Here is a 57,404-nt window from a genome sequence, read left to right on the forward strand (position 1 = left end):
CTTGTTCCTGGGGCGGTTGACGACTGAGAAGGGATTGCCACTTCTGCTTGATGCGTGGGGGGATGGCGTCGACGGCGCTCGGCTGGTGATCGGGGGAACAGGAGCCGGCGAGCATCGATGCCAGGAGCTGCATCGGCGAGGGATCGTTGACTTCCGCGGATGGCTGGCGGGCGCCGCCAAAGCCGACGTGTTCGCCGAGGCAGACGTCCTCGTAATGCCGTCGACCCTGGCCGAAAATTTCCCGCTCGTGGACGCCGAGGCGCTGCTGGCGGGAATCCCTGTGCTTTCGTCCGAGATCTCCGCGCCTGAATTCCTTCAGGACGGTGTCAACTCGGTGATCGTGCCCGCCGAAGTAGGTGCATTGCGTGGCGCGATGGTGAAACTGGCGAGGGACAAGGGTTTTCGCGTGCAACTGATGAAAGGTGCAACCAGTTCGGCCGGCGATCTGGACTTCGACCGGCACGTGGAGCGGCTACTGACGCTCTACACCGCGGTTCGCGACGGAGTTCGAGAAGCCCTCTGATTTGGCCATGGGTTCAGGTCGCCGCCAGCTCGGCGTGCAACCGAACGAGTAGGGCAGTCGTCGTGTCGAACCAGCGGCCGTGGCGCACGGCGACAGCTGCTTGCGAGCGCTGACACGCGTCCGCAAAGTCTTTTTCGGGCAGCCGCGCGACCTCGGTCAGCGTGGCGACCGCACCGGCGACATCGCCGATCGCGAAGGTGGACACCGCTTCGCCCTGCGGCGCCAGATAGGGCATCAGGCCAATGCGCGAGGCCACCACCCAGGCGCCCGCGGCCATTGCCTCCTGAGCGGTGAGGCAGGCGGCTTCGCCGGAGAGCGATGGGATTAGGAACACGTCACCAGAGTTGATCCAGCTGCGTGACCGCGGCCCTTCTTCCAGCCATGGGGCCAACGAGCGACGAAGCTTCGCCGCGTAGCGATCCTGACGATCCAGCCCCGCGCCCAATGCAACTGAGCATTCGAGGCCCGCGCGCTCCATCTCGCGGAAGATCTCCGGGACGAGGTGTAGCCCCTTGGTTCTGTCGGGCCGCGCATAGCATTTGATCCGGCCCGTACGCCGGATGCTGCGACCGGCGTCTGGCAGAGGGCCGGTCGGGGCGAGCCAGCTTGGGACGATCGCGTCACGACGGAGGCTGGTCAATCCGGGCTCGACGGCCACCGCCATGTCGAGCCGCTTGAGAGACTGGACCGTCGCAATGCCCTTGAACTTCGACGAAGGATAGTTGTGGACGATGCCGACCGTGCCGATCGAGTGTGCCGGTCGAAATCGTCTAGCAGCCGCCATGACCGTCGGGAAGCTTGCGTTGGCGTTGGCTACGAGCAGAAGTGACATGTTTGGCTCGACTTCGTGCCCCAGACGGGCGACGGAATCGAACGTTCGGACATGTTCTGGAATGTTGATGGCCCGCTGACCCCGAGGGGGCATGACCAGACCTACGTCCTCTGTGGCTGCCAGCTGCGCGAGCAGCTGCTCGAGCACCACCTGCCCACCGCCGCGAGCAAGTTTAGGGTCGAATAAGACGATCATGCTGCGTTCGCCGACCGTGAGTTCAGGTTCTTCCAGCGGAATGCACTCATTCCACGGTCCGCCCAGCCATTGCGCGCAATCTCCGCTGCTGCGCCTCGGGCAGGCGGTCGAGCACTTCCAACGCCGGTGACATCAACCGCCTGTACGTCACCGCGCGCCGTGCGCGCCGAACAGCTGCGACAACACGAGCGTCCCCGTTCGGCCCAACCATCCGTTCCAACCACGCTAGGTAAGTGCCTCGCAGGCGCACGCTCTCCGCGCGGCTCGTTCGACCAACGCAGGACGCATCGTGCTGTCGGTACCAGTACCAGGCCTGCGACGAGATGTAGATCGGATAGCGCATGTAAATCTTCGAGAGGAATGCCTGGTCTTCGAAGAGTCCCCGAAAACGCTCTTCGAATCCGCCTACCGCGTCGAAGACTCTGCGCCGGATAAGCCCTGTCACTCCGGCGGGTGACCCTGGGCCCAGCGGATACAGGGCCAACGCCGCATCTGGCGGGTCGAGACGACGGTCTGCTATCTCGCCCGTCAGCACGACGTCGTCCACTTTCGTTGCCGCGGGATCCCAGCTGTACCAGTACCGTATCGCGCCGACAATCATTGCCACGTCCGGCATTTTTTCCAGCAGGTCGACTTGCTCCATCAGCCGGTTTGTCGGTGATATGTCGTCGGCGTCGAGAAAGGCAATGTAGGGCGCGGTGGTCTCCGACGCGCCAAGGTTGCGAGAAGCGCTCATTCCCCGGTTCTCGTGTCCAGGATGGTCGATGTAACGAATCCGGGTGTCCGTTGCTGCCAGATCTCGGGCAATCTGGGCGCTGCGGTCGGTAGACCCGTCGTCAACAAGGATCAGCTCCCAGTCGTCAAGTTGCTGCGCACGAATGCTTTGCACCGCTTCTTCGAGATAGCGCTCCTCGTTGAGGAAGATCACCACGACTGACACTAGCGGCATTGCACCAGTATGCGGAGGCGGCATCGCCAAGAACAAGTATGGTTTCGCATCCGGGCATAGGATACGGCTGTGTCTTTGAATCAGCCCGTTGAATTTGCTGCGAGCTTAGCTGCGCCGAAGCTCATCTCCGGCGGTTCGAGGCCGCGGCCGACACGAGTGCCTGAACGCTGATGCCACCGGCATTCGCCCGCAACACGTTTCTCGGGTTCGTCTCTGGCGCCGCAACCTCACTAGCCGCCTTCATCGGGAACGCCATCGCGGCCCGCCTGCTCGGGTCCGACGGTATGGGCGTCATCGCCTACGCCGTCTGGTGCATCAACGTCGCGGCGACGATCGCCGGTTTGGGCATTGGCCTGGTGCTGCAGCGGTTCATCCCCAATCTGCGCGCCGAGGACAAAAATGACGCGGCCGACGGCCTGATCGGTGCCACGGCACGATTGTCGATAGTGGCCACGCTCGTTGGGGGCTTGCTGCTGTTCGGCTGGCTGTACTGGCCCGGCAGCACGGCCATGGCCGCACCTTCGCAGACATCGCGCACAGTACTGGTCGCCCTCGTCCTGGCGTCATTCATCTGCAAGCAGATGGCCGACGTCTACCTGGCCTACCTTAGGGGGGAACAGAGGTTCGGCGATTTCGCCAGGCTGTCCTCGCTGTCGGCATTGCTCAAGTTGTCAGTAACCGTGTTGGGCGCCTGGCTGTTTGGAGTCGCGGGGGTGCTCGCGGCGTTTATTGCGGCGTCGCTTATCCCGGCGTCGGGTATCTGGCAGATGCTTCGTGAAAAGGCAAGAGTCGGAACAGAACTCAGGCGCCATGTCATGCGCTTTGCTCTGACAGGCTGGTTGGCGGCCGTGATCAGCGGCCTCGTGTGGGGCCGAACGGAGATCGTGTTCCTTGAGCACTATGCCGGCATCAGCGCTGTCGGCATATTCGCGGCGGCGGCAATGCTGACCGACATGGCTATGCAGCTACCCCCGCTTTTCCTTGCAGCCTTGCTGCCCTATTTTAGTGAGCAGCACGGCCTTGGTGCGCACGACCAGATACGTCGCATGTACCGGACGATGACGGGCATTCTTGGACTGTTGGTGGTGCCGTCCTGTGTGGGAATCGCTGCGATCGCACCTGTGCTGGTGCCGCTCCTGTTCGGTACCGATTTTGCGGATGCGGTGCCCGTTGCGACGGTGCTGCTGGTCGCGGCGGCGGTCACCGCTGTTAGCACCACAACGGCCAACCTCATTTACAGCACTGGCAAGATCGGGTTCCTGTTGATCTCCAACGCTTTTGGTTTGGTTGGCACGATTGTTCTCGGATTCCTGGTCATACCGCGCTTCGGCCTCATGGGAGCTGCGTGGTCGCGCGCCATCGTCCAAGTATTCGTTGTCGTGATCGAAACCTGGTATATCACAAGGAAACTCGGCGTCGCACCGCCGTACAGGGCGTTGGTGGCAATCACCCTGGCGGCCGCCGTCCAGGGTGCCGTTGCGTACTCGGTCTGCGCATGGATCGGCGGCGTCGCTTCGTTGATGCTGGCAGTTCCGGCAGCGATCGCCGTGTTTCTGGTTGCCCTGCGCGTCCTCAGGGCGCTTCCGATGGTGGACCCAGCGCTCATCGATACGGCCATCGCGCACGCGCCCCGCCAGGTGAGAAACGTCCTGTCCTGCGTTCTGAAGCTCGTGTCACCGGTTTCGGAACGCCGCCACGCGCCAGACTGAACCGCGTCCGTACTTTCTGGGCCGGTACCTGACCACTACGAGTTACCGCGCTCTTCCGCGAAACTCACGTCGACGAAATGTGCCAGTCGTTGATCTGGCGGCGTCGGCGTCATGTAGTCCGGGCCATAGGCAGCACAGAGGTATGCGTGACAGTCAGCCGGAACCGGGAAGTCTCGACCGCAAAAGCTCCGGTATGTGAGCGGGAAAACAGCTTCTCGCGGGATCGGGTGCAGGCTGTACATGCCGCCACGTCCATTGCCGAGATAGTCGCAGGTCCGCCGATCCGCCCGTCGATCCAGGGCGCGCTCGAGTCGAGCGAGCGCGCGTTTCGGAATCAGGACTACACCCAGTCTCGCCAGACGTTTGAACGGCGACTGCTGGGGCGCCACCAACATCTGCCGGGCATACGGATGCATCCATCCGACCCGGCGTACCAATCGTTCAAGCTTGCGTGCCAAGAGGTTTTGCGATACCGAATCCTCGATCGTCACATCCAGGAACAGCCCAGGATGTTTGGTGTGGTCCGTTCCGTAAAGCTGAGACACGCGGGACCGCACATGGGTTCCGTTCAGGTAGACCTTCAGGTCGACTTGAATCAGCGGGTCATCGGCGCGGGATTGCACGGAGTACTTCTGAGCGAATTCGGTATCGACTACCGCCTCGCGGAAGCGGATGAGATCGGTGCGCAGCATGGCCACATCGAGATCGTCGTCCCAGGGGATGAAGCCCCCGTTGCGCACTGCACCCAGTAGGTTGCCGCCGTCCAGCCAATAGGGAATGTCCAGCTCGCGGCATACCGCATCGAAGTCAACCAAGATGCCGAAAAGCGCTTCCTGCACCTTCACAAGACTGGTATCGGACAAGCGATCGCTAGGCACTGTTTACCGCCACCTTGGAAGGATGAGACACAGCCGGCGTTGATCTGAGCAAGCGAATTTAGGGTGCCCGATCGATGAGCGGTGGCAGACTGAATTCGACCGTGGCCTCGACTCGGTCTACGGTGAATAGGCCCAGTCGGCGACCCATTTCTGCTGCGATAATAAATACCGTGTACCCCCTGCGACGGCCCGCGTCGGCTCGTCGTCGGGGCTAGTCTAGCAAACAACGTGAAGCTATCCTGCCTTTCGCAACGTGGATCTCAGACGCATCGCGATGCGGACATCAGGCCGAGTCTCGACAGGATCATCCCGTAATGCGGCGGATCAGGAACTCATTGATCGCCAGTATTTGCCGCGCCGTTGAACGGAATATGTCCAGCTCACGGCCGAGGGGGTCTTCGATGTCTTCGTTGTCTCCGGGCGTCGAGTGCGGACGTGAGGCGTCGAGACCAGCCACTGTGGTGACACCGTCCATATGGGCGAGGCGATCTGCTTCTGTCAGCGTGAACGTCTTATGCAGCGCGCGAGGGTTGAGCTGCAGTACCTCGTCTCGATGAAGCTGGGTCATCGTGAGGATTAAGTCGGCGTCGTTGACCATCGCGTTGGTGAGTCGGTGTGAGCGGAAGTTCGATGGGTCCCCCCCCAGTTCCGCCAGTACGGCTTCTGCGTTGGAAACCATGGGGCGCTTATTGACTGCGCGAGTTCCGGCGCTGGTCGCGTTAGCACCGAGCGCGCGCGCAAGGCGCTCAGCGATCGGTGACCGGCACTGATTCGCTGTACATACGTACAGGATCCGCATTGTTCTAATCCTTACGGGAAATCCAAGCCCGCCGACGTTTTAGAATCTCACACTGTTCGCGGACGCTTGTGGTGGCGCGATCGGCTCTCCTCGGCATCGGCGTAATAGCCGTAATCGTAGGACGCATTTCCCCGGGTGGGAGTCATCGTCAATATCGCGCCGAGTATTCGGGCTTCGACATTTCTGAGATTCTTGACCGCGTGCGCGAGCTGCTCGCGCTTGGTCTTTCCAAAGCGTGCAATTACCAGCGCGCCATCGGTAGCGGCAGCGAGAACCGCGGCATCCGTCACCGGCAGAAGCGGGGACGAGTCCACGATGACATAGTCGAAATTCGAACGCAGTTCGCCAAGGATTTTCTGGGCAGCCAGGGAGCCGAGCAGCTCACTCGGGTTTGGAGGAAGGGCTCCCGCTGCGAGGACTGTCAATCCTGGGAACCGTGACTCTTGCAGTACCTCATGAAGGGATGCCCGACCCGACAATACTGTGCTGAATCCGACCGAGCCGATCAAGTCGAGGTGCTTGTCCAATTTTGGCCGCCGAAGATCGCCATCGACCAGTACCACATTGTTTTCGGCTTCGGCCAATGCGAGCGCGATGTTTAGGGCTGTGGTTGTTTTGCCCTCGGATGGCAGCGAACCGGCGACCACGAGAACCCGCGGTGGATCGTCCACCTCGAGGAACTGCAAGTTAGTCCGCAACTCGCGGAACGCTTCCGCTGTTGGCGACCGATCGTCGGCGAAAGATATCGCCGGGCTCTTACGTCGGTTCTTGTCCAGCGGAATGCTAGCGACAACGCCGGCCCCTGTCGTTTCTTCAAGAATGTTGGGTTTCTTGACCGTGTTGTCGAGGCGATCGCGAACAACTGCTAGCCCGATTCCCAGCAGCAGTCCCAATAACGCAGCGATCGTGAGGTTGCGAGTTGTCTTCGGTATTACCGGCGCGTCGGGAAGCGACGCATGTTGCTCGACGACCACACGAGCATTTGGCCTCTCACCTTCTCCGGGAGTCTCCAGTTCGCTGACTAGAACAACGAATTCGTCCGACAATGTGTTGGCGATTTCGCGTGCTTGCTCTGGGGACGGATCGAGCACCGACACGTCTATCAGGACCGTGTCGGGCGCCGAAGTGGCTTTAACCTTTTCGCGAAGTGCGTCTGCGGTCATATTCAGATTAAGTTTGTCGATGGTGCGCTGAGCCAAGGACTGGCCCGTAACCAGCTTGGTGTAAGAAATCACGCGCTGTTGGGACGAGAGAGTGCCTTGATATATCTCGCCCGCGTCCCCGCTCGAGTTGGTCGATACGTAGAGCCTCGTGGACGCCTGATAAAGCGGTGTCGTAAGCAAGGTGTACGCGACGATTCCGCCGAATACGACGGCGATGGTGATGCCGACAGTGAGCCATCGAGAACGCAGTACGTGCACGAAGTCCTGAATGTTCAATCCGCCCCCTCAGCGATGATTGCCCCGCCACCGCGTTCGCTTAGCTATGCCGCGGTTTGCTGGAGTATACAGTCGTTGATTTCGCTACCGCCTCGAAACGGTTATAGCGCGGCGTGTACAACGAGGACTGTCAGCAAGCACCAGCTAATCGCGAGCGGAGCCGCATGGACCCGTTTGACCACTGAGTTCGCAGGCGCAGTGAGGATCATTTGCGGAGGCTCGACCCCGCCCGGCGCCATCGGGGAGAGCCGTCTGACGATGGTTTGGCGACCAGGTGCTGGATTCGCTGCGACTCGCCTCGGTTGGTTCGCGAACTGGAACGACGAGCGCCGCCGCAAAGCCCTATGCAACCTGGGCATACACACTGAAGCGCGACGGTGCGTTCGCATAGCCCTGGATATCCAGATCGCGGACATCGACTGACGACAGCCCGGCATTGTGAATTGCCTGCACTACCCATTCTCGCTCGTAGTGAAGATGATCGAGCCCTGAGTAGCGCTTTTCGTGGGCCTCCTTGCTGCCCGCCAGCTGGTATCGAAGCTGCAGGTTTGCTTCCCTGTGCGCGATATCAGGGACATCGAGGACAGCGACGCCGTGGCGTGCTTTTTTGGCCATCGCGTTGATGACCGCTTGGGCGTATTCCAGATCTGAGAAGTAGTGAAATACACCCGCTGAGATGACGAAGTCGTATTGCGGTGAGGTCGGGATCTCGCTTGCTTGCCGGCACTCTATATCGCTGTCGGGGAGGGCTTTTGCGGCCAGCGCGACGAGCGTCGACGAATAATCGCATCCGGCGACGGTCAGACCACGCTCATGGCTGGAGAACAGGAAAGCTCCGGCGCCGCACCCCACCTCGAACAGCGTCTGCCCGGCACTCGCCCCGAGGCGGCCGAGCACGCGATCGACATAGGAATTCCACGCCGCGGGCGTGACATCTGAGCAACCGGTGTCGTAACCGTTAGCCTGTAACAACGCCTCGAGGTCCGGCGTCGCGTCCCCCGCCTCAGCGCCCTTGCGTTCCCACACGCTTCGCCAGTTGTCGGAGATACTCATGTCCTCACATCCAGCCTTGTCTTCACTCCGGTGCTTCTGCCTGCCGCGCTGCTCTTTTCGGAGTAAAGCGGCTCGAGGCCCATCTCGTTGATTGTTTCCGCCATTGCGGCCAGGAAGGCCCGCATGTCATCGGCGTCGACGGCGCCCATGTTCGCGAGCCGGAACGTCGCTCGGGCAGCCCCCTTGCCGGGATAGATCGTGAACCCCTTCGCGTAGAGGCGATCGTGCATCTCATCGAAGCTGTAATTCGGATGGTCGGGCTCGATGTACGACGTAAGGATCTTCGACAGCATTGCCTCGGGCAACAATCCGCGAAATCCCAACCTCTGCATGCCCGAGTCGAGGGTCTCCCAACTTGCGAAGTAGCGCTTCTGCCGATTGGGGCCGCCCTCGTCGAGGTATTCCCGCAGTGCCTGCTCCAGCGCATATATGACTTGAACCGGCGGGGTGAACTGCATCTGTTGGTGCTGCTCGAAAAATTGGTGATTACCGGCAAGATTCAAGTAGAAGGAGCGACCGGGAACCGGTTGCATCGCCGCCAGTCGCTCGCGCCGGCAGATCACGAAGCACACCCCGGCCATGCCTTGGATGCACTTGTTGGAGCTGGCGATCAGAAAATCGGCCTGCATCCGCTCGATGTCGATCATGAGGCCGGCGTAGCTCGACATAGCGTCAACAATCATCTCCACGCCGTGCTCCCGGCAGAGTGCGCCGATCTCTTCGACCGGGTTGAGCAACCCTGTCGACGTCTCGTGGTGGACAACGGCAAGTTGGGTGTAGGTCTGCTGCTCCAGCTGCGCCCGAATCTCCTGGAGATCCGGAAAGCCGCCGACGCTAAAGGATTTCACGTCGTACGCGATACCGTAGGCGCGTGCGATCTGCGACATCCGGTGTCCGTACGCACCATTGTCGATGACGAGCAGTCGACCGTCTGCGGGCACTGCAGAACTGATCGCGGCCTCGACGCCTGCTGTCCCCGAGCCGCCAAGCATCACGGTCGTATAGGGCTCGCCATCATGGACCACTCGCGTCAGGCCGTCCCGAACCCGCCGCAGCACCTCCCCGAACTCGCGTTCGCGCGGGCAGATATCGGGGCGAGTCATCGCGCGTTTGACGGTCTCGGTCGTGTTCGCCGGACCGGGGTTGAGAAGGATCATCGACACGACGATGCACGCTCCTCTTCCGCTTCGAGGTCGAGCAGGCACGGGTAGAACGCCTCGCGGACCTTCTTGTAGTCGAGGGCGTTGTCGCACTCCATGAACGGGATGTCCGGCCCGAACCGGACGCTCGTCATTCGGCCGTAGGCCATCATTCGTCCGGCCAATTCCTCGTGCTCGGTGGCGCGTCGGGCGGGCCCGAAACCCTTGTGCGCAGCGCTGCCTTCAGGGGCATCCGGATCTCCGAGCATCCAATCCATGGTCTCGCGGCACAGGGCGTGGTCGGCCGGTGCGAACTTCATGATGCCGGTGGCTTCACCGAGGCACGGTTCGCCGGCCACGAGATTGGATGTCAGAGACTTGCCGATGAAGCGCGGGTGCGCCACCGAGCCGTACACGAGCACTTCTTCCCCGTCGCCGGTGAAGCGCTCACAGATCAGCAACGAACTCTGCTGTGGCGCCTCGATGAGCGTCGCGACTGCGCGAGGGTGGTAGACGATGTCGGCATCCATCACGATTGTCTGCATTCTTCCGTCCAGTACGCCGTGTCCCGAACGCGCGGCGAACTGGAGGCTGTGCAAGCTGCCGCTCTGTCCGATATCGGGAGTCGTGTTGACAACCAGTGTGACTGGCAAGCCCCACTCTTCGACCGCTGCGATGATCAGGTCGCGTTGCCAGCCGACCACCACCACGATTTCTGCCACGCCGGCGTCAAGTAGCAGTTCGATATTGCGGCGGAGGAAGCAAGTCTCAGTGCGGTCGATTCGTGATCGGGGTCCGAGCGGCAGGAGGGCTTTGGGCATCGCCTTTGTCTGCGTGTGAAGGCGCGAACCAAGTCCGGCCGCGAGAATCACTGCCTGATAAGGCGTTCCCATCACGCCTCGACCTTCTCGGTGGGGCCTGACCATTGCCCGTCCGTGAGGAAGGCGGAGAAACGGAGGTATCCATCGCGCGGGCTGAGGTCAGGCCGCCCGAGGTTTTTCCGCGAGCCTGTCTTGATGACCACCCGCAGCAACGTGGGTCCGTCGGTCTGGACATGACGGTCCAGAGTCGCCTCCAGTTTGTCGATATTTGAGATCGTCTCTGCGTAGCGATATCCGCAGGCGAGCGCCATCGATGCGAAATCGACGCTGGGCGACGGTGTCGGCTGGCCACCGGTCGAATCATGCGCGCCGTTGTCGAACACGACGTGGTGGTAGTTGCTCGCACCAAGTGAGCCGACGGTTGCGAGCGAGCCCATCTTCATCATGAGGGCGCCGTCGCCGTCCAGCACAACGACTGGCCGCTCCGGAAGCGCCCGTGCGACACCCAGACCGAAGCCCGTAGCGCAGCCCATCGAGCCGACCATGTAAAACCGATTTCGCTTAGTGAAGTCGCGGTCATCAAGCTCGAAAAGCTCGCGGGAGAGCTTTCCGGTAGTAGCGATCACGGCTGGACTCGAATCGCCGCTGCCGTCGAGACCGCGGTTGATGACAGGCAGGATCGCCGTCAGTGCTTGCTCGCGGGTGCCTGCCGGGACGAAGCTTCCGGTGTTCTGCGGCGTCGGAGTTCCGCTGCGCACCTCGATCTCCAGCGGCGGCGCCTTCGGGCCACCCCGAAGTGTGTCCTTCTTGCAAATCCAGGCGGCGGGGACGGCATCGTGGAGGGCGCTGTCAAGCGATTGTTCGAAGCTGGCGGGCTCGAGCACATACGTGCGCAAGCCGCAGAGTTGCGCGAGTTCGAATGTGATCTGACCCATGAGCGCGTGCTGCGGCTCGTCCGGGATGCCCGGCTCGCCGCGGTGAGATACCAAGAGCACCACCGGCATTCGGTAGATATAGAGCATCGACGTGATCGGGTTGACAGCGTTGCCGAACCCCGAGTTCTGCATCAGCGCAAAGGCCGGTTGACCGGCTGTCGTCAGTCCGGCAGCGATCGCAACCGCCTCGCCCTCACTGGTGGCCGAGACATAGTCGAGCCCAACGTCGACCGTCATGTAGTTGACCAGTGGGGTGAAGAAGGAGCACGGGACACCTGCTCCATGGCGTATTCCTGCGCGCTTCAGAATCTCTCCGAAAGCTTCGATCTGCATATGCTCAGTCCTGCACCAGATCTGAGGCGCGAACGAGGTCTCTTACAAGATCTTTGCGGTCGTCGAGGTCCCACCAGTGACCAAACGTGTGAACGACGTTCACCATCTCGCCGGCCGCCACCATGATGTTGAGTAGATCCGGCAACTTCATTTGCAGGAGATTTGCGCCTGATTCTGTGGCGAGACCGTCGAGTAGCTTGACAAGGCGTTCGGTGCCCGCGGCGCGCATATAAAGCAGCCCTATCCATTCGCCAGTCGCGCCGTCAACCGGAGCGTCAACGCCAATCTGGAGAAGCTTGCACGCGCCAATCTGGAGGGGATCGTGTTCTCCTTCAGTCACGACTAGATCGCACCTGGCATCTGTGTGCTTGCGCAATTTCCAGCCACCGTCGACCGCGATGTTGATATCGGCGGATTGTGAGAGCAGGTTTTTCAAGATGAAATCGTCGAACACGATGTCGCCGTAGGTGATCACGATATCGCCCTCGAGGCAGTCCCGTGCCGCGACCAGTGACGCAACCTCGTCCGTGGTGGCCCAGGCATCGTTGTCGAAGTAGCGGATATCGGGAAGGTCGATTGCTTCCTTGCAGTAGCCACGGACTGCCGCGATACGGCGAATACCCTCGCGGCGGAACGCCTCGGCGTGCCAGCTCAGGATCGGCTTGCCGCGCAGGGGAAGCATCGCCTTCGGGCGGTCCTTAACGAGGTCGCCGAAGTCGCCCTTCGATGCGGCGAGTACAAGGGCACCGACCTCCTTGGTGGCACCGCCAGCGGGTAAGTAGCGGGCTTCAGAACTCTTGAGTTCCTGGACATCCTGCAGCCGGAATACCTCACTGACCGGGACGATGTCGTCCTCGATCGACATGAGGTCCAGCGTGTCGCGCAGCAGGCGAAGGTTCCGCTGCAGCGCCGTTACTACGGTTCGCACACCGTGATTGGCGAAGATGAAGTTCGACACTCCGGCTCGCGCGAATTTCTCGATGGGTTCGCTCGGATACATGGTGGGCACGATGACGATCGGGACGCGATTGTCCCAGTGCTTCATGAAGCCCATGATGTCGTCGCTGTCCTTGCGCTTGCTGTGTACCAAAATCGCGTCGGCACCGGCGTCGGCATATGCCGTCGCACGTGCGAGCGCTTCATCCAGTCCCCAGCCCGCAATGAACGCCTCCGTGCGCGCCACCACCACGAAATCCGGATCGAGTTGCGTGTCCTTGGCAGCATGCAGCTTGCCGCAGAACTCGTCTGTGTCAGCGAGAGCTTGGCGGTGACCGTCGATAAAGCTGTTGGTTTTCGGAAAGAGCTTGTCTTCCAGACATACACCGGCGATGTTGCGCTGTTCGAGCTTCTTGACGAGCCGACGGACGTTGTTGAAGTTGCCGTAACCAGTATCGCCGTCCAGCAACAGCGGCAAGCCCGACGCATCCGCCATGAACTCGAGAACCTCGAGCACCTGAGTCCAACTGGCCTCGTTATTGTCGCGGACGCCGAGCGCAGCCGAAATCGACAATCCGCTACCCCAAAGCGCCTCGAAGCCTGCCTCCTGTGCAAGCTTCGCTGATAGGCCGTTGTGCGCCTCCATCAACACGACGGCGTTGCGAGACAGCAGCAAGTCGCGAAGTCGTTTGCTTCTACTTGGCGCAGTCAACGTTTGCGTCATACAAGCTCCCCCATAAACACGGCGCAAACTGCGGTACATGAACACTCCAACTACATCGAAGTCTACCGTCACGCCCCTACCGTTAGATTGCTTATGGCAAACTTGGCTGGGCAGGTTAGATGTGACTCTAGGCGGTCGTCAAGGGAAAGGGCTCCTAGCCCTGTCCGATTCGTGCACGTCAATGGCGTCGGTACAACTCTGAATGTCACGAGCTGGCAATTGTAAGGAATCCCGGCCCGGCTTTAGTGGTAGTCGAGGACCTGTCGGACGAAGCTGTCGCTCGGCGAGTGTGTGCAGCGATTTGGCGTCCGGACCGCCCTGTATGTTCGAATGCGCGGACGATGGCAAACTTCGACGTGAACACTAGAGCAGAGGGCGAAGCGTAGTCGGCCGTTCGATTTACAAGGACTCAATGCCCCTGAGGGACGGAGTGTCGTTACCCTCGTCGTATTTGCTGTCGACGGAAATCCTCGACTCTGCTCCCCAGTTCCGCCCGCGGCCTGATCCCCAGCTTCCGGTAAATCCGACCGAGGTTTGCCTCGAAGGTCTTCGGGCTGACGAACAACGCGGCCGCGACGTCCTTATTCGTCATGCCCGACGCCGCCAACTCGGCGACGCGTTGCTCGGACGGCGTGAGCGCAGGTCCCGACTCGGCGCCACCTCGGCCCGAGCCAACTCGGCCTCCACCCGCGCCGCCCACAGCGGTGTTCCCAACTTCTCGAACGTCTGCAGCGCCTCACGCAGCGTCGCGCGCGAGCCCTCCTTCTGCCGCTGCCGCCGCTGCAACTGCCCGAACAACAGCTGTGTGCGGGCCCGCTCGAACGGCATCGGCAGCCGCTCGTGCTGGGCCATCGCCTCTTTCGCCGCTTGCGCCGCGGCCTCGACATCGCCCTTGGCCGCCAGCCACATGCTGCGGCACCGCCGACGGCCAGCATCCACGCCCGGTTGAACCGGCGGCCGTTGCGTTCCATCCGCCGGATCAACTGCTCCGCGTCGTCGCTGCGGCCAAGCGAGATCATCGCCTCGACCGAATCGGGGATGAACGACGCCGCCATGATCTCCGTGCCAGGGATCGCCTTGAGCATGCGACGCATCGGCGCCAGGACGGCCAGCGCCTCGGCGTAGTTGCCGACCGAAACCTCCAAAAATCCCATCGTCATGACCGGCCACTGCGCCAGCCGCGGCGCGGCCCCACGATTCGCGATGTCGATGGCTGACGTGGCCGCGACCCGCGAATCCGCCTCGCGCCCAAGGTAAGCCGTCGCCAACGCCCGCATGGACAGCGCGATCGCCAACGAACCGCTGCCTTGTTCGGCCCGCTTCTCGGCCGCGACGAAATCACCCCGCCAAAGTTTGGGCCATGTGTTCACAATGGCACCGCGGAGGTCGACACCGGCTTTTGCAACGCGCCCACATATAGCTAACCAGTGGTACGACGAGACACCTGTGGGCGGGGACGTCTTAAGAAGTTTGCCAGTACGGCACATGTCGGCGGAGGTGTGTCGGTCGATTGAACGACAGTGCCAATCCAGCAAAGTTGAGGTCATTGGCTCAAATGTCAAGATCGAGCGCCGGGCCGGGTGAAGGCACAGCTGAGTAGGGTAGAGGCCGCGCCAAGATGAGGAGTCATCATTTCCTAGCGTCTCCGTGGTTAATACGCTATGTTTTGTAAGCGAGGTACGGGAGCCGGACGGTTGGATCGTCAGAGTTGATTGCGGAGACCACAGGGGGTAACCGCCATTGCCGGCTCCCGAAGTCTCAGCAGCAAAGTTGCCGTCCACGCGACAACACGGGGGTGAGGATGCTGATGTCGTGCGCTGCGGCTAGGCGAAACGCCGGTGATGTTCGGTTAGCGCGCAGGACCAGGCTTGCGTCAACGCCCGGCGTGCGCGAACTCGCGCACCGGCATGAATCTGTCTCCCACCCTCCGCTCGCCGCTCGACATTCACTCCCCCCCGAAGAATTGACCGGGCGGCGCATTCGTCGCCCGGCCACCACGCCGATCCGCGCCTCGAACGGTCGGCTGCAGGCACGGAACAAGGAGGGGACATGCAGCAACGGGCTGTATTAACGGGTGGCGCGGGGTTCGTTGGTTCACATCTCGCAGAGCGACTGCTCGCACATGACATTGCTGTCATATGCCTCGACAACTTCGTAACTGGCACTCCTGAGAACGTCGCCCATCTCAAAGGACGCGACGGCTTTCAACTGATCAAGCACGATGTCAGCGACTACATCTCCATCCCGGGGTCGGTCGACTACGTCTTGCACTTCGCCTCCCCGGCATCGCCGGTTGACTACGCCGAGCTTCCCATTGAGACGATGAAGGCCGGCTCGCTCGGCACGTTGCACACGCTTGGCCTGGCGCGGGAGAAGGGGGCCCGCTACCTGCTGGCGTCGACGTCGGAGTCATACGGCGATCCCCTGGTTCACCCGCAGCCGGAAACCTATTGGGGGAACGTTAATCCCGTCGGTTCACGCTCGTGCTACGACGAGGCGAAGCGCTTCGCGGAGGCGTTGACGACCTCCTATCGGACGAAGCATGGCGTCAACACCGCGATCATGCGCATCTTCAACACTTACGGTCCGCGCATGCGACCCAACGACGGCCGGGCTATTCCGAATTTCATCAACCAGGCTTTGTCCGGTGCCGCCATGACAGTGCACGGCGACGGGAGCCAAACGCGGTCGTTGTGTTATGTCGATGATCTCGTCGAGGGTGCACTGCGACTGTTGTTCTCTGATCTTGCCGGACCCGTCAACGTCGGCAACCCGCATGAGATGACGATGCTGGAACTGGCGGCCTTCATTCGCGAGTTGACCGGTTCCTCCTCGTCTTTGGAATTCATCGACCGTCCGGCCGACGATCCCGCGCAACGCAGGCCCGACATCACATTGGCGCGCACGAACCTGGATTGGGAACCGACGGTCGGCGTACAAGACGGTCTGATCGAGACCATCGCGTGGTTCCGCGATCGGCGGGAATCCGCGTCAGCGGGCCGCTTCGCGATGCCGCTAGACCCACCCCAACGCAAAGTAGCGGTTATTGGCACTGGTTATGTCGGTGCCGTCACCGCTACCTGCTTGGCATCCCTCGGTCACGATGTCTGCGGGTTCGACAGCGACTCGGTGCGGGCCGGCCAACTCAACAACGGCCAGGCGCCTTTCGTTGAACCTGGGTTGCCGGAGATGCTCAAGACGTCGTTGTCGACCGGCCGGTTGCGGTTCACCGACAACGCTGCCGAGGCGCTGACTGGCGCGGACTTCGTGTTTCTGTGCGTGGGCACGCCGCCGGCACAGGACGGATCACCGGATCTCTCACAGCTCGAAAGCGCGATCCGATCCATGGCGCCACACCTCGAGACGGGTGCGGTGATCGTCAACAAATCGACAGTTCCGGTGGGCTCCGGCCATTGGACCCGCACAGTCTTGGAGGATGCCCTAGAGGGCAACCGAGAGTTGTCTTTCCACGTCGTCTCCAACCCCGAATTCCTTCGGGAGGGATGCGCGATAACCGACTTCCTCCATCCGGACAGAATCGTGCTGGGAGGCGCCACCTCTGACGTCGGCCAGGTCGCCGAGCTTTATCGGCCGGTGCTCGAGCAGTCGTTCGAAGGCGGTCGGCGAAGCGTTCATCCCTCTCTGATCACAACGGACTTGTCCTCTGCCGAGATGGTCAAGTACGCGGCGAACGCGTTCCTGGCCACCAAGATCAGTTTCGCGAACGAGATTGCGCACATGTGCGAGCTTTTCGGCGCCGACGTTCGCCAGGTTCTCCCCGCCATCGGCGCTGACCACCGCGTCGGGAAAGCCTTCCTGAATCCCGGTGTCGGATGGGGTGGTTCGTGCTTCGGAAAAGACGTCGCAGCACTGATCTCGACTGGTCAAGAATATGGCTACACGCCCACGATGCTGCAGGCGACGGTCGAGATCAACAAGGGGCAGCGAGCGAGCGTCATACGCAAGCTCCAGCGAGAACTCCACATCTTGAAGGGGCGCCGGATCGCACTGCTGGGCCTGACGTTCAAGCCCGGGACAGACGATCTGCGCGACGCCCCGGCACTCGATATCGCTCGCCGGCTGTTGGATTGCGGCGCCGTCGTATCGGCGTTCGATCCGGTAGTCAAGGCGCTTCCCCAAGAACTTGCGGCGATCCGGCTGACACGCGATGCCTATGACGCCGCCGACAGGGCAGACGCCGTCGTGGTGCTGACAGAATGGCCCGAGTTCTGCCAAGTCGATCCCGCCGGCTTGCACCGGGTGATGCGGGGCGACCTTGTCCTTGATGGCCGCAACTTCTTGTCGGTGGCCAACTTCGAGGGGTCGGGGCTGCGGCTGATCGGGTTCGGCTGGTAATGCGGTATCTCAGCGGGATCACCGCATTCAACGCGTCGGACCAGGATCCCTCGACGTGACCGCCGTTATCCCGGCCCCGACCCCGGCTCAACGTGTCGGGCTTGCTGATCGCAAGCCCGACACGCACCTGCCGAAGCAAACGAAGCACGTTGAGGCACACGGTTATCGGTGGAAGCGCTCCTATCGTCGTCGGCTGATCGTTGTCGACACGGTCGCGGTCGTCGCCGCGGTCACCTTGGCCTCGATCGGGCGTTTCAGCGTACCCGTAGACGAGGCCGTAGCCGCCAGTAGAAGCTGGGTGTTCGTCGCAACCTATTCGGTAGGACTGGTCGTTGTCTGGCTTGCCGTACTCGGTTTAGCGCAGTCGCGTGACCTTTCGCTTGCAGGCATCGGCGTGGAGGAATATCGGCGGGTGATGTCGGCGACCGCATGGGTGTTCGGAATCATCGCCGCTGGTGGTCTTCTGATGAATGCACAGATCGCCCGCGGCTACTTGTTGATCGCGCTCCCAGTCGGCCTAGCAGGCTTGCTCGCAGGCCGCTACCTGCTCGAGCGGAACTTGGCCAAGAATCGTTCGCGTGGTGAGTTCACGAATCACGTTGTCGTGTTGGGTAGCCCGGATTCGATCGTGTCATTGTGCGGCAAGTTCGACCGCGCGAGGTCCGCCGGATACAAGGTGATCGGTGCGTGCGTTCCCGACTATGACGGCGAGCCGGGCGGCGTGCTGGAGACCCCTGCGGGCAAGGTGCCGGTCCTGGGCGACGCGAGCGCCGTCGAAGAGGCGCTCCGACTGACGGGGGCCGACGCGCTGGCCGTTGCCGCTGTCGAACGACTTGGCCACGAACAGATCAGGCGGCTGGCGTGGCGCCTGGACCTGTTGCGAGTCGATCTGATCGTGGTTCCTGGAATGACGGACATCGCGGGACCCCGGCTGAAAGTGCGACCCATCGACGACGTTCCGCTGTTCCACATCGCCAGGCCCGAACACGACAGCGGACCATCGAGATACGGCAAGCGCGCCTTCGATCTCGCGTTTGCTTCGGTCGCGCTGATCTTGCTGATTCCCGTCTTCGCTGTCGTTTCATGCGCCATCAAGCTCGAAGACAGAGGCCCGGTGTTCTTTCGCCAGCAGCGGCCCGGTCTGCATGGCAAGCCTTTTCGAATCCTCAAGTTCAGGACGATGTCGACGGACGGCGACGCGAGTCAACCCACCGACCCAATCTTGGTCGAGCCTGTCGAGCAGATCTTCTTCGCCAAGTCCGAGTCCGACAATCGGGTAACCCGCGTGGGACGGTACTTGAGGAGGACGAGTCTCGACGAGATCCCCCAACTGGTCAACGTGCTGACCGGCGCCATGAGCATTGTGGGGCCGCGGCCGCTGATCCCCGGAGAAGGGTTGTCGGTCGAGCACTACATCGAGCGGAGGGCTCTGGTGAAGCCGGGAATCACCGGGCTATGGCAGATCTCAGGACGATCATCCGTTTCGGCCGAGGAGCGGGTCCGGCTTGACCATTCCTACATCGACAACTGGTCGTTGTTGCGCGACATGGTGATTGTCTTGCGGACGGTCCGCGCCGTACTCAACGGACGGGGTGCGTACTAGACCGCACGGTTGCGGAGTTTGCTGACTTCGCAGCTCGGGCCTGGTAACCTAGTTTTGGCATGTTGCTATCCAGAAGGCCGATTTCGGTCCGTACAGGTTTGCATGGGGGAGCTGCCGTGGTGACTAAGCTGCTGGCTACGTCATGTGCGGGATAGCCGGAATCCGCCGGTTTGACGGCGAACCGGTGAGCCGCGAACTGTTGGCCCAGATGGCCGAACAACTGGTCCACCGAGGGCCAGACGAGACCGGCATTTGGGCACGAGGTGCGGTCGGCTTCGCCCATACTCGGCTTTCGATCATCGACATTTCGGGGTCGCATCAGCCGATGGAAAGCGTTGGGGGACAGTATCATCTGGTCTTCAATGGCGAGATCCTGAACTATCGCGAGCTGCGGTCTGGACTGTCGTACCCGTTCCGGACGCAAGGCGATACGGAAGTGATACTGGCCCTGTACGAGAAGTACGGATCCGCTGGAGTCGATAAGCTACGCGGGCAATTTGCCTACGCGGTACATGATTCGGTCAGCGGCGACACGCACCTGTACCGTGATCGGCTAGGAATCCTGCCGCTCTACTATTTCATTGATGACAGGGTGTTCGGATTCGCCTCGGAAATCAAAGCGCTACTTCCGCTCATCGGCACGCCGTCTGTTGACGAAGAGAGCCTTCACGACTATCTAGCGCACCGCGCCGTGCCCGCGCCGTACACCTTTATCAAGGGTATTCGTAAGGTCCGGCAAGGACATCACCTGGTAGTCAAGCCCGACGGAAGCGTGCGCTCCACTGCCTATTGGCAACTGCCCGCCCACTCAGACCGACGTAAGGTCACTCCCCGCGAAGCGGTCGGCCTAGTCGAAGAAGCGCTCAACGCGTCTGTGCGAGAAGCGCTTATCGCCGACGTGCCGGTCGGCGCCTATCTTTCCGGCGGCGTCGACAGCAGTTTGGTAACGGCCCTCGTGGCGAAGGAGCGGCACGGTGCGAGTCTCCACACGTTCTCTGCGGGTTTCGGCGACGACCGGCTCGACGAGACCTCGTGGGCACGAACGGTCGCGAATGTTGTAGGCAGTACCCATCACGAGGTGATCGTCACCGCCGACGATTTTCAGCAGAATTGGTCCCGGTTGAGCTGGCACAGAGATGCTCCGTTATCCGAGCCTGCCGATATCGCGGTCTTCCGGCTCGCTGAACGCGCCCGCCAGGAAGTGAAGGTCGTACTCTCCGGCGAGGGCAGTGACGAACTGTTCGGCGGCTACCGGAAATACCTCCTCGCTAACGTTAATCGGTGGGCGGGGCCGATACCCGGGAGCGTCCTGCGGCTGCTGGAAAGGTCGCTGCCGGTGAGTAAGTCGCGTGTCGGCGTCGCCATGCGCGCCATCTCGGAGCCGAGCAGACCTGAGCGGATGCGGGGTTGGTTCGCTCCGTTCACGGCCGAAGAACGGAACTGTCTGATCGGGCACGGAGCCACACGGAGCGTGCTCGACCCGTACATCCGTGGTCGCGGTGACGCCTTACGCCGGATGCTCTACGCCGACGCGCACACATGGCTCGCTGACAACCTGCTCGAACGAGGCGATCGGATGTCGATGGCCGCATCGCTCGAACTTCGCCCACCCTTCCTCGATCACCGCCTGGTGGAACTCGCCTTCCGACTGCCGAGCAACATCAAGGTGCGGCGAGGGACATCCAAATGGGTGATCAAGGAGATTGCCCGTAAACATCTGCCCGGTGCCATAGTCGACCGTCCGAAGGTGGGTTTCAAGGTGCCTTTGGACGAGTGGTTCCGGGGCGGTCTGCGTGACATGGCGTTCGATTTGTTGACTGGCCCCTCTTCGTTCGTGGCCAACACATTCGACGCTCGCGCGGTACGAAGATTGCTCGAGGATCATTTCGCCGCAGACCGCGACGAGCAGACCCGAATCTGGACGTTGTTGTCGCTCGAGGTGTGGCACCGCGAGCTTGTGAACCGGCATGCAGGGCAGGCAGCAGAACCCTCCGCGATCACCAGGCGATGAGTCGGATCACCGGACGCCACCGGTTGCGACGGTAACCCGGTCGATCGTGCGGCGTGGCATCAGACCTGCGATGCCGATGATGAGCGGCCCGATCGAAGGTAGGCGGCCAGCGCTCCGCAAGGCGGCCAGGACTGTTCTGACTCCTGTCCAAGAGCGCGCCGCTAACGCGTATCGCAACGGTTGTCCGGCGACGAAGTCGGCATACACCGCTGGATCGCCGCGAAGTGCCCGATTTGCCCATTCGAGGGAACCTTTCCAGTCGTCGTTCGCGGTGATCGACTGCGCAGAGCCGAGTTGTATCCGAACTACGGGCTCTGGTGCTTGAACGAAGCTGACGCCCGGTGTGCGTCCCAGTCGTACCAACCAATCCCAATCCTGATGTTTGGTAAGCGAGTCATCCCACGGCGTCGCCACCGCGAGTTCATGTGGGCAAAGCAGTAAGGAGCTGAGCACATTTGGGCGTCCGCCATTCGGAGACCGGCGGCGAAACAAGTAGTGCTCTACAGACTCGCCGCTTGCGATCAGCCGACTCGGGCTTGGCCGCGAGACAGCGCCGGTTCGGGAATTCACGTACACAAGTCGGCTTCCGACCACAGTCCGCGCCGGATCGAACGAGTCTCTCACTATCGCCAGCTGCGCTTCCAGCTTGTTGGGCAACCATTCGTCGTCATCGTCGAGCAGTGCCACCAGATCGCCGGTCGCTGCGGCGATCCCCAGATTCCGCGCACGGCAACCGCCGATGCGTCCGCTGGTGCGCAAGACTTGGTCAGCCAAATGGCTTACCTCATCGGGCAATTCGGTACCGGGCTCACCGTCGTGTATCACAATGATTTCGATGCGAGCAGCGGTGCGCTGATCGCGCGCGCTGCGCAAAGCCCGCAGCAGTTCCGGTCGGCCGATGGTCGGCACTATGACGCTGACTGACGTGGCCGGCGCCTGCCTGGCATACGGCTTGGCTACCTCGCTCAAAATTCTCCCCCGACCTGTTGCGCGAACTGGGGCAAACCCTTCCTCCGGCCCGATGATTGCATAAAGTCAGTATCGGCGAAGGCAGTCTGCAGTTTGCGGGAGCGCGGCCCGCCCCGGCTGGCTACGCTTTGGGCGTGTGCTCTCAGCCGACGGTCGCCCACGTCAAGCGCACGTTTCTCACGGCGACCGAGACGTTCATCGGCAACCAGGTCTGCTCGCTCAAGCGCTACCGATCAGTGGTGCTGTGCCACCACCCCATCGCTGAGACTGCGTTTCGGCCGACCGCCCTCCATGCGGCGACCAAGTTGATCGGTCGACCCTCGCTACTCGCCGAACGGGTCGGCTACGGCGCCATGCCCCGGCCTACGCCGGCAGTGATCGCTGCGCTGGCTGACTGCGCGGCCGCCGAGGCGGCCCAATTGCTCCACATGCACTACCTAACCGACGCTCGGTACTTCATCGACCTCAAGCGCCGTCTCAACCTGCCGGCAGTTGTATCGGTCTACGGATACGACGTTTCGCGATTCCCGAAACGGTTGGGCGGTTTCGGCGCTCGATACCTGCGCCCCATTTGGTCCGAGATGGATCTTTTCATCGCGATGTCGGAGGACATGAAGATCGACTTGATGTCGCTCGGTTGTCCAGAAGAGCGGATAGTTGTCCACTTCTACGGCACGCCCACAGCACGTTTCGCTTACCCACAGCGGGATTACTCCCAACCCGAGGTGGTGCAGATCCTCGCGTGCGGGACACTCGAGCGCAAGAAGGCGCAACATCTCGTCCTCGAAGCGCTGCATCTGGCCAACGAAGCCGATCCGGCCCTACCACGATTCCACCTGACGCTGATAGGACAGGGACCGATGCGTGAGGCACTCGCGAGCCAGGTCGCCGGATACGGCTGGCAGGATCGGGTCACCTTCGCCGGACACGTGCCCCACCACGACGCACGTCTGGTCGAGGCTTACAGGCGCGCCGACATCTTTACTCTGCCCAGCCAGACGCTACCCAATGGTGATAAGGAGGGCATTCCGACGGTGCTGGCCGAGGCGATGGCGGCCGGATTGCCTTGCCTGACTACGTATCACGCGGGTATACCCGAGTTAGTGGTCCCTGACCACTGCGGCTTGCTCGTCGAGGAGGGCGACACCGCGGGGCTTGCACAGGCCTTTTCGCGATTGATCTGCGACTCCACTCTGCGAGAGCGGCTGGGCCGCAACGCCGCTGGCTCGGTTCAGCAGAATGCCGAATTGTCGGCCCGCAGCGCCAATCTGGAGCGGATCTACGATCTGGTCCGCGTGGGCTGAAATCTGTTGTTGATAGCGGCTCCGATCAAGCACTGCTGAACGGTGCTTTCACCTGGCGCCATCCGACTCGGACGAGGGCAGCGACCGCGAAGATCCATGCGAACAGCCCTGGCCTACCCGAGCGCACACCTGCAGCGATAGATCTGGTGACACCACGAAACGATCCAACTCTCATCGCCGAGGTGACCGGTTCGGTAAGCATGTAATCACCCATAACCCTCTTCGACTCGTCCGCGAGTTCTCGGATGCCCCAGTCGATGTACTCCCAGCTGCGGTCCACGCCTGGACGAGAGACCGACACAGCGTTCGGCGTCCATATGACATCGACGAGTACGTCCGGGATCTGCACGATTTCGAGTCCCGGCAACGCCCGCTGTACTTCAATCTGCCACTTTGGGTCGTCATGTATTGAACCTGCGGACACGGACCATGGGACCCGCTGCGCGAGCTCGCGCGGAAACACCAGGCTCGGCACCACCAGCCAACGGTGCTCACGTGGCGGCATCGAACGCATCTCGAACAAGTACGGGGCGATGCGTTCTCTTGGATGGATCAGCCTTTGCGGGTAGGTAACCGGCTTGCGTCCGTTTCGGTGTATTGCATAACGACATGACACGATCCAGTCAGACACTGGCGGCACTGCCGCCAGTTGCTTTTCGAGCTTTGTGAGACGCCAGACGTCGTCGTCGTCCAGCAGCGCAATGACATCTCCCTTGGCAGCCGCGACGCCGATGTCTTTCGCGATGCTTGGACCTTCACCTCCTGCGGTCCTCAATACTCGGATGGAACCGAAGTCCGGTAAGTCCGGTTCGCAGTCTCTGTCCACCACGACGATGATTTCGCCTGGAGGCGCGGTTTGGTTCAGCACTGATTCGACAGCCGTGCGCAGGCTTGCTCGGCCGATTGTCGGAATAACAACGCTCACGGCGCAGGCGCTAATCATTGCTCTCTCGGACAGGGCTCTTCGTCCGTCTGCGCGGGTCCAGTTTGCTCAAACTCCGGATATTTCCCCGCCCGGACGTTCCACTTCCGGCGATCAGGACGGCGAAGACCAAGCCGACAACAGGGAACAGCGACATGGAAGGTAGAAGGAACCATGTGGTCTCGGTGCTCGCCTCGATAAGGAACGCAATCAGGTACCCAAAGCAGGCAATTTGCTGGTGCGGAATATCGAGCACACATGCGGCGCACGTTGCGCACAGAAGTACGAGCGCGAGAAGGCAAATGCCAACGAGACCGGATTTCGCGAGTGTGTCGATGACGAGATTGTGGCCCGACCGGAATGCCCAACTGCCTGGGCGTTCCCACGAAGCGGTGGTGGTCGTGAACCAATCGGGGCCTAATCCGACCAGTCGAGATACCTGCCACGCCTGAAGCGTTGCCGTCCAGGCATACCCCCGTCCGCTGAAGGCGGATGGACTCCAGCTCAGAAGGGGCAGTGTCAGCGCGATGGCGGCGCAAACAGCTACCATCGCGCTACCCACCAGACGCAGGGGCAACCTGGAACGGAATCGGCAAAATATCCACCACAGTGCGAGAATCGCAACTGCAAGCAGAGCAGTTCGTGACGCCGACGCGACAATTGCAAGAATCAAGATCAACCCGTTGCAAATTCGCCATCGGATGCTGACTATGAGCGGAACCAGCGCAAGTGCTAAAACGCAATAAAGTGCTAGTGCATTGCTGTGTACAAATGGGCCGGCTAGCTGTAAGTTCCCGATAAATGCCTTTTCCGAATCTGTCCGGTAATTGATGTGCTCGGGTGCCGTCACGGCGCCAATGAGCGAGTAGATCGCGATCAAGGATCCGGAAACAGCCACCCATTTCAGCATTTCGACAGGTGCGCCGACCTTCCAGACAGCGACAATCACTACCACGGCCAAAGCGATCTTGACAACATCCGCCTTATCGGGCGAAGCCGGGTGAATAGCGACCGGAACAAGTAACGCGACGAGAATCGAAATCAAACCGGCCACGTTTCCGCGGGAGCGACCGCGCCAGAAGATGACGGCAAAACACGTCAGAAAAAGTGCGACCGCGGCGACCACACTGATATTTCTCGCGAGCGGATACCGGGCGAAATCGATTACCGTAGGATCCCGCTCGACATTCATGAAATGGACGAGGTCCGGAAGTATCGACATCGCGACGACCGCGCCGACCAAAACCACGAGCGGCCACCCGCGCTTGCTGTCGGCGGCCGGCGGTGCGCCGCCATTTTCAGGGTGGACTCGATGTCTGCCAGGCGCAGTCGGACGATCGGTTGAAGCGGACATTTGCTGTCGATGCTATTCGGTGCCCGCGGAGATTTGGCCGGAACGGCCCCACAAAGATTGCGGTGAAGCAGTTGTGGCATACGCGCGGGGCGTCGAACGATGGCCAAGATCAGGCACGCCCAGCCTCAACAGGTCCCAATGCCAGCCCGATCGTCTCCCCCTGCCGGCCGGTGAGGCCCACTGCCGCGAAACGGACGCCCAGGGGCTCCGCGTATTGACTCGCGCCGCGGAGAGCCACCAGCTGTTTGCGGAGCGATATCCGCGGGAACTGGGGTGCCGCTTCTTGGCGTCGCCCTAAGATAATCCGCATGTCGTCGAGCGGGCCCGCTGAATTTGCTGCTGCAACGCTATCGGTCGTTCACGGTCCGCGTCTGGAGTCGGCGCGAGTGCCCGAGCACTGATGTCGCCGGCGCTCGCCCGGAACACGTTTCTGGGCTTCATCGCTGGTGCCGGCAGCGGACTGGCAGGCTTCATCGGAAGCGCTATCGCCGCCAGGCTCCTAGGACCCAACGGCATGGGAGCGCTTGCCTACACCCTTTGGTGCGTGACCATCGCGTGGACGGTCGCAAGTTTGGGACTGCCGTTGGTCCTGCAGCGATTCATCCCCAACCTTCGCGCCGAGGGTAACGACGTTGAAGCCGATGGGCTGGGCGGAGTCACCGCACGGTTGTCGGTGCTTGCCGCGTTCATCGGAAGCCTGTTGCTGTTCTGCTGGCTGTATTGGCCCGGCAGCACCGCCCTTCAAGCGACTACACGGGGAACCCGCCTCGTGCTGATCGTGCTCATCGTGGCATGGTTCGTTTGCTGGAGACTGTCCGATCTCTACCTGAATTACCTCAGAGGTGAGCAGCGTTTCGACGAGTTCGCCAGGCTGACCCTGATCGCCGCTGTAATCAGGCTGGCGCTCATCGGTGTGGGTGCCTGGTTTTTCGGTGTCGCCGGAGCGGCGGGCGCCTATGTCCTTGGCTATGTCATCCCGGCATCACGTATCCGCCAAATGCTCCGCAAAACGGCCGCGATCGGCAAGGAACTCAAGCGCGAAGTCATCCGCTTCGCCCTGACAAGTTGGATTGCGGGAGTGATCGGAGGCCTTGTCTTCGGCCGCACTGAGGTCGCGTTCCTTGAGCACTATGCCTCTATCGAGGCCGTGGGCATATTCGCGGCTGCAGCCACGCTGACCGAAATGGCGGTGCTGCTGCCCCCCTTTCTGCTTTCTGCGCTGCTTCCCTACTTCAGCGAGCAGCACGGCCTCGGCGCGCACGACGATATGCGCCGCCTGTACCGGACAACGACAGGCCTCATCACCCTCGTGATGGCACCGATCTGTATCGGCATGGCCGCTACCGCGCCGGTGTTGGTGCCACTTCTTTTTGGCGCCGAATACGCCCGTGCGGCACCTGCGGCCTCGGTGCTGCTGCTAGTCACCGCTGTGGTCGGCAGCCTTGGCAACACCACGGTCTATCTCATTTACAGCACCGGCAAGGTCGGACTTCTGCTGATCTCGAATTCGGTAGGTCTGCTCGGGACGGTTGTGCTCGGCTTCCTGCTCATACCGCGCTTCGGGATAATCGGCGCCGCCTGGTCGCGATCGGCCGTGCAAGTGCTGGTCGTCGCGATCGAGATCTGGTACGTCACAAGGAAACTCAAATTCGCACCGCCGTATCGGGCGTTTGGAGCGGTCCTGATCGCCTCCCTCATCCCTGGCGCGATTGCATACGCGCTCAGCACGGAGATGGGCGGCATTCTGGGGTTAGTGGTAGCTGTGCCTGCGGCGGTACTTGTGTTCCTGGTGGCTTTGCGGGTCCTTGCGGTGCTTCCGATGGTGGACCCGTCGCTGATCGGTGCACTAATCGGGCACGCGCCCGCGCGACTGACGCGCCTTCTCTCGTGCCTCGTGAAGCTGGTCGCACCCGCGGCAAGGGATTCCTCTAAGTCCGACTGAGGCGACACGTCACACCTCGCCAATCACCCTGCCCAGCTCCGCGCGCGTCCTGATGCCTAACTTGCGGTAAACCCGGCCCAAGTTTGCTTCGACCGTCTTTGGGCTGATGAACAGCGCAGCCGCGACGTCCTTGTTCGTCATTCCCGACGCCGCCAATTCAGCGACCCGCTGCTCCGACGGCGTCAACGCCAGGTCACGGCTTGGGGCGACCTCAACGCGTTCGAGCTCGACCCGCACTCGGGCCGCCCACAGCGGCGTCCCCAACGTCTCGAACGTCTTCAGCGCCTCACGCAGCGTCGCCCGCGACCCCTCCTTCTGCCGCTGCCGGCGCTGCAACTGCCCCAGCAACAACTGCGTGCGCGCCTGTTCGAACGGCATCGGCAGCTTGTCGTGGCGTGCCATCGCCTCCTGCGCCTTTTGCGCCGCGCTCTCGACATCGCCGGTGGCGGCCAGCCACATGCTGCGACAACGCGCGCCGACGGCCAGCATCCACCTCCGGTTGAACCTGCGGCCGTTGCGTTCCATCGGCTTGATCAGCTTCTCGGCCTCGTCGATCCGGCCAAGCGCGATCATCGCCTCGACAGCGTCGGGGATGAACGACGCGGTCATGATCTCCGTGCCGGGAATCGTCTTGAGGAACCTGCGCATCGGCGCGAGGATCGCCAGGGCCTCCGCATAGTTTCCGGCCGAGACCTCCAGAAATCCCAGTGTGGTGACCGGCCATTGCGCGAGGCGCGGCGCGGCACCGCGCTTCGCGATGTCGATGGCCGCGGTGGCGGCTGCCCGCGAATCCGATTCGCGCCCAAGGTAAGCCGCCGCCATCGCGCGCATGGAATGGGCGATCGCCAACGAACCGCTGCCTTGTTCTGCGCGTTCCATCGCCTCATCGGCGAGCCGTTCGGCCGCGACGAAGTTGCCTCGCCAGATTTCGATCAAGGCGTCACAGCTCGCGACCGCGGTGACATCGTTTTCGGCACCGCGCTCCGCGCAACGCCGTTGCACCGCCTGCATCCTGTCGTGCGCGTCGTCCAACCGTCCGGTCCACGCCCACATCAGGCCCTCGATCATGCTGGCGCTGAACGGTGACAGTGCGTTGGCGTCGAAATCCTCCAGTTCGACGGCCCGACGCAGGCTGTCGTTGTCGACACCGTTGCCGAACATGAAGTTCAACTGGACGGACATTGCGAGCGCCCTGCTGGTCAGCGCCGGGTCACCGAGGTGTTCGGCGTAGGTCACGGCCTTGCGCGCGTAGAACAACGAATCGTCGTACTTCGACATCATCCGTTGGCCGAACGCCAGCAGAATCAGCGTCCGTATCAACAACGGCGGATTGTCCTCTGCGTCATCGAGCGCACGCTGGAGCACAGTGACGACTTCACCCCAGTTGTCGTCGTAGAGATGCAGGGCGGCCAGCAAATTGAGGGCCGCGGCACGCAGTGACCGGGGGGCTGGCGCGTGAAGTGTCGTCTCGACCAACGCGCGGGCCCGGTCCGGATCGCCTGCGTGGAAATGTTGTTCGGCCGCCCGGATCCGGCGTTCGGGTGCATCGCCACCGAGTCCGATCGCCAAATCGATCAACTCGGCCGCCGCGGCAGGCGCGCCCCGCTCGGCCGCTTCATCGGCCGCCGTATCGAGGGCGCGCAGTGTGTTGACGTCCGCGCTGGCGGCAGCCAACGCCATATGCCTGGCCTTCAGCTCAGGCAGCGTCACGGCGGCGGCCAACGCCCGGTGCATCGCGCGACGTTCCGCCGCCGTCGCATCGGTGTAGACGCTGTGCGCCAACAGCGGGTGCGTGAATCGCACCTTGTTGCCGTCGATACTGACAATTCCCTTCGCTTCCGCTTCACTGAGCGACTCGATCGGCGCGCCGGTGACTTTTGCAAGCAGCTCCACGGTCGGGTTCGCCGCGGACGCCGCCGCCAACAGAAGCTTTCGCGCGTCGCGTTCCAGCCGCCCGATCCGCAGCCGCATCAGTTCCGCGAGCGAGCCGGGAAGTCCGGTCAGTGAATTGGTGGGGCTGACGTCGATGGCGCGGGCCAACTCGAGAGCGAAGAACGGGTTGCCGCCCGACCTTTCGGCAATGCGCACCATGGTCGGTCGAGGAAAGGAGCGGCCGAGCCGCTGTGAGATCAACACGTGTAGACCGCCCAGACTCAGCGGCCCGACCCGCAACCGATCGATGCCGTCGGGTCTGGACAGCTGCAGCCATGACACCGTGGTGCCGCCTGCTGCCTCCGACCTCTCGGTGAACAACAAGGCGACAGGTCCCTTGAACCGCCGGGTCCCGTATGCCACCACGTCTTGACTGGACCTGTCGAGCCACTGCACATCGTCGATCGCGATCAGGACGGGGGAGTCGCCGGCCAGGCGGTCGAACACCGACGCGAACGCCGCGGCGACGACCCGTTGATCGGTCGCGTGTTCGTCGCTGCTGGCTCGTAGCAGCACACGGTCGACGGCCAAGCGCTGCACATCGGGCAGTTCGGCGAGGACGTCGGCGTCAACGTCGCGGAGCAGATCTGCCACTGCGGCGTACGCGAGGCCCGACTCGGCCTGCCCGACCCGCGCCGTGTATACCCGGAAGCCGCTTTGCCGTGCCTGCTCGACGGCGGACAGCCACAGCGTGGTCTTGCCGATTCCGGCCTCTCCCTCGATGACGAGAGCGGCGGGTTGCTCCGCCGCCGACCGCAGGAAGTCCGAGACCGCCCGGATTTCCAGAGGCCGGTTGACCATGCCCGGCATTCACGACACCCCCAATCGCATGCAGCAAACTGAGAGTACATCCCCAGTGCAACTGCCGGGCAGCAATGCACAACGTCATTTGCCAGCTGAATCGTCGTACTATTGACGAACCCGCAACTAAACCGGGGCGGTATCGGCAACTTCGGGGAGCGGGTGCGGCTGGAACCGTGCGCTGACGTCACCGGAGATCCGCTGGAAGGGGAAGCCTGCCTGAGCGCAGACCTGGGATACGACGTCGGGTGATGTCGCGCCGAACACGCCGTACAACACCTCGTCGGTCGGCACCGATAACGTGACGACAAGGCGAGCTGACGCGCTGGGGTTGCTGACGGTCGCCGCGGCGGCGTCGAGCTTGGCGACCATCTGGTCGACCGATGTTGTCGTCATCTCAGGGAGATACCACTCGGCGAGGTAGTACGCCAAGTCGTCGGTGGCATCCATGACTCCGGACGGTAATGGCGCAGCGCTGTCCGGGAATCGGGTGTTTCCCTATGGCTTCGTCACGGTTTGATATGCGGCCCACGGGCGGGGCTATCACCGGCAGGTTCGCTGGTCGAGGCTGATAATCGCGAGCAGGGCGCGGTGGTCTGAACCGGAAATGCATGCAGTGTGCACCCCAGTGGCGGTGCCGCCGCGCAGCAAGATGTGGTCGACCGCAAAGACTGGGGGCACCACGATGTCGGCCGGGTGGGTCCTGGTCGAACCGACCCCGGCCTGCTCCGCGGCGTCGCGGTAGCCGGCGCGCAACAGCCGCCGAAACTCGCGCACGTCCGGTGTCGCATTGAGGTCTCCGGCCACGATCACCGGGCCAGGTGCTGACGCACCGATCTGGCCGAGCACCTCCGCGAGTCGCGCCAGGTCGTCGCGCCAGCCCTTCATCGACTCGGGCCATGGCGCCGAAAGGTGCGTGGTCACGACGGTGGCCGCCGCAGTCAGGCCGGGGATGTCGACGTGCGCGGTGATCAGGCCGAGCCAGAACTCGTCGTAGTCGTCTGCCGGTGTCAGTGGATACCGGCTCCAGATGCCCACACCCGCGGGACCCTCACGAGCGCGCAGATGGCGATGCGGCAAGATCGCTTCGATGCCTGCGGCCTCGATCGCCTCCGCTTTCTCGGGCGTGATCTCCTGCACCGCGAGGATATCCGCGTGGTTGGCGGCCAGCGCGACGACCGCTGCGGCATCTGCGCGTCCGTAGCGCAGGTTCGCCGAGACGACCCTAATCCGAACACCGCCATCGCCTCGCGTCGACACATACCAGCGCCACCGCACGACGATGCTCATGACCGTCAAGGCACCGGCAACGGCCACGCCAAGCCACCTGCCGGTGATGGCGAACAGCAGCACGGCGACGGGCGCACCGATGCCAAGGTATGGCGACAACGCCGCCGTCACCAACACCGGGCGGTTCACGCTCGGGAGATATCGGCCGGCCAGCGCGAGCGCGGCCACAGCCAGGGCCGCAGTCGCGATGATGTCGAGTAGGCCCATCAAGCGGAGCCGCCGCACTCGACAAGGCGGCGGCGGAAGAACTGCTGCGCTGCGGGAGAACCGTTGCGCTGCAGTGCAATCCGATAGCAGTTCAGAGCGTCTTCTCGGCGGCCGGCGCGACGCAGCAGGTCCGCGCGGATGGAGATCACCGCAGTGGTGCCCGCCAATCGCGGATCGTCGGCCACCGCGTCGAGTGCCGCCAAACCCGCGGGGTATCCGTCACGAAAGCCGATGGCCATCGCGCGATTGGCGCGGGCGACGGGGGAGTCGGTGATCTCGATCAACCGGTCATAGGCCGCGCAGATCGTGGTCCAGTCGGTGTCATGCCAACTCGGCGCCGTCGCGTGCAACGCGGCGATCACCGCCTGCGGCAGATACGGCCCCGCCGCACCCGCCGCGCGGGTGAGTCGGTCGAGCCCGCGTGCGATTCGGCCGCGGTCCCACCGGGTGCGGTCCTGTTCCTCGAGTGGCACCAGCGCCCCGTCCGCGTCGATGCGGGTTTGCCTGCGCGAATCATGCAGCAGCACAAGGGCCGCCAGCGCCTGCGCGTCGCGCTCGTCGGGCATCAACGCGCACAACTCGCCGGCCAACCGCACCCCCTCGTCACACAGTTCGTCGCGGATGACCGACGGCCCCGCCGTCGACCAGTACCCCTCGGTGAACACCGAATAGATGCACGCCAACACGTGCGGTGTGCGCTCAGGCAGCAGTTCGGCCGGCGGCACCCGCAGCGGGATGTTGGCGTGCCGAATCTTGTTCTTGGCTCTCGTGATTCGTTGACCGACAGCCGCAGGCGTCTGCAGCAGCGCCCGCGCGATCTCGGGGACGGTCAACCCGGAGATCAGCCGCAGCGTCAACGCCAACTGCGAGGCAGGGTCGAGGGCGGGATGCGCGCAGGTGAACATCATCCTCAGTTCGTCGTCGCGGACGGGATGCACCTCGACCCGGTCGGTGCGGGCGCGGATATCGTCCACCACGGCTGCGAGTTCCTTTCCCGGGCGCGCGGATTCGCGTCGCAGTCGATCCAGCGCCCGATTGCGCGCCACCCGCACGAGCCAGCCGCCCGGGTTGTCGGGCACGCCGTCGCGCGGCCACGACCGCAGCGCCTCGGCGAAGGCCTCCTGGACGGCGTCTTCGGCGACGGTGAGGTCTCCCGACCAGCGGGCAAGCGCCGCGACGGCGGGTCCCCATTCGCGTCGAAAGACGCCGTCCAGATTGGTCATTGACGCCGGTTAGAGCCCGGAGACACCCATGAGTTGGCGTAGCTCGATCGTCGACGCCGGAATCATCGACGCCACCTTGATGGCCTCGTCGCGGTCGGCGACGTTGAGGATGTGAAAGCCGTTGGCCACCTCGGCGCCCTCGGCGAACGGGCCGTCGGTCAGCAGCACCTCGCCGTCGCGCACCCGCACCGTGGTCGCTGTCGACGGCGGATGCAGGGGCGCGCCGCCGTTGGCCCGGTCGCCGGCGTCCGCGGCGAACGCCTGATGCTGTGCGGCGAGGTCGTTCCATTCCGGGGTGCCCGGGGTGAGGACGTCGGCGGCCGGCGTGAGCAGCAGCGCGATCCAGCTGTTGTGCAACGGCTTGGTCGGCGGCATGTAGTGCACGATCGGCCACACCTCGACCGCGCCGTGCTGCGCGGCTGGGACATCGCGCGCCAACGCCAACGCTTCGTCCAGGTTCTCCGCCTCGAATACGTAGTAGCCGCAAGCCACCTCGGCGCTCTCGGCGAACGGGCCGTCGGTCACCGTCGGCGCATCGGGACCGCCCGTGATGCGCACACCGGTCGCCGATGGGGTGAGCGCGTCGCCTGCCAGGATGGCCGATCCGGCCTTGGCGTGGAACGCCTGATACGCCTCCAGTCCGGCGGCCTGTTCGTCGGGGGTCAGCGGTGTGGTGGGCTCGCCGAGCAGCAGTGCGAAGTAGTGCATGGGATCACCTTCCGGTCGGGAGCGGAACCTTCTGCTCCACTCTCTACCTGTCCGACGAACGGCGTCACGCCAATCCGACAGCCTCGTCCGAGATTTGCGAAGACAACTTTCTTTGTTCCGCTAACCAAGGCGGCCGCGATATGTGATCGTGCCTTTCATGCGTAAGTCGGTACGTACCTTCGCTATTGCTTGTCTGGCACTGCTGACCTCGGCCGTCCTCGGCGTCGCGTCGGCGTTCATGGCCGCGCTCGCGGTCGGCGCCACCGCGCTGATCGTGCCCGGGACCGGCACACCCAACGCGAACATCGTCGACGACTACATGGCGCACGCCGCCGACCGGTACCTCGCGCCGTTCGTGCGGGACGCGACCGACAAGCCGGTATGCACCTCGACCAACGGGTGCACCCTGAAAGGCGTCGACTACCCGGCATCGTTCTGGCCGCTGGGCTTCATCGGCAACTGGTGCCCCGGCTACAAATGCGACAAGTGGGACGTCTCGGTGGGCACCGGAGTCGACCACCTCAACACCGATCTCCACACCGCGCTCGACACGACGTCGGGTGACATCATCATCTTCGGCTACTCCCAGGGTGGCGCCGTCGTGTCCAACGAGTTGCGCAACATCGGCGACCTGACGCCCGATCAGTTGAGCCGGCTGTCGGTGGTGATGATCGGCAACGCGTACAACCCGGACGGCGGGTTCTTCACCCGGCTGGGCTTCTTGGGCCACATCCCCGGTCTCGACGTCACGTTCGGACAGTCCACGCCGGTCGATACCGGTTTACCCATGACCGGCATCGGGTTTCAGTACGACCCGGTGATGTATGCCCCGCTCTACTGGGGCAATCCGCTGTCAGTTCTGAATGCGGTGGCCGCGCTGGAAACCGTGCACGGGTACTACCTGACCCCGAACGGCAACGGGCCCACCGATCCGATCGCGTACGGCTACACCCCGGACGAACTCGCCGACCAGTTGGACCGCACCAAGCACCCGGAGAACTTCCGCGAGGACTCCGAAGGCAATGTCTACGTGATGATCCCGGCGAAGAGCTTGCCGCTGGTCGACCTCGTGACGTCGGTGGTGCCTGCCCCGCTGCGGCCTGCGGTCAAACCGGTTGCCGACCTGGTTTCGCCGGTGATGAAGGTGCTGATCGACCTCGGCTATGACTGGAGCGGCGATCCGGGCAAGGTGCGGTGGCTTTCGCCGTTGCCGTTCAACCCGATTCAGAACTGGCCCGCGGTGGGCGTGAACCTCGTCGCCGCCACCCTGCAGGGCGTTCAGGCCTTCGTCAAGGATCTCAGCGGGCTGGGGTCGGCGGTCGTCCCTGCGATCAAGGCGCCCGACACGACCACGCCGGTGTCAACACTGGCGGCCGCCGACACGACCGAAACGACGGAGACCACCGAAAAGAAGCAACCGAAGACGACGCTGACGCTGGTGACGGGCAAAGAATCGGACACCACCGCGCCGCAGTCTGCGAACGACGCTGAAACTGGGCAGGCGCCGACAGAAGACACACCGGCGACGAAGCCGGACTCGACGGCGGACGAGAAGGGCTCCGTCGACACGGCCGAGGACAAGAAGCCCGTCGAAAAGAAGGCCGACGTCAAGAAGCCCGACCACAAGAAGGCCGGCACCACGACGAAGCCAAGCCATAAGAAGGCCGCGGCGGAGAAGTCGGAGGCAGGCAAGGACGCCGACTCGGACAAGGCGGCCGCCTGAGCGACTTTTCGGCAAACTTTTTTGAGCCGTTTCGCCCACCTAGCTAATCCCGGCATGTGATTGTTGACACATGCGTAAATCGGTGCGGGCAATCCTCCTCGCGGTGCTGGCGGTGCTCAGCACGATCGTCCTCGGCGTGGCCGGGATGTTCACGTCGGCCTTCTCGCTTGCCGCGTCGACGGCGACGGTGCTGATCATGGGCGGCAGCGGGACTCCCGACCCTGATGCGGAGCCCGGCTACGTGCCCAACGTCATGAGCTACTACATCTTGACGAACACTCCGTGCACGGATCCGACCGTGGACTGCGTGCCCCTTTCGGTGGTCACCCCCGAGGCGGCGTGGCCGGTGTATGGCGGGTTGTCTGCGCCGACCTGGAAGGATTCGGTGAACCAGGGGGTCGCAGACCTCGATGCGGTGGTGCAACCGCGGCTCGCGACATTGAGCGCCGACAACCAGTTGGTGGTCTTCGGTTACTCGCAGAGCGGCGCGATCGTCTCGATCGAGAAGCAACGCCTCGCCGAGCAGCTGACGCCCGAGCAGCAGGCGTTCGTGAAGTGGGACATCATCGGCAATGTGTCGCGGCCCAACGGCGGTCTCAACGGCCGCCTTCCGTTGACGCTGCCCATCGTCGAATTCCCGTACGGCCCAGTCACTCCCACCGACACCGACATGGCCACCGATGACGTCGCGTTGAAGTGGGACATCATTGCCGACGCTCCGCTCGTGGTCACCAACCCGATCGCAATGCTGAACGCCTTGATCGGCGGTCCGGGTTTGGGAATCAACCACGGCACCTATCCGAATCCGGAAGGCAATCCGCCGAGGGGCTTGGTGGGCGGATACACCCAGGAGCAGTGGCAGGCGATCATGGACAACCCTGAGGGTTACGCCGCGACGAACCCCGACATAGTCAACGTCCAGCAGTACGGCGACACGCGATACATCACGGTGGCCCCCCGCGTGCTGCCGCTCTTGGTGCCGCTGCACATGATCGGCCTCGGCTTCGTGTCCGACCTGATCGAACCCGCGCTGCGGGACATCATCGAACAAACCGGCTATGACCGGTCCATTCCATACGGCCAGCCGACCACGTTCCGGCTGATCCCGATCTTCAACCCGGTCAAGCTGGCCTTCGACCTCATCCAAGACATCCCGGAGGGGATCCAGCAGGCCCTCAACGGTGGGCCGCCTCCGCTGAACCCGCCGGAGACGATGACCACGTCGACGCTGGCCGCGGCGAGGACCTCGGAGCCCGAGCCCAAGCCGCCCGCGACGACGGAAACGACCGAACCGGTCGACAACAACCGCGCGATGGTGAAAAAGGCGCCGGTGAAAGACTCGGAGAAGACCGTCGAGCAGACGACAGTCAGCACCGAGACGGAGTCGACCTCGACCGGGCCGGCGCCGGTCGCGAAGCCGGAGTCGACGGACACCAACACTGACGTCAACAACAGCGACGTCAAGACGGCGGACGTCAAGAAGCCGGACCTCAAGAAGCCGGACGTCCACAAGACGGACCACAAGAAGGCCGACCACCAGAAGGTCGACCGCAAGAAGGTCGAGGACTCCAAGGTCGATAACGACAAGAAAGCCGACCCCGATAACAAGGATGCGGACAAGGCCGACAACGCGGCCTGACCAGATGAGCGAATCCCCCGTCACATCAGGCAGTGGCGGGGGATTTCCTTTTGGCGCTCAGGCTGCAGCGCCCGGCTTCAGGTAGGTGACCAGATGCACGTCGATGTACTCGTCGGCGAACTTCTGCGCGCAGCCCCGCAGGTACTTCATGTAGTTCTGATAGACCTCTTCGGACTGAAGTTCGATCGCCCGTTGCTTGTTCGCCTCGAGAGCATCCGCCCACAGCGTCAGCGTCTGCACGTAATGCGAGCGCAGCGACATGACGTCGCGCAGGGCGAAGCCGGCCGCCTCACCGTGCACCCGCATCATCTGGGTCGACGGCAGGCGCGCGCCGGGGAAGATGTCCGTCACCATGAACTTGATGAACTTCAGCACATCGATCGACAGCGGAATGCCGCGCGCGCGGAACTCGTCGGGGTGGTAGCTGATGTTGCTCTGGATGGTCATCCGGCCGTCGTCGGGCAGGACTGAAAAGCACTTCTTGAAGAATTCGTCGTAACGCTCGAATCCGAAATGTTCGAAGGCCTCGATCGACATGATCCGATCGACGGGCTCGTCGAATTCCTCCCAACCGCGCAGCAATATGCGCTTGCTGCGGTCGCTGTCCACCCGATCGAGCAATTTCAGGCTGGCCGCATATTGGTTTCGGCTCAACGTCAGGCCGACGACATTCACGTCGTACCTTTCGATGGCACGTTTCAGCGTTGCGCCCCAACCACATCCGATGTCGAGCACGGTCATGCCGGGTTCCAGCTGCAGCCTGTCCAGGTGCAGGTCGACCTTCGCGTACTGCGCCTCCTCGAGGCTGAGGTCCCCGGATTCGAAATAGGCGCAGGAGTAAATTCGGCTGGGGTCTTGGAACAGGCCGAAGAAGTCGTCGGAGAGGTCATAGTGTGCGCCGATGTTGTCGAAGTTCTTGCGCATCTTCTCCGAGATGACTGCCGATTCCGACACCGCGCGACCTCCCTTGACCTGATTTCCAAGGTATATAACCGCAAATCCCCCGAGCGCGCCACACGCCGGGGGATTTGCTAACGGAGTCGAAACCGCCTAAGCGGCCGCCCCTGGCTTCAGGTACGTCACCAGGCTGACGTCGATGCTGTCATCGATGAAGTAGTACTGGCAGCCCTTCAAGTACCGCATATACCGGTGGAAGTTCTCCTCATCGGTCGCGGCGATGGCCGCGTCCTTATTGCGCTCGAGTCGGTCCGCCCAGATGCCGAGGGTCTTGATGTAGTGATTACGCAGCGAGATCGGCTCGGGCACGATGAAGCCGGCCTTTTCGCCGTGCTCGATCATCATCTGGGTGGTCGGGATCCGGCCGCCCGGGAAGATCTCGGTGATCATGAACTTGATGAACCGGGCCAACTCGAACGTCAGCTTCTTCCCGCGCTCGGCCAGATCGTACGGGTGGTAGCCCACGCTGCTCTGGATCGTCATCCGGCCGTCGTCGGGCAGGATGTCGAAGCACGTCTTGAAGAAGTCGTCGTAGCGTTCGAAGCCGAAGTGCTCGAAGGCCTCGATGGACACGATCCGGTCGACCGGGTTGTGGAACTGCTCCCAGCCCTCCAGTCGCACGTCGAAGGTGCGGTTGGTGTCGATTTTGGACAGTAGCTGGTCGCAGTAGGCCTTCTGGTTCTTGCTCAACGTCAGGCCGATGACATTGACGTCGTACTTCTCCATCGCCCGCTGCAGCGTCAGCCCCCACCCGCAACCGACCTCGAGCAGGGTCATGCCCGGTTTGAGGTCCAGCTTGTCGAGGTGCTGGTCGACGTTGGCGACCTGCGCCTCGGACAGCGTGACATTGGGCCCGGTGAAGAACGCGCAACTGTACTTGCGGGTCGGGTCCTGAAACACCCCGAAGAAGTCGTCAGACAGGTCGTAGTGCGCCTGGATGTCCTCAAAATGCGGCGTCATGTCCTTCGTGCCGGATGAATTGTCAGACATATTTCCCCTGGTTGGCCTTTCGTCGTGACCCGTTGGTGCTGCGACAAGCAGCCGTTCACGTATGAGTAGTGCTGACCGTACCCCCGGTACGGTCCGTCGACGTGCGAACACGCGTCTCAAGCCTGACACCCTAACGTTCAGCGGGGCCAGGACTGAAATCCGGCACTACTTCCGGCAGCGCTATTTGGCCAGCGTGAACTGGTTGACGTCGATGTAGCCGACCCGGAACCCTTTAGCGCAGCCCGTCAGGTAGTGCAGGTAGCGCTCGTAGACCTCTTCGGACTGCACAGCGATGGCCTCGTCCTTGTGCTCCTGCAGCGCCTCGGCCCAGCAGTCCAGGGTTCTGGCGTAGTGCGATTGCAGCGACTGGCGACGGGTCAGCTCGAAGCCGGCCTTGGCCGAGTGCTGCTCGACCTTTTCGATCGACGGGATCCGTCCGCCGGGGAAGATCTCGGTGACGATGAATTTCACGAACCGGGCGACGTCGAAGGTGAGCGGGATGCCGCGCTCGGCCATCTGAGGAAAGGTCAGACCCGTGATGGTGTGCAGCAGCATGACGCCGTCGTCGGGAAGCAGGCCGTAGGCCAGCTTGAAGAAGTCGTCGTAGCGGTCGAAACCGAAGTGCTCGAACGCGCCGATCGACACGATTCGGTCGACGGGTTCGTCGAACTGCTCCCAGCCCTGAAGCAGCACCCGCTTGCTGCGCGGACTGTCCGATTCCGCGAAAATTGTTTGTACATGCGCCATTTGGTTTTCGCTCAGCGTTAACCCGATGACGTTGACGTCGTACCGCTCGATCGCTCGCATCATCGTCGACCCCCAGCCGCAGCCCACGTCGAGCAGCGTCATACCCGGCTGCAGCCCGAGCTTGCCCAAGGCCAGATCGATCTTGGCGAGCTGGGCCTCTTCGAGAGTCATGTCGTCGCGTTCGAAATACGCGCAGCTGTACGTATGGCTGGGATCCAGCCACAGCCGGAAGAACTCGTCGGACAGGTCGTAATGCGCCTGGACGTCCGCGAAATGCGGCGTCAATTTATTGGCTCTATTGGCCATGGGTAGTGCCCTCCTGGCAGTTCAGAACCCAGCGGTGTCGCCGATGACGGCATTCAAGCCCTGAAGCACTCGACTCCAGAGAGCGTACGCGTCCAAATGATCTTCCGGCGCACTGCGAAGGTGTGCTAACCATTACTCAGCTTGGGCGAAGGTGGTCTTCAGCTCGCCCACAATGTCGTCCCACAATTCGCGGGGCAGGTCATGTCCCATGCCATCGAACAGCACCAACCGGGCGCCCTTGACCGCGCGAGCAATGGCGCGACCGCCGAAAGGGCGCATCAGCTTGTCGGCCTTCCCGTGAATGACGACGGTGGGCGCGCTGATCTGGCGGTCGTAACCGAGCAGGCTGCCGCTGCCGAGGATTGCGGCGAAGTGGCGGCCGATGCCAGCGGGATAGTAGGACCGGTCGTAGCCCTCGAGCGCCTCGGCCCGGATGCGTTCCTCGGGGGCCGGATAACCGGGGCTGCCCGTGATCCGCGTTACCCGGATCGCATTCTCGACGATCGCCTCGGCGGTCGTGCCCTTGGGCTTCTGCAGGATGGCGAGCAGTTGCTTGATGCCCGGCGGCGGCAGCAGTGGCTGGTTGTTGCTGGAGAAGATGATGGCCAGGGTGTCGGTGCGCACCCGGTGCCTTGCCGCGAACACCTGCGCGATCATGCCGCCCATCGAGGCGCCGACGATGTGCGCGGTGTCGATCTTCAGATGATCCAACAACGCGGCGGCATCGTCGGCGAGATCTTCCAGTGTGTAGGGCGCCGGGCTCTTCAGTCCCAGGAATGAGCGAACCATCCGCATCGGCAGGGGCATGCCGGAATGCTGGTGTCTGACCTTGGTCGACAACCCGACATCGCGGTTGTCGTAGCGGATGACCCGCAGACCCTGATCGACGAGCTTCTCGCAGAACTCCGTGCGCCACAACAACAATTGCGCGCCCAGGCCCATGATCAGCAGGACAGCGGGATCGTTCGGATCACCCATGTCCTCGTAGTAGATCTCGAGATCATTCGACCCTGGCGCGTGGTCGCCGGAGATTCGGCTCCGTGCTGTGCCGGAACGGATTTGCATTAAGCTTCGACCTCTTCGCTGTGTTCGCGGCTGACCTCGACCATGAAGTTCGCGAAATAACCGGTCAGCTGCGGATCGGACATCATCTGCCACTTCGGGGCGAGGAGCTTCATGTATCGCTCGACGTAGAGGAATTGCTTGCCGATCAGCACCAGCTCACGTGGCAGCTTCACGTCGTACACGTCGGCCAAAGCCGAGAGTTGACGCCCAATTTCGGCGTAACTCAGGTCACCGAGCGACTTCATGGTCAGCGGGGTGGCGAACTTCTCCAGGTCCTTGGCGGCCTGCGCCTCCGGCTTCATCGTGCCGACAGCGCCCATCAACACGACGATCTTGCCCGCCGCCGCGTGGTCCTTCTTGACCAGCAGCGCGTACACCAGTTCCCTGAGCAGCCAACGGGTGCGCGGGTCGATGCGGCCCATGATGCCGAAGTCGAAGAACACGATCTTGCCGTCGGGGTCGACGTACAGGTTGCCCGCGTGCAGGTCGCCGTGGAACAGCCCGTGCCGCAGCCCACCTTCGAAGACGCTGAACAACAACGCCTTCACCAGTTCGGTGCCGTCGAATCCGGCCTTACGGATCGCGGCGGCATCGTCGATACGGATGCCGCCGACGCGCTCCATCGTCAGCACCCGCTCGCTCGTCAGATCCCAATACACCTGCGGCACACGGATGTTCTTGCCGAGCGGCGAGGCGTGCATATGCGAAACCCACGCGTCCATCGACTGTGCTTCGAGCCGGAAGTCCAGCTCCTCGGCCAGGTTGTCGGAGAAGTCGGCAACAACGTCCTGCGCTGAGAGTCGCCGGCCGAGCTTGGCAAGCTCGACGATCTGCGCGCCGCGCTTGAGGATCTGCAGATCCGCGGCGACGCGGCGGCGGATACCCGGCCGCTGAATTTTGACCACGACCTCCTCGCCGCTGTGCAGCGTCGCGTAGTGCACTTGCGCGATCGAGGCCGATGCGAACGGCTTTTCCTCGAAGGTCTTGAACAGCTTGCTCGGCTCGTCGCCTAGTTCCTCCCTGAACAGCTTGTGGACTTCGTCGGCGTCCGCGGGCGGGACCGCGTCGAGCAGGCCGCGGAACTCGCGGCTCAAATGTTCGCCGAAGGCGCCAGGACTCGAGGCGATTATCTGGCCGAATTTGACATACGTGGGGCCAAGGTCGGCGAACGCTTGCGGGATCTCCTTGATGACCTTCTGTTGCAGCGAACCCTTACCGGCGAGCTTGGTGACGACTCGCGCGCCGGTGCGGGTTATCTGCCAACCCGTCGCGCCGATCCGGGCGACCTCGACCGGCAACGGAACCCGGTCCAGCTTGGCCACCTCGCGGTGTTTAGTCGTACTCATGGTTGCAGTGTCTCAAACGGCGGGTGCACGAGTCTAAATCGTGTGCACCCGGTCACAGTGCCTGGCTACGCCGAAACTGTATTCCGGCAGGCCGCTACTCGACATTTCTCCGCTGGAATACCGTTTCGGCGAAGGGCGGGCCGCCGCCTGAGCACTATGCGCAGAACGTGAACATCGCTGGTTATCCCGGCTGATGCGGACAACCACGACATGACTGTCGCCGCGCCGTAGCTTTCGCACGAAAACCACGTGTGAGGAGCGACTATGGCCACGCTGACGGAACCCACCCTGAGGCGCGTTGCGGCGGCCAGCTTCGTCGGGTCTGCCATCGAGTACTACGACTTCTACATCTACGGCACCGCCGCCGCGCTGGTGTTCCCGAAGGTGTTCTTCCCGCATCTTGGCGCCACCATGGCGACGATCGCGTCGATGGCGACCTTCGCCGCGGCGTTTGTGTCCCGGCCACTTGGGGCGGCTTTTTTCGGCCACTTCGGCGACCGCCTCGGCCGCAAATCGACGCTGATCGCCACCTTGTTGATCATGGGCCTGTCGACGCTGACCGTGGGTCTTGTCCCCGGCGCGGCGACCATCGGCATGGCCGCGCCGCTGATCCTGTTGACGTTGCGCCTCGTGCAGGGCTTCGCGGTCGGCGGCGAGTGGGCGGGCGCCGCGCTGTTGTCCGCGGAGTACGCACCGGCAAAGGCCCGTGGCCGCTACGGGATGTTCACGCAGATGGGCGTCGGCAGCGGCCTCGTGATGAGCAGCCTGCTGTTCCTGGCAGTGAACAAGACGATCGGAGAATCGAGTCCCGCGTTCATCCATTGGGGTTGGCGAATCCCGTTCCTGTTCAGCGCGGTACTGATCGCCATCGCGCTGTACGTGCGCTTGCACGTCGCGGAGACACCGGTGTTCGTCGAGCAGAAGACGCGTGAGACACCGCAGGGCACGCCGTTGGCGGCGCTGTGGGGCAATCAGCGGCGTGAGGTGATCCTCGCCGCGGGCAGCATGGTCGGCTTCTTCGCGCTCGGCTACATGGCCAATGCCTACCTGATGAGCTACGCCCATACCCGCGTTGGTTTTTCGCCCGATCTGATCTTGGCGGTCGGGCTGCTCGGCGGTGTGATCGTGGTGGTGTTCAACGCGTTGAGCGCCGTGCTGAGCGACACCTTCGGCCGCCGCAGGGTGATCGTGGCGGCGTTGGCCATCGGAGTCCCGTGGACGTTTGTGGTGCTCCCCCTGATCGACACGGGCGATGCGGCGTTGTTCGCCCTGGCCATGTTCGGCACCTACGCGATCGCCGCGAGCTCCTACGGTCCGATGGCGGCATTCATCCCGGAAATCTTCGGCACTCGGTATCGCTACAGCGGTGCGGGGTTTTCGCTCAACCTGGCCGGGTTGGTCGGCGGCGCAGTGCCGACCGTCGCCGCCGCGCCCCTTCAGGCGGCGTGGGGTGTGCCCGCGGTGGGCGCCATGATGGCCGGCGTCGTGGTGGTCAGCCTGGTGTGCACCGTCGCCCTACCTGAAACGAAAGGCGTTGCCCTGCAGAGGTAGCGAGCACAATGTGCAAAACGCAGAGATCGCCCAGAGCGCGACTTGCGAGCACAACCGCGACACAGCGAACACGGATCCGTAGTTTCGGTGCTGTGACAACGTCATAAACAACCAAACACCAACTCACACAGGAGAATTCACATGAACACCAACAAGTCCCGGTTCTTCACCAGGTTCATTACCGCGCCTGTTGCCACCGCAGGCATTCTCGGTGGCGCCGCAATGGGATTGGCCGCGGCCGCCAATGCGGACACCGGCCCTTCGGACCACGTCAGCGGCAGCTACTCTTCGGAGTTCCGGCCGAGCCACGACTCGTATCGCGAGTTCCATCCGTTCTTCTGGGATTTCTGGGGCTGGCACCACCACCGGGACCACTTCGGGTGGCGGCACGGCGGCTGATGCGACCTCCCTATCGCGCACTGAACCCCTTCTCGATGTATCGAGAAGGGGTTCAGTGCATTCGGCTATCGGGCGAAGGTGAGCTCGACTTCGTCGCGGCTGAGTTCCGGGTCGGTGCCGGGGACATACGTCGGCACGGTGTGGGCAGCGATGGTGCCCGCCTTGACTCTGGCCTTGGCCTGCACGAACTCTGGCGCCGGACCGGACACCGCGCTCAAGCCGTTGATCACCGACCACACCGCCGCCCGCCGCGCGGTCCGCTCGACGACATTGGGGTCGCGATGCTGGATGAGCTGCTTGGCCCACCGCGGCATGGTGTCGCGGATCGCCCAATCGACAGCGCTTTGCGGCGTCGGCAGATTCGGCCCGGTGGCCATCGCTGTGCCGTGCGTGACCGCCAGTCGAGGCAGATAGGACTTCAGGCAGTCCAGCGTCTCGGCTTTGGTGGCAGGCAGATCGGTACCGCCGAGTGCGTGGCCCACCCTGACGAATTCGCCGTAATACCGGTCAAGGGGCTTGCCTCGCAACGGGTTCGGGTGATACAGCTCGTGCGCGGTGGCCAGCCCCCACACCACCGTCGCGTAGTTCCAGCGCAGCCACTCGGGATCGTCGGCATCGTAGCGCGCGCCGTCGGGCCGGGTGCCCTTGATGGTGTGGTGCATGGCGCGCACGGTCTGGGCAAGGCGCTCGGCGGTCTCCGTCGACCCGTACGCCGTGCCGATGAAGAACGCGACCGAATGGCCGAGGCGCACCGCGGCACCCTTGGGATCGATCTCTGGGATCGCGGTTCCATCGTCGTCGCGCTTCACCAGCCGCGAATGATGCATGCCCATCCAATAGATCGACGGGTCGAGCCGTTCCATGTACGCCGCGCACTGCAACCCGAAGATCAGCGCGTGCATGTGCGAGTGCACGTGCCAGACGGCGCTGCCCGGCCCGAACCAGCCCGGGTCGCCGACCGGAGCCGCGAACTCCATGCCGCGGAAGAAGTTCTTGCGCACGGTCTGGTCGAACCGGTCGTTCAGCAGGTGTCCGACGAACTGGTGCGGAAGGAACACGTCCAAGCCCTTCTGTTCTGGTTACGGTTGTGACCAGAATACATTTTGGGTACGGGTGTCACCAGATCTAGGCTGTGGGGATGTCGAGTCCGACCCGGTGGGCGGGCGTGCCCATCGAGGACCGCCGTGCCGAACGGCGTGTGCTGCTGGTCGAGGCGGCGTTCCGGTTGTTCGGCGACGGTGGCGAGGCTGCGGTGTCGGTGCGCTCGGTGTGCCGCGAATCCGGACTCAACAGCCGGTATTTCTACGAGAGTTTCGCGGACACAGACGATCTGCTCGGCGCCGTCTACGACGACGTGAGTGCGCAGCTCGGCGCGCAGGTCGAAGCGGCGATCGAGAAGGCCGGGAAGTCGCTGCGGGCGCGCACACGGGCGGGCATCGCGGCGGTGCTCGGGTTTTCGTCGGCCGACCCGCGCCGCGGGCGCGTCCTGTTCACCGACGCCAGGGCCAACCCGGTGCTGCAGGCCCGCCGGGCAGCGACGCAGGACCTGTTGCGCGAAAGCGTGCTGACCGAGGGGTGGCGGCTCAAACCGGGTTCGGACCCTGTCGCGGCTCACGTCGGCGCGGCGATGTACACCGGCGCGATGGCCGAGCTTGCCCAGCAGTGGCTCGCCGGGCAGCTCGGCGATGACCTGGATCGCGTCGTCGACTTCGCGCTCGGCTTCGTGTTGCGGTAGCCAGGCGAGCGGACGCCTGACCCGGTGTCACATCATCGAGCTGATGCGCTCGTCAACGCCGAGTAGCGCCTTCCCGAGTACCTCGTAGCCGACGTATTCGTTCAGCCCGGCGTGGCGCGCAGCGGTGTTGGCGTCTCGCCAGTACTGGTGCATGAGGCTGCTTTCGGCGAACGCGGCGGCGCCGTGAACGTTCAGCAGGGTCTGCATGCCGTCCAACACCTGCTGTGCCGCGTAGCCGCACTCGGCCCGCGCCTGCGCCCGGTATCCGTAGGAGACTTCGGATCGATTGGCCACCGCGCTATCGAGATCATCGGCGATCCGGTAGGCATGCAACTCCGCGGTGCGCAACTTCAGCGCCGCCTGCGCGACTTGGATCTGCACGCCGACCGAATCGCTCTGCCGGGCAAAGGAGGTGTGGTGCATCGACTTCGCCGGGGCCTGTTCGACGGCCAGCGTCAAGGCGGCCCGCCCCAAGCCCAGCAGTGTGCCGATCAGGGGGAAGATCGCGACCTGCCCGAACGGCAGCTTGCCGCCCGATCCATCGCTCAGCGGGGACACCGGGATCATCCGGTGTTCGGGGACGAAAACGTCGTCGGCTACGTATGTATTGCTGCCGGTGCCCCGCATCCCCACGGTGTGCCACGTGTCTTCGAGCACAAGCTCCGCGGTCGGCACGATGCAGAAATATGCATCGGGCGGCTGGGCGTCGTCGTCGGCCACGGTCGCGGCCAAGGCCGCCCAGGTGGCATGGGGTGACCCCGATGCGTAGCCCCAGCGCCCGGTCAGCCGCAGACCGCCGTTTTCGCGGCGGGCCGGGTTCGGCATGCCGCTGCCCGCGAACCGAGCGTCGGGGTCGGCGAAGATCTCCTGCTGCAACCGGTCCGAACCGTGGGTGGCCGCCCACGACGATGTGGTGGCAAGCCCGACCACCCATCCCGCGGAGCCGTCGGCCTCGGCGAGGGTTTCGGTGATCCGCAAGGTGGTCCGAAGATCGATCGGATACCCGCCGAACTTGCGCGGCTTGTTGAGTTTGAATAACCCGGCGGTGGTGAGCGCTTCGACCACCTCGTCTGATTGCTTACGCTGAACTTCGCTGTCGGCGTGGTGCTTTCGCAACAGCGGCTGCAATTTCGCGGCCCGATCCACCAGTTCGGATTGTGTCGGCCCTGTCCCGCGTTCGATCGTCGTCGTCATGCAGGGGTCAACCCCGACAGCGGGTGCGAGCGTTCAAACCCGATGCAGTGACCTTCGTCACAGCGGCGGTGCGACTCACGCTGTCGGCGAGAGGCATTCAGGACAGGGCGACGATCACCGACCGCTGACGTCGGCGGCAGGCTTCCATCGCTTGATGAAATCGGTCTCCGGCCATTGCTCGTAGGCGGCCATCAACTCGTACATCGTTGCACGGTCGATCGATTCGCGGATGATGTCGGCGTGCCCCGCGTGCCGAGTCAACTCCTCTATCAGATGCAGTGCGACCCAGCGCACCGACCAGTGCTCGACGTCCTTCGGGAACCAAGGCACTTCGTGCGGCACCGGCACCTGGGTGTCGAGGTCGACCTCGGCGATCACCCGCAGGGTTTGTTCGCTGCGCTTCTGCAGTTCGTCAAGCAGATCGGCGAGGGTCTCGTCGTCACGCATCACGTACTGGTCGGCGTATTCCGCCATGATCTCGTCCATCGGCCGCTCGTCGCGTGGCGGGAAGTCCGGCGCTGCGGCGGCGCGTTGCGCCCAGCCCTTCTGGACGCCCGCCGCGTGTTTGATCAGACCGCCGATCGACAGCGAACTGACCGACGGTGTCGACCGGGCTTGTTCATCGGTCAGCCCGAAAGCCACCGAGAAGAATGCGTTCTGGTTGAACTTCAGGAATTCGAGCAACGTCTGCCGCTCATCGGAGGCGGGCGGGGGCATTCCTGGCATCGTCACTTTCCCTCTCTGTTGATGGTGTGAACGTAAAGGTCCCTGATACAAGCAATTTCGGCGCCGTGATGGATGGCTTCGCGATTGATGTGCAGCACGAGTTCGGCCATCGAATGTTCCGCCCACGGGCCTTCGGCGGGGCCGACCGGGCGCGCAAGACTCTGCGCGTCCAGCCCGCGCACTCCTGAGATCCAGTTCTGGTATGCGTCATCGAGTTGCCGCAGCGCGGTTTGCGCGTCGGTGGCATAGCTCCATGACTGGTAGTCGGCGGCGGGGCCGCCGAAATGGGAGTGGTTGCGCATCGCGAACACGCCGACGATGACGTGAGCCAGCCGCCACGCGATGGTGGTGAATGGCGTGGGCTGTGGCTCGGGGAAGGCGAAGTCGATCGAGCCGTCGGGATGCACGGTCCAGCAGTCGGGAACCGGTTGCCAGAAGTATTCGTCGTCGGTGAGTCCATCGAGCCGAGGGCGCAGTTGGTGCGCCCAGTGATAGTCCAGTTGGTCGGCCAGTTCGGCCGTCACATCGCTCATGCAGTACAGCCTGACAGAGATATAGGACAGGTTCTGTCCTATGACTGTGTCAATCTGATGGGGTGTCCGAGACGACGAGCCGACTGCTGCAGATGCTCGGGTTACTGCAGTCGCGCCGGGTGTGGACCGGTGAGGAGCTGGCGCAGCGACTGGCCGTGACAACGCGCAGCGTGCGCCGCGATGTGGAACGGCTGCGCGACCTCGGCTATCCGATACATGCCAGCAAGGGCCACGGCGGCGGCTATCAACTCGCCGCAGGCACGTCATTGCCACCGCTACTGCTCGATCCCGACGAGGCGGTCGCGATGGCGGTGTGCCTGCGACTGGCCGCCGGCGGCAGCGTGGCAGGTGTCGGCGAGTCGGCGCTGCGTGCACTGAGCAAGCTCGATCAGGTGATGCCGGCGCGGTTGCGCATTCAGGTCGCGGCCGTGCAGCAGGCAACTGTCACACTCCCGTCGAACTCGCCGGATTCGCCTGTCGAACCCGACGTGCTGATGACGCTGGCGCGGGCCTGCCGCGACCACGAACATGTCAACTGCGGCTACGTGGACATCAGAGGCAACGCCACCGATCGACGACTCGAGCCCTATCAGCTGGTGACGACCGGTAGACGGTGGTACCTGCTGGCTTACGACCGCGACCGGCAGGACTGGCGAAGCCTGCGGCTGGACCGGATGGCCGACGTGCACGCGCTCGGCAGCACATTCACCCCGCGACAGGCGCCCGACGCGGCGACCTACGTGCGGCGATCGATCAGCTCCTCGCCGTACCGCTATATCGCCCGCGTGCGCTATTACGCGCCTGAACACGTTGTGGCGCAGCACTTTTCGCCGTCGTCGGTGACCATCGAATCGGACGGTCCCGATGCCTGCATCCTCACCGCCGGTGCGGATGATCCCGAGCGCATGGTGTTCTACCTCGCGCTACCGGGCTGCGAGTTCGAAGTGCTCGAACCACCGGAAGTGATCAGGGCGGTGGGCTCGTTGGCCGAGCGGTTACGCCACGCGGCGGGTTAGACGGTGATGCCGAGTCGGTCGGTGAGGACCAGGAACGCGACGGCGAAGTCGTTGTCGGCGGTGCTTTCGCGGACCTGATTCCAATTCACCCGTTCGCGGACGGCGCGCACGCCCGGCAGCAGCGCCGCGAAGTCGCAATGGTGCTCGTTCAGCGAGGACAGCTTCTCGGACACCACCAGTGTCGGCGCAAGCACCGGCATCGCGATCGCCAGCACCTCGATGACTTCTGCGCCGCTGATCGTGGCTGGGGTGACCTGCACGTCGTTGAGCCGATGCAGGACGTCCACCACGACGTCGCCAGCGCAGGCCTTGAACAGCCAGTCTTCCGGTGGGCGATCGATCCTGAAGCCGGCCTCCTCGAGGGTCTTCGCCGCGGTCTCGGCGTCGTCCTCTGCGACGACGAAATCCACGTCGTGCACGGGTTCGGGCCCGCCGTGCACCCACAGCGCATAGCTGCCCGCGAGCGCGAACTCGGGGCCCTGGGCCTTGAGCGCCGACGCGGCGCGCTTGAGCGCGTCGCGCAACTCGTCATTTCGGCCGAGCACATCGGAAGCCGTCATCGTGGGTATGGAGTACCCATGGGCATCCGAATGGCCACCTTCAACATCTTGCATGGGCGCAGCGTGCACGACGGGGCAGTACATCTCGACAGACTCGCGGCCTCGATCAAGGAACTGGACCCGGACATTCTGGCGCTGCAGGAGGTCGACTGTGACCAACCGCGGTCGGGAAGGGCCGACCTCACCGCGGTTGCCGCTGAGGCCATGGGCGCTGTCAGTCACCGGTTTGTCGCGGCGATCTCCGGTACGCCCGGAGCCACGTGGATGGCTGCCACCGGCCGTGAACAACCCGGCACCGCGGCCTACGGCATCGCCTTGCTGTCGCGGTTCCTCGCTGAGAGCTGGCAGGTCGTGCGTCTACCGCGCATTCCGGTGCGGTTCCCGATGTACCTGCCCGGGCCGGGCCGCGTGCAGATCGTGCACGAGGAGCCGCGGGCGGCGATGATCGCCCGCCTCGACACGCCGCTGGGCCCGCTGACCGTCGCCAACACCCACCTGTCGTTCGTGCCGGGGTGGAACCGGGTGCAGTTGCGACGGTTGGTGCGGGACCTGCGTGGCTTCCCGGGCCCGCGGTTCCTGATGGGCGACTTGAACATGACGCCGCCGACGCCGCGCCGCTGGACCGCATTGCGTCCGCTGGGGGAGGCGACGACCTTTCCTGCCGACGAGCCGTGTAATCAGCTCGACCACATCCTGACCGAGGACCGTGAGATACGCGTCGAGGGGTGCTCGGCGCCGCGGCTGCCGATCTCCGATCACCGCGCGCTCGTGGTCGATATCTCTCGCGGGTGATCTGATCATCGCCCGCCGCAACGGTCTGCGACCGCCGTAGGGTTTGGGCGTGCACGTCACCTCCGCGGAGTCGACGGAGCTTTTCGTCGGGCCCGCCGACAATCCGCTGCAACTAGTGCGCGTCGGCTACACCGGTGACGGCGGCGAAATCACGGTCAGCGGCGATGGTCTCGCCGGATCGGCCCGCGTTGCGGCGGGTGACGGCAGCGTCGAGTTCGCCGTCCGAGTCGACTCGCCGGCGCCCGGCGAGCAGCGGACCGCTCGGGCCGGTGGCATGCCGTTCGTGTTCACCGTCGCGGAGCCTGGCTGGACGCTGTACATGATCAGCCACTTCCACTACGACCCCGTCTGGTGGAACACGCAGGCGGCCTACACCAGCGTGTGGACCGAGGACCCGCCGGGCCGCTGCCGTCAGACCAACGGGTTCGCGTTGGTGCGCGCACATCTTGAGATGGCGCGTCGCGAGCCGGAGTACAAGTTCGTGCTGGCCGAGGTCGACTACCTCAAGCCGTACTGGGACACTCACCCCCAAGACCGCGAGGATCTGCGTCGGTTCCTCGCCGACGGTCGTGTCGAGGTGATGGGCGGCGCGTACAACGAGCCGAACACCAACCTGACGAGTGCCGAGACGACGATCCGAAACTTTGTGCACGGTATGGGTTTTCAGCGCGACATCATGGGGGTCGCCCCCGATACCGCGTGGCAGCTGGACGTCTTCGGGCATGACCCACAGTTTCCAGGGATGGCCGCGGACGTCGGGTTGACGTCCAGTTCGTGGGCCCGCGGCCCGCACCACCAATGGGGCCCGGTCGCGGGCGGCGGCGATCCGCGGCGCATGCAGTTCTCCAGTGAGTTCGAGTGGATCGCGCCGTCCGGGCGTGGACTGTTGACGCATTACATGCCCGCGCATTATTCGGCGGGCTGGTGGATGGACTCGTCGGCGACGCTTGCCGAGGCCGAGCAGGCGACCTACGAGTTGTTCACGACGCTGAAGACGGTGGCGCTGACCCGCAATGTGCTGCTGCCCGTCGGCACCGACTACACCCCACCCAACAAGTGGGTCACCGACATCCACCGCGACTGGAACGCGCGCTACACCTGGCCCCGGTTCGTCTGCGCGCTGCCTCGCGAGTTCTTCGCCGCCGTGCGAGCCGAACTCGCGCAGCGCGGCGTCGAGGCGTCGCCGCAGACCCGGGACATGAACCCGATCTACACCGGATGTCACGTGTCCTATATCGACACCAAACAGGCCAACCGCGCCGCCGAAGACGCGGTGCTGGACGCCGAACGGTTCGCGGTGTTCGCCGGGTTGCTCGGCGGGGCGACGTATCCGCAGGCGGCGATGGCGAAAGCCTGGGTGCAGTTGGCCTACGGCGCCCACCACGACGCGATCACCGGGTCGGAGTCCGACCAGGTGTACCTCGACCTGCTCACCGGGTGGCGTGACGCATGGCAGCTGGGGGTTACCGCCCGCGACAACGCACTGCGGCTACTCTCGAGCGCCGTCGATGCTTCGGTGGTGGTATGGAACCCGTTGGCGCACAAGCGGTCCGATGTGGTGACGGCGCGGCTGTCCCATCCGCTCGGCGAGCAGGTACGGGTGCTGGGCGCCGACGGTGCCGAGATCCCCGCGCACGTCGAACACGGCGGCACGTCGGTGAGCTGGCTGGCCCTAGATGTGCCGTCCGTCGGCTGGCAGTCCTACCGGCTGCTCGCCGGCGGCCAGTCGCCGCGCTGGGAACCGTTGAGCGGCACTGCTATCGGCAACGACAGCTATCGATTGTCGGTCGATCCGTCGCGCGGCGGCGGAGTCCTCTCGCTGGTCGAAGTCACCTCAGGTCGCGAGCTGATCGCCGACGGCCGAGTCGGCAACGAGTTGGCCGTGTACGACGAATACCCAGCGCATCCCGAGGCCGGCGAGGGGCCGTGGCACCTGCTACCCAAGGGGCCCGTTGTCGCCTCGTCCGCGGAGCCGGCGTCGGTGCAGGCCTACCGCGGGCCGCTCGGTGAGCGGTTGGTGATTCGGGGCCGCATCGCAGACGTGTTGCGCTACAAACAGATTGTCACGTTGTGGCGGGGTGTCGCACGTGTGGACTGCCGCACCACCGTCGACGGATTCACCGGTGCCGACAAACTGTTGCGGCTGCGCTGGCCGTGTCCGGTGCCCGGTGCGGTGCCGGTGAGCGAGGTCGGCGACGCGGTGATCGGCCGCGGTTTCGGCCTGATGCATGAGCGCGGCGCCGCTGCGGCCGTCGACTCCGCGCAGCATCCCTGGACGCTGGACAACCCCGCGTTCGGTTGGTTCGGGTTGTCGTCGGCGGCACGCGTGCGCGTCGGTGATCAGGTGCGTGCGGTGTCGGTCGCGGAGGTGGTGTCGCCCGCGGAAACGGCGTCGGCGCCGCTGGCGCGCGGCTTGATGGTCGCGCTGGTCCGTGCCGGCGTCACCGCCACCTGCAGCAGTGCGGACAAGCCGCGCTACGGCGACCTGGCCGTCGACTCGAATCTGCCCGATGCGCGGATCGCGCTCGGCGGCCCGGAGCAAAACGAGTTCACCGCAGCGGTTCTCGCCGATGCCGAGCCGCTCTACGCCGAAGACTTCAAGCGTCAGCTCGATAGGCGAGGGGTCGCCAGGGTGTGGGTACCGGCTGTATCGCCTCTGACGGACCAATGGGTGCCCGGCGCAGACCTTCGCGGCGTGCGCGCGCTGCCGGTGTTGATCGTCGCGGGTGCGGACCTCGAGGAGGCCGTCGGCGCAGTCGTCGAAGATCTCGCGGACTTCGAGATCGAGGTGGGCCAGTCCGCGCCATCGGCGATCGAGCACTTCGAGTCCCGCACCGTCGCGGTGGTCAACCGCGGGATGCCCGGCTTCTCGGTCGACCCCGATGGCACGCTGCACATGTCGTTGATGCGCTCGTGCACCGGGTGGCCGTCCGGCACATGGATCGACCCGCCGCGACGTACCGCACCGGACGGTTCGAACTTCCAGTTGCAGCACTGGACGCACACGTTCGACTACGCGGTGCTCTCCGGGGACGGTGACTGGCGGCAGGCGGACGTCCCGGCTCGCAGCGCGGAATTCTCTCGCCCGCTGCTGACGGTGGCCGAAAACCACAGGGCAGCAGGCGGTCTGCCGGCGTGGGGATCGCTACTGGAGATCGAGCCTGCCGGCAAGGTGGCACTTGGTGCGCTGAAGGCGGCGGGCAATCCGTTGGCCGCGGGGAGCGGACAGCATGTCGACCCTGCAGACGGCGTGGCGATCAGACTCGTCGAAACGTGCGGGGGGACTGCCGATGTGGTGGTTCGCTCGGGACTGCGGCGGATCACCGCAGCGGCGCGGGTCGATCTCCTCGAGCAGCCCCGGCTGCAGGGGATGGCCTCGGAAACGTTGACGCTGCATGGCTATGAGATTGCCACCGTGCTGGCTCGGCTCAACATGCCGCAGGTGCTCGACGCGGACCACACGCAGCTCGCGCCGGAGGCTGAAGCCGCGCAGCCGCTGTACGCACGCTACTGGCTGCACAATCGGGGTCCCGCAGCCCTCGGCGGTCTGCCCGCCGTCGCGCATCTGCACCCGCAACATGTGGCCGTCGCGCCGAATGCACGAGTGCCGCTTCGCCTCACAGTGGCAAGCGACAGCAGCGACGCGGCGCTGCACGGCAAGGTGCGGCTGCTGTGTCCGACCGGATGCCGCGTGGAGCCGACGGAACTGCCCTTCGTGCTGCCACCGGGTGAGCACCTCAACACCGACGTTGTGCTGACGGTGTCGCCGGACGCACCGCACGGATTACTGCCGGTGCGGGCCGAACTGGCCGTGACGGGAAGCGACGCGGCGTCGATACCGCCGTCCTGGCGCCAGATGGTCGAGGATGTGTGCGTGGTGTCCGTCGACGCCGGAGACGACCATCTCCTGAAGCTGGTCAGCGGTCCGGAGTCGGTGGAGTTGTCGGCGGGGCAGACCGGGCGGTTGGCGGTCACCGTCGGCACCGACGCGCATGCCGACCTGGCGGTCGAGGCGCATCTGATCAGCCCGTGGGGAACGTGGGAGTGGATCAGACCCGCGGCCGTCGGCCGCGAATTGCCTGCCCGCGGAACGCTCGAACTCGGCTTCGACGTCGCCCCGGCTGCGTGGACGGAACCCGGCGAGTGGTGGGCGCTGATCCGGTTGAGCTGCGCGGGACAGCTGCTCTATTCGCCTGCGGTGAAGGTGGCGGTGCGGTGAGCCCGACCAGAAGCACCGCAATCGCCGCGACCGTTGGCGGCGTGCCGGTCACGGTCGACGAGGTCGACGTCCGCGAGGAAACGCTGCGCGGGTCGCGAATCTCCTCGGCGCTGCCACGCCGTGGCACAAGTGAGGGAAGACAGTTGCGCCGCTGGCTGACGCAACTGATGGTCACCGAGCGGGTGGCCGCGGCGGAGGCGACGGCGCGGGGGCTGACCGCCGACGACGCGCCGGTGGAAAGCGAAGTGCTGCCGGACACCACGGCGCGGCTGGAGATGGGCAGCGTGGCGGCCGCGGTGCTGGTCGATCCGCTGGCGCGTGCCTTGTTCGTCAGCGTGACCGCGGACGTCGACGTCACCGAGGCGCAAGTGGGCGACTACCGAAAGCGCAACCCGCGGCGTTTCGACAACGACGCCGAGATCGCCGCGCACCTGCTCGGCGCCGCCAGGCGCCGTGCGTTCCGGTTGTGGCTGGATGCCCGGTGCGCCGAATTGGTAACGCTTGCAGCTGGTTACGAGCATCCCGGCGACCCACGTCAACCCGACAACACCCACAGGCACTGATGGACGTCACGCTTGCGCTCGACATCGGTGGCACCAAAATCGCCGCCGGGCTCGTCGACCGGGCAGGGACGCTGCTGCATCACGCCAAGCTGCCGACGCCGGACGGGGACGCCGAAGCGGTGTGGACGTTAGTCGACACGCTGGTCACCGAGGCCCTTGCCCAGGCCGGCGGAACGGTGCGGGGCGTCGGTATCTCGTCGGCCGGCCCGATCGACTTGCCGACGGGGACCGTCAGCCCAATCAACATCGTTGAGTGGCAACGGTTTCCGATCGTCGAGCGGGTGACGGCCCTGACCGGAGCGCCCGTCAGGCTCGGCGGCGACGGACTGTGCATGGCGTTGGGGGAGCGGTGGCGTGGCGCGGGCCGCGGTGCCCAGTTCCTGCTCGGCATGGTGGTGTCCACCGGCGTCGGCGGCGGCCTCGTCCTCGACGGCGCGCCATATGACGGGCGCACCGGTAATGCCGGCCACGTCGGCCACGTCGTCGTCGAACCCGACGGTGCACTGTGTTCCTGCGGGGGCAGGGGCTGCGTCGAAACCATCGCCGGGGGCCCGCGGATGGCGCAGTGGGCCCGCGAAAACGGTTGGCAGGCACCACCGGAGGCCGACGCGAAGGAACTCGCAGACGCCGCCAATGCAGGCGACCCGGTGGCTCTGCAGGCGTTCCTGCGTGGCGCGACAGCCCTGGCGGCGATGATCGCGTCGGTCGGAGCGGTGTGCGACCTCGATCTGGTGGTGATCGGAGGCGGCGTGGCCAAGTCCGGCGGACTTCTCTTCGACTCGGTGCGCGAAAAGCTGGCCAGCCTGGCCCGCCTCGACTTCATCCGCGAACTGCGCGTGCTGCCCGCCGAACTGGGCGGCGAGGCGGGCCTGGTCGGCGCGGCGGCGCTGTTCGACGCCTCCGGCGGACTAGCTGCCTGACCCGCCGAACGGCGGAGCCTTGTCGCCGGGCACCGCCTCGGGCGTCGACAGAGTCGCCGAGTATTGGACCGTCGCGGTTTCCCCGGTCGTCATGCCGCCTTTGGACACGACCGTCGCCGGATGTGTGCTCACCCCGCCCGAGGTGGCGGTCAGCACGGCAAGCGTCAGCACAGCACCGCCGCCGACGACCGCCGCGCAGATCTTGAATCGTGCGGCGGCGAAGTGGAAAACCGACATCGTTGAGCACCCTTCGTTGGATGTGGCGTAGACCACACCGACCTAACTCGGAGAAGGGTCTTATGGCCAGTCCATAATTCCTTTTCGTTACCAAAACGTGATCTTCGCGCGGCCCGAGGCCTCGCGAGCGACCGCTAAATGCCGCACAGCGCCGGCGTGTTGCGTACAGACACGGTCACTCGCGGGAAGTTGGGGGCGGCTGGGCGGCTGGGCAGCATCGTTTTGGCTGATCGGCGGGTAGCAGGCTATTCTTGACCGGTTCCACCAGAGACCGTCGGTCACCAAGCAATTGGTTGAAG

The 57,404-nt window shown here is 63.9% G+C and carries 49 protein-coding genes (1 of these 49 cut by a window edge); 18 read left to right on the forward strand and 31 right to left on the reverse strand.

Annotation, left to right across the window (positions count from 1 at the left end; translation table 11 throughout):
* Positions 1 to 523, forward strand: the final stretch of a protein-coding gene (locus ACGFK1_RS05400; RefSeq protein WP_393426762.1) for a glycosyltransferase. It extends 662 nt beyond the left edge of the window; the window shows 523 of its 1,185 coding nt (coding positions 663–1,185); the start codon falls outside the window, past its left edge; the stop codon is at positions 521 to 523.
* A gap of 13 nt (positions 524 to 536) precedes the next feature.
* On the opposite strand, the gene ACGFK1_RS05405 is transcribed toward ACGFK1_RS05400, so the two are convergent.
* Together ACGFK1_RS05405 and ACGFK1_RS05410 are read right to left on the reverse strand one after the other, a co-directional pair.
* A complete protein-coding gene (locus ACGFK1_RS05405; RefSeq protein WP_393426765.1) occupies positions 537 to 1,550 on the reverse strand; it encodes a glycosyltransferase in 1,014 nt (337 codons plus the stop codon).
* 46 nt (positions 1,551 to 1,596) lie between these two features.
* Positions 1,597 to 2,490 (reverse strand): glycosyltransferase family 2 protein, encoded by an 894-nt coding sequence (locus tag ACGFK1_RS05410; RefSeq protein WP_393426768.1) that lies wholly within the window; start codon positions 2,488 to 2,490, stop codon positions 1,597 to 1,599.
* Positions 2,491 to 2,669: 179 nt separating this feature from the next.
* Between ACGFK1_RS05410 and ACGFK1_RS05415 the strand changes: the two genes are divergently transcribed.
* Positions 2,670 to 4,208, forward strand: a complete 1,539-nt coding sequence (locus ACGFK1_RS05415; RefSeq protein WP_393426771.1) for a lipopolysaccharide biosynthesis protein — start codon at positions 2,670 to 2,672, stop codon at positions 4,206 to 4,208.
* 35 nt (positions 4,209 to 4,243) lie between these two features.
* Here ACGFK1_RS05415 and ACGFK1_RS05420 read toward each other — a convergent pair whose 3' ends face one another.
* From ACGFK1_RS05420 to ACGFK1_RS05465, 10 genes are all read right to left on the reverse strand, one after another.
* Positions 4,244 to 5,086, reverse strand: coding sequence for a phosphorylcholine transferase LicD (locus ACGFK1_RS05420; protein ID WP_393426774.1), 843 nt, complete (start codon positions 5,084 to 5,086; stop codon positions 4,244 to 4,246).
* A 304-nt stretch (positions 5,087 to 5,390) separates the two neighbouring features.
* Entirely contained in the window at positions 5,391 to 5,885 is a 495-nt protein-coding gene (locus tag ACGFK1_RS05425; RefSeq protein ID WP_393426777.1) for a hypothetical protein, read from the reverse strand.
* Between the two features lie 47 nt (positions 5,886 to 5,932).
* Complete coding sequence (locus ACGFK1_RS05430; RefSeq protein WP_393426780.1) at positions 5,933 to 7,324, reverse strand: polysaccharide biosynthesis tyrosine autokinase; 1,392 nt, start codon at positions 7,322 to 7,324, stop codon at positions 5,933 to 5,935.
* Positions 7,325 to 7,666: 342 nt separating this feature from the next.
* Complete coding sequence (locus ACGFK1_RS05435; protein WP_393426783.1) at positions 7,667 to 8,377, reverse strand: class I SAM-dependent methyltransferase; 711 nt, start codon at positions 8,375 to 8,377, stop codon at positions 7,667 to 7,669.
* Positions 8,374 to 9,534, reverse strand: a complete 1,161-nt coding sequence (locus ACGFK1_RS05440; protein ID WP_393426786.1) for a 2-aminoethylphosphonate aminotransferase — start codon at positions 9,532 to 9,534, stop codon at positions 8,374 to 8,376. The genes ACGFK1_RS05435 and ACGFK1_RS05440 overlap by 4 nt, the downstream gene beginning before the upstream one ends.
* The gene (locus tag ACGFK1_RS05445) at positions 9,531 to 10,442 is read right to left on the reverse strand and encodes an NTP transferase domain-containing protein (protein ID WP_393426789.1); all 912 of its coding nucleotides are present in this window, start codon (positions 10,440 to 10,442) and stop codon (positions 9,531 to 9,533) included. Before ACGFK1_RS05445 ends, ACGFK1_RS05440 begins: the two co-directional genes overlap by 4 nt.
* Positions 10,409 to 11,605 carry a phosphonopyruvate decarboxylase gene (aepY, locus tag ACGFK1_RS05450; RefSeq protein WP_393426792.1) on the reverse strand — a complete coding sequence of 399 codons (1,197 nt, stop codon included), beginning with the start codon at positions 11,603 to 11,605 and terminating at the stop codon, positions 10,409 to 10,411. The genes ACGFK1_RS05445 and aepY overlap by 34 nt, the downstream gene beginning before the upstream one ends.
* Before the next feature lie 4 nt (positions 11,606 to 11,609).
* Positions 11,610 to 13,265: a phosphoenolpyruvate mutase gene (gene aepX / locus ACGFK1_RS05455; protein ID WP_393426795.1), complete on the reverse strand. Its 1,656-nt coding sequence runs from the start codon at positions 13,263 to 13,265 to the stop codon at positions 11,610 to 11,612.
* Between the two features lie 436 nt (positions 13,266 to 13,701).
* Entirely contained in the window at positions 13,702 to 13,857 is a 156-nt protein-coding gene (locus ACGFK1_RS05460; protein ID WP_393426798.1) for a helix-turn-helix transcriptional regulator, read from the reverse strand.
* A complete protein-coding gene (locus ACGFK1_RS05465) occupies positions 13,854 to 14,174 on the reverse strand; it encodes a hypothetical protein (protein WP_393426801.1) in 321 nt (106 codons plus the stop codon). Before ACGFK1_RS05465 ends, ACGFK1_RS05460 begins: the two co-directional genes overlap by 4 nt.
* A gap of 36 nt (positions 14,175 to 14,210) precedes the next feature.
* Here ACGFK1_RS05465 and ACGFK1_RS05470 point away from each other — a divergent pair, with 36 nt between their 5' ends.
* From ACGFK1_RS05470 to asnB, 4 genes are all read left to right on the forward strand, one after another.
* Positions 14,211 to 14,390, forward strand: a complete 180-nt coding sequence (locus tag ACGFK1_RS05470) for a hypothetical protein (RefSeq protein WP_393426804.1) — start codon at positions 14,211 to 14,213, stop codon at positions 14,388 to 14,390.
* Between the two features lie 924 nt (positions 14,391 to 15,314).
* Positions 15,315 to 17,621 carry a UDP-glucuronate decarboxylase gene (locus ACGFK1_RS05475; RefSeq protein WP_393426807.1) on the forward strand — a complete coding sequence of 769 codons (2,307 nt, stop codon included), beginning with the start codon at positions 15,315 to 15,317 and terminating at the stop codon, positions 17,619 to 17,621.
* A 55-nt stretch (positions 17,622 to 17,676) separates the two neighbouring features.
* Positions 17,677 to 19,224, forward strand: coding sequence for a sugar transferase (locus ACGFK1_RS05480; RefSeq protein ID WP_393426810.1), 1,548 nt, complete (start codon positions 17,677 to 17,679; stop codon positions 19,222 to 19,224).
* A gap of 142 nt (positions 19,225 to 19,366) precedes the next feature.
* Positions 19,367 to 21,235 carry an asparagine synthase (glutamine-hydrolyzing) gene (gene asnB, locus ACGFK1_RS05485; RefSeq protein ID WP_393426813.1) on the forward strand — a complete coding sequence of 623 codons (1,869 nt, stop codon included), beginning with the start codon at positions 19,367 to 19,369 and terminating at the stop codon, positions 21,233 to 21,235.
* 6 nt (positions 21,236 to 21,241) lie between these two features.
* On the opposite strand, the gene ACGFK1_RS05490 is transcribed toward asnB, so the two are convergent.
* Complete coding sequence (locus ACGFK1_RS05490) at positions 21,242 to 22,144, reverse strand: glycosyltransferase (RefSeq protein WP_393427858.1); 903 nt, start codon at positions 22,142 to 22,144, stop codon at positions 21,242 to 21,244.
* Between the two features lie 194 nt (positions 22,145 to 22,338).
* Here ACGFK1_RS05490 and ACGFK1_RS05495 point away from each other — a divergent pair, with 194 nt between their 5' ends.
* On the forward strand, positions 22,339 to 23,508 hold the full coding sequence (locus tag ACGFK1_RS05495; RefSeq protein WP_393426816.1) for a glycosyltransferase: 1,170 nt from the start codon (positions 22,339 to 22,341) through the stop codon (positions 23,506 to 23,508).
* Positions 23,509 to 23,533: 25 nt separating this feature from the next.
* On the opposite strand, the gene ACGFK1_RS05500 is transcribed toward ACGFK1_RS05495, so the two are convergent.
* Complete coding sequence (locus tag ACGFK1_RS05500; RefSeq protein ID WP_393426819.1) at positions 23,534 to 24,433, reverse strand: glycosyltransferase family 2 protein; 900 nt, start codon at positions 24,431 to 24,433, stop codon at positions 23,534 to 23,536.
* A 10-nt stretch (positions 24,434 to 24,443) separates the two neighbouring features.
* A complete protein-coding gene (locus ACGFK1_RS05505) occupies positions 24,444 to 25,784 on the reverse strand; it encodes an O-antigen ligase family protein (RefSeq protein WP_393426822.1) in 1,341 nt (446 codons plus the stop codon).
* Positions 25,785 to 26,184: 400 nt separating this feature from the next.
* On the opposite strand from ACGFK1_RS05505, the gene ACGFK1_RS05510 reads away from it, so the two are divergent.
* A complete protein-coding gene (locus ACGFK1_RS05510; protein ID WP_393426825.1) occupies positions 26,185 to 27,726 on the forward strand; it encodes a polysaccharide biosynthesis C-terminal domain-containing protein in 1,542 nt (513 codons plus the stop codon).
* Between the two features lie 9 nt (positions 27,727 to 27,735).
* Here ACGFK1_RS05510 and ACGFK1_RS05515 read toward each other — a convergent pair whose 3' ends face one another.
* The 5 genes from ACGFK1_RS05515 to ACGFK1_RS05535 all read right to left on the reverse strand — a co-directional run bounded on the left by ACGFK1_RS05515 (position 27,736) and on the right by ACGFK1_RS05535 (position 33,887).
* Entirely contained in the window at positions 27,736 to 30,468 is a 2,733-nt protein-coding gene (locus ACGFK1_RS05515; protein ID WP_393426828.1) for an ATP-binding protein, read from the reverse strand.
* Positions 30,469 to 30,585: 117 nt separating this feature from the next.
* Complete coding sequence (locus ACGFK1_RS05520; protein ID WP_393426831.1) at positions 30,586 to 30,909, reverse strand: hypothetical protein; 324 nt, start codon at positions 30,907 to 30,909, stop codon at positions 30,586 to 30,588.
* 93 nt (positions 30,910 to 31,002) lie between these two features.
* Positions 31,003 to 31,974, reverse strand: coding sequence for an endonuclease/exonuclease/phosphatase family protein (locus ACGFK1_RS05525; RefSeq protein WP_393426834.1), 972 nt, complete (start codon positions 31,972 to 31,974; stop codon positions 31,003 to 31,005).
* Positions 31,956 to 33,179, reverse strand: coding sequence for an RNA polymerase sigma factor (locus ACGFK1_RS05530; protein ID WP_393426837.1), 1,224 nt, complete (start codon positions 33,177 to 33,179; stop codon positions 31,956 to 31,958). Before ACGFK1_RS05530 ends, ACGFK1_RS05525 begins: the two co-directional genes overlap by 19 nt.
* A 9-nt stretch (positions 33,180 to 33,188) precedes the next feature.
* A complete protein-coding gene (locus ACGFK1_RS05535; protein ID WP_393426840.1) occupies positions 33,189 to 33,887 on the reverse strand; it encodes a YciI family protein in 699 nt (232 codons plus the stop codon).
* Between the two features lie 157 nt (positions 33,888 to 34,044).
* On the opposite strand from ACGFK1_RS05535, the gene ACGFK1_RS05540 reads away from it, so the two are divergent.
* Both ACGFK1_RS05540 and ACGFK1_RS05545 read left to right on the forward strand, forming a co-directional pair.
* Positions 34,045 to 35,610 carry a PE-PPE domain-containing protein gene (locus tag ACGFK1_RS05540; RefSeq protein WP_393426843.1) on the forward strand — a complete coding sequence of 522 codons (1,566 nt, stop codon included), beginning with the start codon at positions 34,045 to 34,047 and terminating at the stop codon, positions 35,608 to 35,610.
* Positions 35,611 to 35,680: 70 nt separating this feature from the next.
* Positions 35,681 to 37,249 (forward strand): PE-PPE domain-containing protein, encoded by a 1,569-nt coding sequence (locus ACGFK1_RS05545; RefSeq protein WP_393426846.1) that lies wholly within the window; start codon positions 35,681 to 35,683, stop codon positions 37,247 to 37,249.
* A 57-nt stretch (positions 37,250 to 37,306) separates the two neighbouring features.
* Here ACGFK1_RS05545 and ACGFK1_RS05550 read toward each other — a convergent pair whose 3' ends face one another.
* The 5 genes from ACGFK1_RS05550 to ACGFK1_RS05570 form a co-directional block, all read right to left on the reverse strand.
* The gene (locus ACGFK1_RS05550; RefSeq protein WP_393426849.1) at positions 37,307 to 38,203 is read right to left on the reverse strand and encodes a cyclopropane mycolic acid synthase family methyltransferase; all 897 of its coding nucleotides are present in this window, start codon (positions 38,201 to 38,203) and stop codon (positions 37,307 to 37,309) included.
* A 96-nt stretch (positions 38,204 to 38,299) separates the two neighbouring features.
* Positions 38,300 to 39,196: a cyclopropane mycolic acid synthase family methyltransferase gene (locus ACGFK1_RS05555; RefSeq protein WP_393426852.1), complete on the reverse strand. Its 897-nt coding sequence runs from the start codon at positions 39,194 to 39,196 to the stop codon at positions 38,300 to 38,302.
* Positions 39,197 to 39,376: 180 nt separating this feature from the next.
* Positions 39,377 to 40,249 carry a cyclopropane mycolic acid synthase family methyltransferase gene (locus tag ACGFK1_RS05560; protein ID WP_393426855.1) on the reverse strand — a complete coding sequence of 291 codons (873 nt, stop codon included), beginning with the start codon at positions 40,247 to 40,249 and terminating at the stop codon, positions 39,377 to 39,379.
* Positions 40,250 to 40,381: 132 nt separating this feature from the next.
* The gene (locus ACGFK1_RS05565; protein ID WP_393426858.1) at positions 40,382 to 41,314 is read right to left on the reverse strand and encodes an alpha/beta fold hydrolase; all 933 of its coding nucleotides are present in this window, start codon (positions 41,312 to 41,314) and stop codon (positions 40,382 to 40,384) included.
* Positions 41,314 to 42,660 (reverse strand): ABC1 kinase family protein, encoded by a 1,347-nt coding sequence (locus ACGFK1_RS05570; RefSeq protein WP_393426861.1) that lies wholly within the window; start codon positions 42,658 to 42,660, stop codon positions 41,314 to 41,316. Before ACGFK1_RS05570 ends, ACGFK1_RS05565 begins: the two co-directional genes overlap by 1 nt.
* Positions 42,661 to 42,948: 288 nt before the next feature.
* Between ACGFK1_RS05570 and ACGFK1_RS05575 the strand changes: the two genes are divergently transcribed.
* Together ACGFK1_RS05575 and ACGFK1_RS05580 are read left to right on the forward strand one after the other, a co-directional pair.
* A complete protein-coding gene (locus ACGFK1_RS05575; RefSeq protein ID WP_393427859.1) occupies positions 42,949 to 44,211 on the forward strand; it encodes an MFS transporter in 1,263 nt (420 codons plus the stop codon).
* A 141-nt stretch (positions 44,212 to 44,352) separates the two neighbouring features.
* Complete coding sequence (locus ACGFK1_RS05580) at positions 44,353 to 44,610, forward strand: hypothetical protein (RefSeq protein ID WP_393426864.1); 258 nt, start codon at positions 44,353 to 44,355, stop codon at positions 44,608 to 44,610.
* A gap of 65 nt (positions 44,611 to 44,675) precedes the next feature.
* On the opposite strand, the gene ACGFK1_RS05585 is transcribed toward ACGFK1_RS05580, so the two are convergent.
* Complete coding sequence (locus tag ACGFK1_RS05585) at positions 44,676 to 45,668, reverse strand: oxygenase MpaB family protein (RefSeq protein WP_393426867.1); 993 nt, start codon at positions 45,666 to 45,668, stop codon at positions 44,676 to 44,678.
* Positions 45,669 to 45,748: 80 nt separating this feature from the next.
* On the opposite strand from ACGFK1_RS05585, the gene ACGFK1_RS05590 reads away from it, so the two are divergent.
* Positions 45,749 to 46,345 carry a TetR/AcrR family transcriptional regulator gene (locus ACGFK1_RS05590; RefSeq protein WP_393426870.1) on the forward strand — a complete coding sequence of 199 codons (597 nt, stop codon included), beginning with the start codon at positions 45,749 to 45,751 and terminating at the stop codon, positions 46,343 to 46,345.
* 27 nt (positions 46,346 to 46,372) lie between these two features.
* Here ACGFK1_RS05590 and ACGFK1_RS05595 read toward each other — a convergent pair whose 3' ends face one another.
* The 3 genes from ACGFK1_RS05595 to ACGFK1_RS05605 all read right to left on the reverse strand — a co-directional run bounded on the left by ACGFK1_RS05595 (position 46,373) and on the right by ACGFK1_RS05605 (position 48,798).
* A complete protein-coding gene (locus tag ACGFK1_RS05595) occupies positions 46,373 to 47,539 on the reverse strand; it encodes an acyl-CoA dehydrogenase family protein (RefSeq protein ID WP_393426873.1) in 1,167 nt (388 codons plus the stop codon).
* 114 nt (positions 47,540 to 47,653) lie between these two features.
* Entirely contained in the window at positions 47,654 to 48,265 is a 612-nt protein-coding gene (locus tag ACGFK1_RS05600; RefSeq protein ID WP_393426876.1) for a DinB family protein, read from the reverse strand.
* Positions 48,266 to 48,267: 2 nt separating this feature from the next.
* Complete coding sequence (locus ACGFK1_RS05605; RefSeq protein WP_393426879.1) at positions 48,268 to 48,798, reverse strand: DinB family protein; 531 nt, start codon at positions 48,796 to 48,798, stop codon at positions 48,268 to 48,270.
* 62 nt (positions 48,799 to 48,860) lie between these two features.
* Here ACGFK1_RS05605 and ACGFK1_RS05610 point away from each other — a divergent pair, with 62 nt between their 5' ends.
* Positions 48,861 to 49,814 (forward strand): helix-turn-helix transcriptional regulator, encoded by a 954-nt coding sequence (locus ACGFK1_RS05610; RefSeq protein ID WP_393426882.1) that lies wholly within the window; start codon positions 48,861 to 48,863, stop codon positions 49,812 to 49,814.
* Here the strand turns inward: ACGFK1_RS05610 and ACGFK1_RS05615 are convergent.
* Positions 49,811 to 50,374, reverse strand: coding sequence for a hypothetical protein (locus ACGFK1_RS05615; protein WP_393426885.1), 564 nt, complete (start codon positions 50,372 to 50,374; stop codon positions 49,811 to 49,813). The two genes, ACGFK1_RS05610 and ACGFK1_RS05615, sit on opposite strands and share 4 nt — an antisense overlap.
* Positions 50,375 to 50,398: 24 nt before the next feature.
* Here ACGFK1_RS05615 and ACGFK1_RS05620 point away from each other — a divergent pair, with 24 nt between their 5' ends.
* The 4 genes from ACGFK1_RS05620 to ACGFK1_RS05635 are packed head-to-tail and all read left to right on the forward strand — an operon-like array spanning position 50,399 to position 56,868.
* Positions 50,399 to 51,166, forward strand: coding sequence for an endonuclease/exonuclease/phosphatase family protein (locus ACGFK1_RS05620; protein WP_393427860.1), 768 nt, complete (start codon positions 50,399 to 50,401; stop codon positions 51,164 to 51,166).
* Positions 51,167 to 51,215: 49 nt separating this feature from the next.
* Positions 51,216 to 55,385 carry an NEW3 domain-containing protein gene (locus ACGFK1_RS05625; RefSeq protein ID WP_393426888.1) on the forward strand — a complete coding sequence of 1,390 codons (4,170 nt, stop codon included), beginning with the start codon at positions 51,216 to 51,218 and terminating at the stop codon, positions 55,383 to 55,385.
* The gene (locus ACGFK1_RS05630; RefSeq protein WP_393426891.1) at positions 55,382 to 55,948 is read left to right on the forward strand and encodes a malonyl CoA-ACP transacylase; all 567 of its coding nucleotides are present in this window, start codon (positions 55,382 to 55,384) and stop codon (positions 55,946 to 55,948) included. The genes ACGFK1_RS05625 and ACGFK1_RS05630 overlap by 4 nt, the downstream gene beginning before the upstream one ends.
* Positions 55,948 to 56,868 (forward strand): ROK family protein, encoded by a 921-nt coding sequence (locus ACGFK1_RS05635; RefSeq protein WP_393426894.1) that lies wholly within the window; start codon positions 55,948 to 55,950, stop codon positions 56,866 to 56,868. Before ACGFK1_RS05630 ends, ACGFK1_RS05635 begins: the two co-directional genes overlap by 1 nt.
* On the opposite strand, the gene ACGFK1_RS05640 is transcribed toward ACGFK1_RS05635, so the two are convergent.
* Positions 56,857 to 57,105, reverse strand: a complete 249-nt coding sequence (locus ACGFK1_RS05640) for a hypothetical protein (protein WP_393426897.1) — start codon at positions 57,103 to 57,105, stop codon at positions 56,857 to 56,859. The two genes, ACGFK1_RS05635 and ACGFK1_RS05640, sit on opposite strands and share 12 nt — an antisense overlap.
* Positions 57,106 to 57,404 lie beyond the last annotated feature (299 nt).

Source organism: Mycobacterium sp. NPDC048908, from assembly GCF_043197955.1.
Classification (GTDB): Bacteria; Actinomycetota; Actinomycetes; order Mycobacteriales; family Mycobacteriaceae; genus Mycobacterium.

What these genes read in the sequence shown, in the direction of transcription:
- ACGFK1_RS05425 (WP_393426777.1), bottom strand. Translation starts at nt 5,885, where the DNA reads ATGCGGATCCTGTACGTATGTACAGCGAATCAGTGCCGGTCACCGATC.
- ACGFK1_RS05415 (WP_393426771.1), top strand. Translation starts at nt 2,670, where the DNA reads ATGCCACCGGCATTCGCCCGCAACACGTTTCTCGGGTTCGTCTCTGGC.
- ACGFK1_RS05445 (WP_393426789.1), bottom strand. Translation starts at nt 10,442, where the DNA reads ATGGTCAGGCCCCACCGAGAAGGTCGAGGCGTGATGGGAACGCCTTAT.
- ACGFK1_RS05605 (WP_393426879.1), bottom strand. Translation starts at nt 48,798, where the DNA reads ATGAGCGATGTGACGGCCGAACTGGCCGACCAACTGGACTATCACTGG.
- ACGFK1_RS05600 (WP_393426876.1), bottom strand. Translation starts at nt 48,265, where the DNA reads ATGCCAGGAATGCCCCCGCCCGCCTCCGATGAGCGGCAGACGTTGCTC.
- ACGFK1_RS05560 (WP_393426855.1), bottom strand. Translation starts at nt 40,249, where the DNA reads ATGGCCAATAGAGCCAATAAATTGACGCCGCATTTCGCGGACGTCCAG.
- ACGFK1_RS05595 (WP_393426873.1), bottom strand. Translation starts at nt 47,539, where the DNA reads ATGACGACGACGATCGAACGCGGGACAGGGCCGACACAATCCGAACTG.
- aepY (WP_393426792.1), bottom strand. Translation starts at nt 11,605, where the DNA reads ATGCAGATCGAAGCTTTCGGAGAGATTCTGAAGCGCGCAGGAATACGC.
- ACGFK1_RS05405 (WP_393426765.1), bottom strand. Translation starts at nt 1,550, where the DNA reads ATGATCGTCTTATTCGACCCTAAACTTGCTCGCGGCGGTGGGCAGGTG.
- ACGFK1_RS05545 (WP_393426846.1), top strand. Translation starts at nt 35,681, where the DNA reads ATGCGTAAATCGGTGCGGGCAATCCTCCTCGCGGTGCTGGCGGTGCTC.
- ACGFK1_RS05635 (WP_393426894.1), top strand. Translation starts at nt 55,948, where the DNA reads ATGGACGTCACGCTTGCGCTCGACATCGGTGGCACCAAAATCGCCGCC.
- ACGFK1_RS05590 (WP_393426870.1), top strand. Translation starts at nt 45,749, where the DNA reads ATGTCGAGTCCGACCCGGTGGGCGGGCGTGCCCATCGAGGACCGCCGT.
- ACGFK1_RS05570 (WP_393426861.1), bottom strand. Translation starts at nt 42,660, where the DNA reads ATGAGTACGACTAAACACCGCGAGGTGGCCAAGCTGGACCGGGTTCCG.
- ACGFK1_RS05640 (WP_393426897.1), bottom strand. Translation starts at nt 57,105, where the DNA reads ATGTCGGTTTTCCACTTCGCCGCCGCACGATTCAAGATCTGCGCGGCG.
- ACGFK1_RS05520 (WP_393426831.1), bottom strand. Translation starts at nt 30,909, where the DNA reads ATGGATGCCACCGACGACTTGGCGTACTACCTCGCCGAGTGGTATCTC.
- ACGFK1_RS05505 (WP_393426822.1), bottom strand. Translation starts at nt 25,784, where the DNA reads ATGTCCGCTTCAACCGATCGTCCGACTGCGCCTGGCAGACATCGAGTC.
- ACGFK1_RS05440 (WP_393426786.1), bottom strand. Translation starts at nt 9,534, where the DNA reads ATGATCCTTCTCAACCCCGGTCCGGCGAACACGACCGAGACCGTCAAA.
- ACGFK1_RS05475 (WP_393426807.1), top strand. Translation starts at nt 15,315, where the DNA reads ATGCAGCAACGGGCTGTATTAACGGGTGGCGCGGGGTTCGTTGGTTCA.
- ACGFK1_RS05540 (WP_393426843.1), top strand. Translation starts at nt 34,045, where the DNA reads ATGCGTAAGTCGGTACGTACCTTCGCTATTGCTTGTCTGGCACTGCTG.
- ACGFK1_RS05510 (WP_393426825.1), top strand. Translation starts at nt 26,185, where the DNA reads ATGTCGCCGGCGCTCGCCCGGAACACGTTTCTGGGCTTCATCGCTGGT.
- ACGFK1_RS05615 (WP_393426885.1), bottom strand. Translation starts at nt 50,374, where the DNA reads ATGACGGCTTCCGATGTGCTCGGCCGAAATGACGAGTTGCGCGACGCG.
- asnB (WP_393426813.1), top strand. Translation starts at nt 19,367, where the DNA reads ATGTGCGGGATAGCCGGAATCCGCCGGTTTGACGGCGAACCGGTGAGC.
- aepX (WP_393426795.1), bottom strand. Translation starts at nt 13,265, where the DNA reads ATGACGCAAACGTTGACTGCGCCAAGTAGAAGCAAACGACTTCGCGAC.
- ACGFK1_RS05530 (WP_393426837.1), bottom strand. Translation starts at nt 33,179, where the DNA reads ATGACCAATCTGGACGGCGTCTTTCGACGCGAATGGGGACCCGCCGTC.
- ACGFK1_RS05555 (WP_393426852.1), bottom strand. Translation starts at nt 39,196, where the DNA reads ATGTCTGACAATTCATCCGGCACGAAGGACATGACGCCGCATTTTGAG.
- ACGFK1_RS05535 (WP_393426840.1), bottom strand. Translation starts at nt 33,887, where the DNA reads ATGCACTACTTCGCACTGCTGCTCGGCGAGCCCACCACACCGCTGACC.
- ACGFK1_RS05435 (WP_393426783.1), bottom strand. Translation starts at nt 8,377, where the DNA reads ATGAGTATCTCCGACAACTGGCGAAGCGTGTGGGAACGCAAGGGCGCT.
- ACGFK1_RS05565 (WP_393426858.1), bottom strand. Translation starts at nt 41,314, where the DNA reads ATGCAAATCCGTTCCGGCACAGCACGGAGCCGAATCTCCGGCGACCAC.
- ACGFK1_RS05580 (WP_393426864.1), top strand. Translation starts at nt 44,353, where the DNA reads ATGAACACCAACAAGTCCCGGTTCTTCACCAGGTTCATTACCGCGCCT.
- ACGFK1_RS05515 (WP_393426828.1), bottom strand. Translation starts at nt 30,468, where the DNA reads ATGCCGGGCATGGTCAACCGGCCTCTGGAAATCCGGGCGGTCTCGGAC.
- ACGFK1_RS05465 (WP_393426801.1), bottom strand. Translation starts at nt 14,174, where the DNA reads ATGTGGCTGGCGGCCAAGGGCGATGTCGAGGCCGCGGCGCAAGCGGCG.
- ACGFK1_RS05460 (WP_393426798.1), bottom strand. Translation starts at nt 13,857, where the DNA reads ATGACGAATAAGGACGTCGCGGCCGCGTTGTTCGTCAGCCCGAAGACC.